This is a genomic window from Antrihabitans cavernicola (assembly GCF_008297975.1).
Classification (GTDB): domain Bacteria; phylum Actinomycetota; class Actinomycetes; order Mycobacteriales; family Mycobacteriaceae; genus Antrihabitans; species Antrihabitans cavernicola.
The window spans coordinates 1-57671 of record NZ_VLNY01000019.1 but is presented as its reverse complement, the minus strand read 5'-3'; the positions used below and the strand labels follow the sequence as shown (position 1 = coordinate 57671).

Sequence of the window (57671 nt, the reverse complement as noted above, 5' to 3'; positions counted from 1 at the left end):
CCGCTCCAGCTCCCAACTCGACAGCAACGCGGAGGAGACGCCCGCGAGGCGGGCGAACCGATATTGGCTGATCCCGACCGAGAGTCGCCGCGCGCGCAGCTCGGAACCCGGAATGGCCATTGCTCTTCTCTACCAGGCGAACAGCGGAGAAAACGATCACGACGGGTCTAACTGTTCAACTTTCGTGAATTCTTCAGTTCAATCGACCACCATGACGACCGCAGCGATTCGGCCCACAACGCCTCTGCAACAGCGATATCGCGACGCCGACATCGCCGAGCCGGACCGATGGAATCCGGTGCTGGAGACGATTCACAACCACCGGTCCGTACGTCACTACCTGGACGAGGATGTCTCGGACGCCACCGTTCAGCTGCTTGTGTCGGCCGCCCAGTCGGCGGCGACATCGTCGAATCTGCAGACATGGAGCGTGATCGTCGTTCGAGACGAGGCGCGCAAATCGCGGCTTGCGACCTTGGCGGGCAATCAGACTCACATCGTCGACGCACCAGTGCTTCTGGTGTGGACCGCGGACTTCGCGCGGTTGCGTCAACTCGCCGCCGACAACGCCGTTCCGCTCGACGGCGCCGACTACCTCGAGTCCAGCTACGTCGGGGTGATCGACGCGGCTCTGGCAGCGCAGAACGCGGTGACAGCTGCCGAATCCTTGGGATTGGGAACAGTATTCATCGGTGCCATTCGCAATCACCCCGAAGAGGTTGCAGCCGAACTGGAGTTGCCGCCGCACGTCTTCGCTGTCTTCGGATTGGTTGTCGGACAGCCCGATCCGGTAGCGGGCTCCTACATCAAGCCGCGCCTACCGCAGCAAGCGGTATTGCACGAAGAGACGTACCGACTGGAACCGCAGCGTGAGCACGTCGCGACATATGAGCAGCGTATCGGCGACTTCTATGCGGAGCAGCATCTCGAGCACTCATGGAAGGCGCGAGTACTGGCCAGGCTCGCATCGCCGGCCAGTCTCAGCGGCAGGCACCGCCTGCGGGAGCAGCTCGCGAATCTCGGGTTCCCGCTGCGGTGAGGCGGCGACCTACCTAGTTACCGGGCAGGCTCGGCGGCTGGCCGCCCTGCATGCCGCCACCCTGCATGCCGCCCTGCATGCCGCCCTGCTGTGTCCCGCCTTGCTGCCTGCCACCCTGCTGTCCACCACCAGCGGCCGAGCCTTCGTTGATCTGCGTGACTGTCGCGTTGCCGTTCGTGACGGTGGCGCGAATGGACGCCGTGTCGCCGACTGCCAACGAGTTCGCGGAGGTATTGCCGGAAATGGTGTACGTATGCGAGTAGCTGTCAGCACTCTGCGCTGTCACTGACGTCGCGGAAATCGCGGTGACAGTGCCGGTTTGCGTCAGTTCGGTCGTGTAGCCGCCGTCGCCGTCGGAGACAACGAACTCGCCATGCAGCGAGTTGGTAGCTCCGCCGCCCATCATCATTCCGCGGCCGCCGCCGGGGCCGCCGAAACCGCCACCGGGGCCACCCATGGTGTTGGAGCCACCGCTGGTCGCCGCATAGATGGCTGCGCCACCGCCCGCTGCGATCACGGCAGCGACGCCCGCCGCTGCGATGGTCTTCTTCGTCGACCAGGCATTGGGCGCAGGCGGCTGAGGTGCTCCCCAGGTGGGCTCGGCGGTGGGCGGTACCTGCTGTTGGGTGGGGTTCATTCGGTTCTCCTTGGACACAGAGGTTCGGTTGCTGTGGACCACTCTCGAGCCTGAACATGTGTGTGAGCTGTGCGGAAACACAGGATCGGGTATGTCCACGTTTCACAGGTGACACATAGAAATCGCACAGTGGGCGCCCAGTGACCGTGCACATAATGAGTTCATGACAGCACCGCAGCGAGCCACCTCGAACGCCGAACGAGTCGTCATGCGCAGAGCGGACGGCGATCCCATCGGCGTACTCGTGGTCGACGACGAGCCGGTGTTGGCCGAGATGGTCTCCATGGCTTTGCGGTACGAGGGCTGGAACATATCGACGGCAGGCGACGGTGCCAGCGCCGTTGCGCAGGCACGCGAGTTCCGTCCCGACGTGGTGGTGCTGGACGTGATGCTGCCGGACATGAGTGGCCTGGAGGTGCTGCGCAAACTGCGTGAGCAGATCCCGCATCTGCCGGTGCTGCTGTTGACGGCCAAAGACTCGGTGGAGGATCGCATCGCCGGACTCACCGCAGGCGGCGACGATTACGTCACCAAGCCCTTCAGTCTGGAAGAAGTGGTGCTGCGGCTGCGCGCGCTGCTGCGCCGTACCGGTGTAACCACGGATACCAGTGGCGCTCAGATCGTGGTCGGGGACCTGGTGCTCGACGAGGACAGCCATGAGGTGACGCGTGACGGCGAGCCGATCACGCTGACGTCCACCGAGTTCGAGCTGCTGCGCTTCATGATGCGCAATCCCAAACGGGTACTCAGCAAAGCCCAGATCCTGGACCGCGTCTGGAGCTACGACTTCGGCGGCCGATCCAACATCGTCGAACTCTACGTCTCCTATCTGCGCAAGAAGATCGACAGTGGACGCGAGCCGATGATCCACACGATGCGTGGCGCCGGATATGTCCTCAAGCCCGCCCGCTGACAAGAGGCGCGCGTGGTCACCCGGTGCGTGGTCGCTGCGGGCCCGCCTGTTGGTAGGGCAGATAGTGCTGCTCGCGGTGGTGTCCGTGGTGATCGGCACCGTGACGACGCTTGCGCTGCAACAGTTTCTGATCCATCAACTCGACGACCAGCTGATCGACGCAGGCCACCGGTCTGTCGCTATGTCGGGCGGGATGCCGCCGCCCGGATTTCCGGCCGGTGATCGCCGCCAGCACACGCCTGTTGCCGGTCCCGGACCCGACTTCCTCGATGCCCCAGGCCAACCGCCCGGAACCGTAGGTGCGATCGTGACCGGCGGAACCGCGACGGATGCCGGTGTGCTGACCATCAGCGGATCCCGCGCAGCGCTGAGTGCCGCGGCCGAGCAGCAACTCGACGGATTGCCTGCGGACAGCCGACCGCACACCCAGAATCTCGATGGCCTCGGCAGCTATAGGTTGATCGCGACGCAGACCCAGAAGGGCGACGTGATCGTGACGGGTCTGTCGTTGTCGACGGTGAACGACACCTTGGTCCGAGTCGCGACGATCTTCGCTGTCGTTGCGGTACTGGCACTGCTCGCCGCGATCACGGCGGGAATTCTCATCATCAGGCGCGCGCTGCACCCGCTGACCAGAGTGGCCGCCACCGCGGGCCAGGTTGCCGACCTACAACTAGATCGTGGCGAGGTGGAGCTGCCCGTCCGAGTCTCGGCTGCGGACACCAATCCACGCACCGAGGTGGGACAACTCGGAATCGCGTTGAACCGCATGCTCGATCACATTGCCGGTGCGCTGTCCGCGCGGCAGGCGAGTGAGACTCGGGTGCGGCAGTTCGTGGCGGACGCCAGCCACGAGCTGCGGACCCCGCTCACTGCGATTCGCGGGTACGCCGAACTGGCACAACGCGATCAGCACGCCGTTCCGGAACAGGTCGCGCATGCAATGGGTCGTGTCGAATCGGAAGCGCAGCGGATGACGAGTCTGGTGGAGGACCTTCTGCTCCTCGCCCGACTGGATTCGGGTCGACCGCTCGAACACGAACATGTGGACCTGTCGTTGCTCGCGGTCGATGCGGTCAGCGATGCCCATATCGCCGGGCCGGATCATGAGTGGAACCTCGACCTGCCCGACGAACCGGTCATGGTGGTCGGCGACTCGGCCCGACTCCATCAGGTCCTCTCCAACTTGCTCGCCAACGCACGAACTCACACGGGCGCAGGAACTTCCGTGACCACGTCAATCACGCTGGGCGCGCAGAACACCGCTGTCCTCACAGTGGTCGACAACGGCCCCGGAATCCCGCCCGACCTTCTGGGCGACGTCTTCGAACGATTCGCCCGCGGCGACACCTCGCGCTCCCGCAAGGCAGGCAGCACCGGCCTGGGGCTCGCTATCGTGAGTGCAGTCGTGAAGGCGCACAACGGAACCATTGCGGTGCGCAGCGTTCCCGGGCGCACCGAATTCACGGTCCAGCTGCCTGCGGCGACTACCGATGTGCAGTCACAGCGCACGCATAGCAGCGACAAATGATGCGTCCAGGTTGGGCAGGAACGATCGAGTGGTGACTTCAACAGTTCTCGAACGCGACACCTCGACGTCGACTTCTGACAAATTGCAGCGCCGTCCTCGCGCCATCGATTGGCAGCGCGCCGGATTCTGGGGCCTGCTCGCGGCGACGGCAGTGCTCTACCTGTGGGGACTCGGGTCCAACGGGTGGGCCAACAGCTTCTATTCTGCTGCCGTGCAGGCGGGTTCGTCGGACTGGAAGGCGATGCTATTCGGCTCCAGCGACGCGGCCAACGCCATCACCGTGGACAAGACGCCTGCGGCGTTGTGGGTCATGGACATTTCCGCGCGGCTGTTCGGTTTCAACGCGTGGAGCGTCCTGGTGCCGCAGGCGTTGGAAGGTGTTGGCGCAGTAGCGCTGCTGTACGCCGTGGTTCGTCGCGTTGCCGGTCCGGGAGCGGGCCTGATCGCAGGCAGCGTCCTCGCACTCACACCGGTTGCCGTTCTGATGTTCCGATTCGACAACCCAGATGCGCTGTTGGTGTTGCTACTCGTAGCTGCCGCTTACTGCGTGATGCGAGCGGTCGAGAAGGACAGCAGCGGTTGGTGGTTGCCACTCGCCGGCGCAGCTGTCGGGTTCGGATTCCTCGCCAAGATGATGCAGGCCTTCCTGGTTCTGCCGGTGTTCGTCGCGGTTTACCTGCTTGCCGGTCATTCGCCGCTGCGTCGCCGGATTGCGTATCTGTTCGGCGCGCTTGCGGCGATGATCGCGGCGGGTGGCTGGTTCATCGCGGTGGTGGCGTTGTGGCCTGCGGGTTCACGTCCTTACATCGGCGGATCGCAGGAGAACAGCATTCTCGAACTTGCGTTGGGCTACAACGGCGTCGGCCGCCTCACCGGTGACGAGACGGGTGGCCTCGGCAACCTCAACCAGGACGTCGGCTGGGGCCGCCTGTTCGGAAGCGACATGGGCGGCGACATCTCGTGGCTGCTCCCCGCCGCCGTGATCGCAATTCTTGCAGCGCTCGTCATCACCCGTCGCGCTCCGCGCACCGACGTGACGCGAGCCGCTCTCGTCCTGTGGGGTGGATGGCTGTTGGTGACCGGCGTGGTGTTCAGCTACGCGGCCGGAATTGTGCACGGCTACTACACCGTTGCGCTCGCTCCCGCGGTCGCAGGTGGCCTCGGCGTAGGTGCCGTGGTGTTGTGGCGCAGACGCTCCGAGCTCTGGGTGAGTACGGCGCTGGCCGGGATGGTGTTGGTGACCACCGTATTGAGCTGTGTTCTGCTGGCACGAAATTCGGACTGGCAGTCGTGGCTTCGGCCTACGATTGCAGTAGTCGGAGTCTTTGCAGCCCTCGGCATCCTGTTCGTCGGACGACTGAACGAGCATGCGGCAAAGGCTGTGCTGGCGGCGGCGCTTGCGGTGTGTCTGGCGGGACCCGCCGCCTCCTCGATTGCAACGGCATCCACCGGGCACAGCGGCGCTATTCCGTCAGCGGGCCCCAGCTCGTCCGGAATGGGTATGGGACGACCACCCGGTGGTGATGGTGGCGGCCACGGCGGTGGCATGGGTGGCTTGCTGGGAACGGTCGATGTCGGGTCGCAGCTGTCAGCCGCCCTCACGACAGACGCCGACCAATTTACCTGGGCCGCAGCAACTATCGGCTCCAACAACGCCGCAGGCTATCAGCTGGCGAGTCGGGAGCCGATCATGGCGGTCGGCGGTTTCAACGGCACCGATCCAGCTCCGACGCTAGCCCAGTTCCAGGAGGACGTGAGCGCACACCGAATCCACTATTTCCTCGGCGGCGAGATGATGGGTGGCATGCGATCCGGTTCCAGCGGTAGCCAGGACGCCTCCGCAATCGCTGCCTGGGTTGCCGCAAACTACACGTCCAGCACGATCGACGGCGTCACCGTCTACGACCTGTCCACGTGATCGGACGCGCAAAGGGGGCCGGCGTTGCGGCGGTGCTCGCCGCAACGCTCGCCGTCTCGACTGCGTCCGATCTGCCGGCTGTCGCCGACACCGGCCCAGCGATCGCCGGGGTTGCGGCGTTGCCGCCGCTGGGCTGGAACAGCTGGAACACGTTCGGCTGCAACATCGACGAGACCGTGATCGAGCACGCCGCCGACGCCATGGTCGCGTCGGGGATGCGCGACGCCGGCTACGACTACGTGGTTGTCGACGATTGCTGGTACAGCCCGCAGCGCGCGCCGGACGGGCAGCTGCAAGCCGATCCGACGCGCTTTCCCTCCGGCATGGCCGCGCTCGCCGACTACGTGCACGCGCGGGGGCTGAAGTTCGGCATCTACGCGGGCGCGTCCGATCGCACGTGTGCTCAGCTTGGCGGTGCGTACCCCGGCTCGACAGGCAGCGAGGGCTACGAAGCGATCGACGCCGCGACCTTCGCGAGTTGGGGAGTCGACTACCTCAAGTACGACTGGTGCTCCACCGACTCGTCGACCACCCGTCAGCAGGCAGCGTTCACCGCCATGCGGAATGCATTGCGCGCGACCGGAAGACCGATCGTCTACAGCATCAATCCCAACAGTGGGGTAGCGGGGACGCCGCCGGGCGCCACCTACGACTGGTCGCACATCGCCACCATGGCACGCACCACGAACGATGTGAGCCCAGCCTGGACCACGCTGTGGGGCGAAGCGGGCCCGCTCGGCGTGCTCGACATCCTCGATACCCATGCACCGACTGCCGGAGGCGACGAAGCGGGCTGGTGGGCCGACCCCGACATGCTCGAAGTCGGCGTTCCCGGTCTGACGCCCGCCGAGGAGCGGACCCAGTTCGCGACGTGGGCCATGATGTCGGCGCCGCTCATCGCGGGCAACGATCTCGACGACATGTCGGCCGCAACCCGCGCGGTACTGACCAATCCCAGAGTGCTTGCGGTGGATCAGGATACGGCGGCGCGGCCACCGCGGTCACTGCCCAACGATCCGCAGATCCGGGTGAAGGCCTTGGCCGACGGATCGATTGCGGTGAGCTTCACCAATACCGCCGACTCGGCTCGACAGATGACGATCACAGCTACGCAGATCGGCCTCCCCAGCTACGTCGTCGAAGACCTGTGGACGGGCACTCGACGCGACGGTGCCGGCGCGCTGAGCATCGACGTTGCGCCGCACGACACCGCCATCGTGCGCATCGCCCCGCATTCATAGGCGGCGCATAGCTTCCACAAACAGCGGACACAAGGTAGCCCGCGAATATCATGGACATGACCGCAACAGCACTCGACACCCCAGTCATTCGACGCCACTCCGATGTTGCAGCGACGGCCCGTGAACTCGGTGTCCCGGTGCTGGACGTGGTGGTGCCCGTCTACAACGAACAAGCCGCACTGGTGGATTCGATCACCCGGCTGCGCAAGCACCTGATCGACGAGTTTCCGTACTCGTTCCGCATCACCATCGCGGACAACGCGAGCATCGACGCAACCCCCAAGATCGCGGCCGTGTTGGCAGAAAGATGGCCCGAGGTCGAGTCGGTGCGGCTCGAGCAGAAGGGCCGCGGCCGGGCCTTGCACGCGGTGTGGTCCGAATCCGACGCACCGATCCTCGCGTACATGGACGTGGACCTGTCCACCGATCTGGCCGCACTCGCGCCGCTCGTGGCGCCGCTGATCTCCGGCCACTCGGACCTTGCCATCGGAACTCGGCTGAGCCGCGGGTCCGGGTGGTGCGTGGCGCGAAGCGGGAGGTGATCTCGAGGTGCTACAACGCGATTCTGCGCTCTACGTTGTCAGCCCGATTCTCGGATGCCCAGTGCGGTTTCAAGGCAATTCGCGGCGACGTCGCGCAACGCCTACTTCCCCATGTCGTCGACACCGGCTGGTTCTTCGACACCGAACTGTTGGTGCTCGCCGAGCGGAGTGGATTGCGGATTCACGAGGTGCCCGTCGACTGGGTCGACGATCCGGACAGCCGTGTCGACATCGTCGCGACCGCAACAGCCGACCTGAAGGGCGTAGCGCGGCTGATGAAAGGGTTCGCGACCGGTGCTATTCCCGTCAATGCGATTGCCGCGCAACTTACCCCGGTGAGTTCGACTGCAGGTAGTTCGCCGCGACTGCTGCGCCAGCTGGTGCGATTCGGCGCGATCGGCGTTGTCAGCACGGCGGCGTATCTGCTGCTGTTCCTGCTCCTGCACAGTTCGCTCGGCGCGCAGGCCGCAAACTTGATGGCGCTGCTCGTCACGGCCGTCGCCAATACGGCGGCCAACCGGCGCTTCACCTTCCGCGTTCGCGGCCGCACCGGCGCCGCCCGCCATCAGGTCGAAGGTCTCGTCGTCTTCGGGCTCGGGCTGGCACTGACAAGCGGCTCGCTCGCCCTGTTGCATGTCGTATCGAGTCCGCAACGCGGAGTCGAACTTGCAGTGCTGGTCGTTGCGAACCTGGTTGCCACCGCACTGCGCTTCGTTCTCCTGCGCGGCTGGGTATTTCACCCGCGCCGCTCGTCCTGACACCAACCCTCGCTCTCGATAATCAAGGAACTCCATGACACTCACAGCCGAACCACGACATCGAGCCATGCCCGAACCCAAACCACCTGTCCCCGAATCGAAGTGGCGACCGCGCCAGGAGTTGGCCGCTCTCGCCACGCTGTTGACCGCCACAGCGGTGCTGTACCTCTGGGGACTCAGCGCATCCGGCTGGGCAAACGACTTCTACGCCGCTGCTGTGCAGGCCGGTACGCAGAGTTGGAAGGCGTTGCTGTTCGGATCGTTAGACTCCGGCAACGCCATCACCGTCGACAAGCCGCCCGCCGCGATGTGGGTGATGGGCCTGTCCGGCAGGCTGTTCGGCTTCAGCTCGTTCTCGATGCTGCTTCCGCAAGCCTTGATGGGCGTCGGCTCGGTTGCGCTGCTGTACTCGGCGGTGCGCCGCTGGAGCGGTGCCGGTGCGGGATTGCTCGCGGGATCAGTACTGGCGCTGACTCCCGTTGCCGCACTGATGTTCCGCTTCAACAACCCCGATGCCCTGCTGGTGCTGCTGCTGGTCGCTGCTGCGTATTGCACGGTGCGGGCGACCGAATCAGGGAGCACACGGTGGTTGGCACTCGCAGGCGCGGCGGTCGGCTTCGGGTTCCTGACGAAGATGATGCAGGCGTTCCTGGTGGTTCCCGCCTTCGGCCTGATGTTCCTGGTGGCAGCGCCGCTGACGTTCTGGAGCCGCATCCGTAGCCTGCTCGTCGCGCTCGCGGCAACGGTGATCTCCGGTGGTTGGTTCGTCGCCCTGGTGAGCCTGTGGCCCAGCGCATCTCGCCCGTACATCGGTGGATCAACCGACAATAGCCTGCTCGAACTTGCCTTGGGCTACAACGGCCTCGGTCGCGTTCTCGGCGGTTCCGGCAACGGCGGCGGGGGAGGCGGTGGTGGCAACACGATGTTCGGCGGCAGCACCGGCATCACCCGGCTGTTCGGTATGTCGTTCGGCACCGAGATTTCCTGGTTGCTTCCTGCCGCCTTGATCGGACTGATCGGCGGGCTGTGGTTCACCCGTCGGACACCGCGCACCGGCCGGATTCGGGCCGCACTCCTACTGTGGGGCGGCTGGCTGATCGTCACGGGAATCGTGTTCAGCTTCATGAAAGGCACTGTCCACCCGTACTACACGGTCGCATTGGCACCCGCGATCGCCGCCCTGGTCGCGATCTCGGTGCGCGAGCTGTGGCGTGGCAAGCAGTTCCTGTCGGTGCGCATCACGTTGGCTGCGATGTCCGCGGGCACCGGAATCTGGAACTTCATCCTGCTCGATCGCACGGCGGACTGGTTCCCGGCCCTGCGCTGGGTGATTCTGGTGGGCTCGATCATCGTCTCCGCGGTGCTGGTGGTCGGCGGTCATCAGTTGCGCAGGTACACGTCGGTACTTGCCATCGCCGGGCTGCTCTTCGGCCTTGCGGGCACCACGGCTTACGCGGTCGAGACTGCTGCGCATGCGCACACCGGCTCCATCCCGACGTCCGGACCTGCCACGGGTGGTATGGGTGGCATGGGCGGCGGACCTGGCAGGTCGGAGGGCAACGATGCCGCTCTGGAGTCCTTGCTCGAGAACACCGACAGCCGTTGGGCAGCCGCCACTGTCGGCTCGATGACGGCAGGGCCCCTCGAGCTGAGTACCGGCACATCCATCATGGCGATCGGCGGGTTCACCGGATCCGACGATTCCCCGACGCTCGTCCAGTTCGAGCAGTATGTCGCCGATGGGCAGGTCAAGTACTTCATCGCGGGGAACGGCATGGGTGGCGGACCTGGCGGTGGCTCGGGCACCAGCAGCGAGATCAGCACCTGGGTCACGCAGCACTTCGCGGCGCAGACTGTCGGCGGGTCCACGGTGTACGACCTGAGTTCACCGACCAGCTCCTGAGATCGGTCGTATGCTGCTGGGCATGGGCTGCTGCGGACCGTCACGGCGCAGGATTCTCGGCATCATGGCAGCAACGGCGTTTCTTCCGATGATGGGCGCGGCGCGGGCAACTCCCGCCCGCGCCCAGTCGGAGCCCATGATCGCGTCCGACCTCGAAGTCGTCACCGTGACAGCCACATCCGTGATCGTCACCTGGACCACCGTCTCGCCGACACGCGTCGACCAGGTCGGCAGACCGTTTCCCCTCGACGCTGACACCGAGTTGCGACTTGCCCCGGCCGACGGGACCGGACCGCCGAAGCAGGTGTTCCACGACGCGACGCCGACACCGTTCCACTACGCCGAAGTGCACGGTCTCGAACCGGGCAGACCGTATCGGTTCGAGGCATACTCCGACGGTGTTCGTGCGGTCACCTCCGGATCGGCGACGTCCGGACCGAACACGCCCGAGACGACGGGTCGAATCACTGTGCTCGTTCCGCCACCCGGCAGGCACCTGCGAACGATCGCGCTCTCCAACGACGTTCACTACGGCGAACAGGTGAGCGGGCTGGTGGTGGGCGGGTTGCCGCCCGGCTACAGCCAAGATCCAGGGCTGCCTCCGTACCCCGAGGTGATGTTGACGGCGATGCTCGACGATCTTCGCAAAGACGATCGCAGAGCCGATCATCTCGTGGTGGCCGGTGACCTGACCAGCGAAGCGTCGCAAGCGGATTCGCAGACGGTGCGGTCGAGTTTGGACTCGTGGGGCACCCTGGGAACGGACTATTTCGTGAGCCGCGGCAATCACGATCGTCCGCACGTCGGCGCCGACTATGCGCAGTGCCGGCCGGTGCCACAGGCTCTCGATCATCACGACTGCTGGGGTGAATCCTTCGTCGAGCGGCAGCGGTTGCTCGCCTACGAACTCGGGGGCTTGCGACTGCTTGGCCTCGACACCACCGAGATGGACGGATCGGGTGGTTCGATCGAGCCGGACCAAATGGCGGCGATCCGTGCCGAACTCCAACGCGACACCGACCGCCCGACGTTGGTGTTCGGTCACCATCCGGTGACGTTCGAGTCGGCGATCACCAACCTGTCCGGGCCCGGATTCGTTCTGAACCGCGGTGATTCGAGCGAACTGCAGAAGCTCTACGTCGATGCGCCCGGCGTCTTCTTCCATCACAGCGGTCATACCCACCGCAACAAGCGAACGAAATCGGATACCTCGGCAGCCGTCGAGTTCCTAGAAATCGGTGCTGTGAAGGAGTATCCCGGCGGATACACCCTGCTGAGCATTTACGAGGGCGGCTACATGGTCAACTTCTACAAGACCCGGTCCGACCTCGCCCGGCGATGGAGTACCCGCAGCCGAGGCGAATTCTTCGGTCTGTTCCCCGAGTATGCGTTCGGGTCGTTGGAGGACCGCAACCACGTTGTGGCACGCGACTTCTCGGGGCTGCTACCGGCTTAGCCGCGAGGGAAATCGGCGAAGCGCTCGTCGACTTCTTCGCCGGTGAGACCGAAGTCTTCGAGTGTGTATGTGTGCGACGGCTTTCTGTCACCAGTTCGGCTTTCGGCATGGATCTCCGCCATCGACGACTCCGCGGCTGCGGAGAGTGGCAGGTCGAAATGGCGGTAGATCTCGTCGACCGTGCCGAGCGGATTCGCCACGAAGTCTGCAAAGTCGACATCGATGAACTGGGCCGGATCGTAGCGACGGCGAGCGGCGGTGAAGGTTGCGAGACCTCGGCTCCACAGATCCATTTGGCTGCGTCCGATCACGTTGCCGCGGAAGGTGTTCGACCAGCCCGCCGTCGCTTGTTCCGAGAGGCTGCACGCCGACGAGATCGCCGTGCGGGGCGGACGGTGCGTCTGGATCACCAGAGCGTCCGGATACACGGCCATCAGCTCGTCCAAGGCGACGAGGTGGCTGGGGTTCTTGAGAACCCACCGTCGATCTCGATCGGGCAGTCCGATCAATTGCAAGTTGCGGCGATGACGCTGGTACGCGTCGGTCCAGTTCTGTTGAGCGAGCCAGGAGGAGTAGGTGGGCACGTAGCCGAGCGATTCGTAGGACACCGACTTCGATGTCTGTCGCAGCAGCTGCCAGCATTCCTCCACCTCGCCTGCCGACATGTAATGCACACCCATGAACTCGGGGTTCTCGACATGGTGCTTGCTGTAGCCGGCCTCGATGCGCTGATAGATCGGATTGGTTTCCCAGGTGTCACGCGGAGGACGTGGCTGCGGAAACTCGGAGAGCCACAGCTCCAAACCCTGGTGCGCGGGATCGGCGGCGAGCAGGCGATGCAACGCCGTGGTACCGGTGCGGGGGAGGCCGGTGACGAAGATCGGCCGCTCGATGCTCACGTCGGCGTGTTCGGGATAGCGGGCGAAGGCCGCCTCGCTCAGCGCGCGTGCCATCACCGCACCACGAAGGAACGCTCGCGAATACTTGATGCCCAGCGGAGTCAGGTTCGCATCGCGTTTGTACGAGTCGAGCAGCACCTCGAGGCCCTCGAGATAGTCGGTGTCACCGAAGTCGGTGAGGCCCGTGATCTTGGTGGCGGACTCGTGCAGATCGGCGACAGTGCCGACCGTGGTGCGTTCGGTCATGAGGTGCGGTACCTGTCTCGTAGCGCGATCAGCCGAGCATACGGTCGGCGACAGCGGCTCGCCGGGTGGCGATTCGGTTTGCAAAGTCCTGCGGACTGATGACGTTGTTGTGGTGGAACGGAAGCGAGTCGGCAATTCGGTCGTGGTCGACCACCGCGACCGACGGACCGTCGACGGCAGTCAGCTCGCGATTGACACGTTGCCAACGGAATTGCAGGTATCCGCGTGCGTGCCCGATCGTGTCGATCCAGTTGGTGATTCCAGGATTTCGGGCGCAGACGACCAGTCGGATCATGCCGTCCGGATCCACCTGCGACTGTGCGACGTTGAGAGAAGTCTGGTGGCCCACGTAGTCCAGCGAGATGTACCACATGCTGCCGAGTTGGAAGCTCTGGTAGGGAGCATCGGAGCGCGGGACGGTGATGATCATGGCCTGATCGTCACGCAAATCGTAGTGACCGGCGGACGAAAACTGGGTGGTCAATCCGCCGGGCGTCGATCGCGGTGGCGTCATCGTGTTGACCGGCAGGTTCAGATAGAACCACTCGGGAAACTTCAGCCACGTCTGCACTCGACTGACGAGAGAGCTTCCGGCCCTTGCGAATCGGCGCTCCACGTTCTGTGTCGTGAGCGGCGTGGTCGGCGTTCCAGCGGTATCGGCGCGCTCGATACGAATGGTGCCGCGCTGCTGATTCCAGTCGCTGTAGACCTCACGGACAACCAGTTGCGTCGACCCTGGAGCGAGCGTGAAGTGATTCGGTCGCCCGTTTGCGGCTTCGGGACCGAACGTTATCCGAAAGGTTCCGTCGGGCTCGATGTCGAATGCTCGATCGTCGAATGCGTTGACACTGCCCGGAACGTTGGCGTCGGTGTAGTTTCCGGTGAGTACCTGGAAGCTGAGATCGACTGTGGTACCACGTCTTCCGGTGACCACGTACTCTTCGTCGTCGCTGATCCGGGCACCGAAATACAGGGTGTCCGGGTTGTCGAGGCCCATTTTCATGTACGGACCGGTGCCTTGGATGAAGCTGGGATGCTCGCGTTCCGTCGCCCATGCCGCATGAACTGTCGCGAGGATTCCGCCTGCGAGGTACTGGTAGCCCTCCAGCAGGTCTTGCTCCGTCCGGATGTGCGGTGCGCCGGCAACCAGCTTCTCGGCTTCGGCGATCGATTCCGCGAGCGGATCCGTCAGCACGGGCAACTCCTAGTCGATCGTTGGGTCCAAATATGTACCCGTGTGGTAAACCTGTTCCAGAGAGAATAGAACGTGTTCTAAGGAGCGGTCAATTGTCTGTCCTGGACCCGCCGATGTCGAGCGTCAACGGGAGGCGCTCGCCACCGACCGAACGCGTGATTCAAGTCCTCGACTTTCTTGTCGCACGCAAGGATCGGCGATTCGGCTTGTCGGAACTCGCAAGACAACTCGACATCAGCAAACCGACGTGCCTCGGTATCGTCACCGCACTCGCCGAGGCCGGCTACCTGACCCGTGATGCGGAATCGAAGACGTACGGACTCGGCCCCGCGCTGATCGCCGCCGGTAGGGCCGCGCAGGAGGGCTACGCGGTCGGGGCGATCGCACGGCGTCATCTTGCCGCGGTCAGCGCCCGTTTCCACACCACCTGTTCCGCGTCGGCCGTGGTGGGCGATCAGGTCGTTGTTCTGGACATCACTGCACCGGAAGGGGTTCGAGCGACGGCGAAGGTGGGGCAGGTCTATCCGTTCGCCCCGCCGGTCGGGCTCATGTACGTACTGTGGGGCGGCGACGACGAGCTGGAATCCTGGTTGCGCCGCGAGCCGACATTGCCGGTCCGCTACGACCGTGAGCGGCTGCGACGCGTCGTCGCGCAGTGCCGTTCCACGGGCTACCTGGTGGAAACCCTCACTCCCATCGGTCGGCGTCTGCAGAGCGCGATGGCAGGTGTTGCCGCGCATGAACTTCCGCCGGAGTTGCGGGCGGTGCTCGGCGAGATGGTGTCCAGCCTCGGCGAGCGGATTCAACTCGACGGTGACGACGACTCCGACGAACACCGAGTGAGCCTGGTCGCGGCACCGACCTACGACGGCGACGGCAACCAGGCGATGGTGGTCACTCTGCACATCGGCGCGGCGATCGGTCGCGCCGAGATCGCCGAGCGCGGTGCCGCATTGGTTGCGGCGGCCGACGCGATCACAGCCGAGATCGGTGGCAGGGCGCGCGCGGTGGGTCAGCGATGAATTCGACTACGCTGTACGAGCTTTCGCATCTGCAGACACTCGAGGCCGAGGCTGTTCACATCTTCCGTGAGGTGGCTGCTCAGTTCGAGCGACCCGGCTTGCTGTTCTCCGGTGGCAAAGACTCCGTTGTGATGCTCCACATCGCGTCGAAGGCGTTCTGGCCCGCGCCGATTCCGTTCTCGGTGATGCATGTCGACACCGGAGAGAATTTCGACGAAGTGATCGAGTTTCGCGATGCAACGGTGGACAGGCTGGGGCTGCGATTGGTCGTGTCGAGCGTGCAGGACGACATCGATGCCGGCCGAGTCGTCGAGGAAACCGGATTTCGCGCGAGCCGCAATCGGCTGCAAACGGTGGCGTTGCTGCGCGGCATTGCCGCCAACGAGTTCGACGCGGTGTTCGGCGGCGCGCGCAGGGACGAGGAGAAGGCGCGAGCCAAGGAGCGTGTGTTCAGTTTCAGAGACGAATTCGGACAATGGGATCCGCGGGCGCAGCGTCCCGAACTGTGGGCGTTGTACAACGGCAGGCATCGCAAGGGTGAGCACATTCGGGTGTTCCCGTTGTCCAACTGGACCGAGTTGGACATCTGGCGATACATCCAGGCCGAGGAGATCGCACTCCCGTCGCTCTACTATTCGCATAGACGCGAAGTGGTGCCGCGCGACGGAATGTTGCTCGCGCGCACCCGCTTTCTTCGGCTGTTGCCGGAGGATCAGCCCTTCGAGGCATCGGTGCGGTTTCGCACAGTCGGAGACGCCACGTGCACCGGATGCGTCGAGTCGTCCGCCGATACACCGGCGGCTGTCGTCGCGGAGGTCGCGTCCAGCCGCATCACCGAGCGTGGCGCAACGCGCGCCGACGACCGGTTCTCGGAGGCGGGCATGGAAGACCGCAAGAAGGAGGGCTACTTCTGATGGCACCTCATCTTCGCGTGACGACCGCGGGCAGCGTCGACGACGGCAAATCGACGCTGATCGGCCGATTGCTCTACGACTCCAAAGCGATCTTCGAAGACCAGCTGGAGGCGGTCGAACGCACCAGCAGGCAGCGCGGCGACGAGCAGGCAAACCTCGCGTTGCTGACCGACGGTCTTCGAGCGGAGCGCGAGCAGGGCATAACGATCGATGTGGCACATCGGTATTTCTCGACACCGCGGCGCTCGTTCATCATCGCGGACACACCCGGCCACGAGCAGTACACCCGCAACATGGTCACCGGTGCATCTACAGCCGACCTCGCGTTGATCCTGGTCGATGCCCGCAAAGGAATCGTCGAACAGACGCGCAGGCACGCGTTCATCGCGAGCCTGCTCGGCATCCCGCACGTGGTGCTCTGCATCAACAAGATGGACCTGGTCGACTGGTCGCAACAACGCTTCGACGAACTGGCCGAGGAGTTCCGCGCGTTCGCCATGAAGCTGGACGTGCACGATCTGACGTTCATCCCCGTCTCTGCGCTCCTCGGTGACAACATCGTCGAACGCACCGCGAATATGGCGTGGTACGAGGGTGGTTCGCTGTTGCACTTCCTCGAACAGGTGCACGTTGCATCCGATCGCAACCTGATCGACGCGCGGTTTCCTGTGCAGTACGTGATCCGTCCGCAGAATCGATCGGATGCGAGTTTGCACGATTTCCGTGGCTACGCGGGCACCGTCGCGAGCGGCATCTTCAAGCCGGGTGACGAGGTGGTCGCGATGCCGTCCGGGTTCGCGTCGACCGTCAAAGCCATCTGGGGTCCGGGCGGCGCACCGGTCAACGAGGCGTTCGCGCCCGCTGCGGTGTGTATCGAGCTGACCGACGATCTGGATGTCGGGCGCGGAGATGTGTTCTGCCGCCCCAACAATCGTCCACTGCTCGGCCAGGAGGTCGATGCGATGATCTGTTGGTTCGCCGAACGGTCGAGCATGGAGCCTGATGCGAAATACACGATGATGCATACCACCCGCACTGTGCGTGCGCAGGTTGTGCGCATCGACTACCGAATCGACGTCAACACTCTGCATCGCGATGTCGGTGCGCAATCGCTGGGGCTCAACGAGATCGGGCGCGTGCAGCTGCGCACGCAACAGCCGCTGCTGTTCGACGCCTATCGACGCAACCGAGTCACTGGCAGCTTCATCCTGATCGACGAGGCGACCGGCAACACGGTGGCGGCCGGAGTGATCACGGGTCCGACACTCTCGGCCAACAAAGTGGTGTGGCACGCCGCGGCGGTTTCACGCGAAGAGCGTGCGACAAAGGGTATGACGGTATGGATCACCGGGTTGTCCGCCAGCGGGAAGTCCTCTGTTGCAGTGGAGTTGGAGCGGCGACTGGTCGCGGCGGGGCATCCGGCGTACCGGCTCGACGGCGACAACCTGCGCCATGGTCTCAATGCGGACCTCGGCTTCGGCGAAGCGGATCGGAACGAGAACATTCGCCGCGTGGGGGCCGTCGCACAGCTGCTTGCAGATTCGGGGGTGGTGGCGATCGTCTCGTTGATCAGCCCCTTTCGGGAAAGCCGAGATCGGATCCGGGCGATGCACGACGACGCGGGACTGCCGTTCGTCGAAGTATTCGTCGACACACCCGTTGCTGTATGCGAGCAGCGCGACCCGAAAGGCATGTACGCCAAGGCCCGAGCCGGCGAGATCGTCGGATTCACCGGTGTGGACGCACCGTACGAGCCGCCGATGCGCGCGGAACTGGTGTTGCGGCCTGCCGACGGGGACGCGATCGCTCAGGCGCTGCAGATCATGGAGATACTGAGATTATGACGTCCGATGCACGATTCGCGGCGGCGATCGCACAGCAGGCAGGTGACCTGCTGGCAACGCTGCGCACCCAGCCGCTCGACCCGCGAGAGTTGGGTCGCCAAGGCGACCTGCAGGCCAATGCCCTTCTGCTGGAACGCCTTGCGGCCGATCGACCCGACGACGCTGTGCTGTCCGAGGAAAGTACGGACGACAAGTCGCGGTTGGGATGTGACCGCGTGTGGATCATCGACCCCCTCGACGGCACCCGCGAATACGGAATGGGCGACCGACCCGACTGGGCCGTGCACGTCGCGCTGTGGGAGCGGGGGAGCGGGATAACCGCTGCCGCCGTGGCTCAGCCATCGCTGCGCGTCGTGTACGCAACGGACGAGACGTTCGCGAGCACGACGGCCGCCCAGCCGATGCGGGTGTTGGTCAGCGCGAGTCGGCCGCCGAAGTTCGCCGAAGCTCTGAAGTCGACTTTGGGAGCCGAATTGGTGCCGATGGGGTCGGCAGGCGCGAAGGCGATGGCTGTGGTGCGCGGCGACGCCGAGGCCTACGTTCACGCGGGTGGCCAATGGGAGTGGGATTCGGCAGCGCCGGTCGGCGTTGCCCTCGCGGCGGGCCTGCACTGCTCGCGCGCCGATGGATCGCCACTGCGCTACAACGAAGCGCACCCGTACCTGCCGGACCTGGTGATCTGTCGTGCGGAACTCGCCGAACAGATATTGGCGGTGATCGCTGCTCAGCAGCCGAGCTGAGTCGCGAGATCCGCGAAGTCCGCGGCATTGAGATCGAACTTGTTGTCGTACGCCACATCTGCAGTGCCGTTGGCGCCGTACTCGAACGGGCGGGCAACGAAGGCGGTGCGAAAGCCGAGGGCGGCAGCGGCCTCGATGTCGTATTTGTGGCTGGCCACCATCATGATCTGCTCGGCGTCGAGGCCCAGGTACTGCGCGGCGGTGCGGTAGGTGATCGGGTCGGGCTTGAATGCTCCGAACATTTCGGCACTGAATACCGCGTCCCAGGGCAGCCCGCCGAGCTTCGACAGGTTGATCACGGCGGACACATCGGCGTTCGAGAGGGCGGCGAGCGTGTATCGCTGTTTCAGTCGGGTCATGCCGCCCACGGTGTCCGGCCACGGAATCAGCTGTTGCCACGCCAGTGTCAGTTCGTCGCGCTCTGCGGCGGAGACGTCGCCGATCCTATTGTCGGAGAGCAACTCGTCGAGCGAGTCTCGGTAGATCGAATGCACGCTCACCCAGTTCTCTCGACTGACCGGGGTGGTATCGACAAGCCTGAAATAGGCTGCCCGCCAATCGTTCACGACTGCGGACCAGTCCGTGTCGGGGTGTCTACCCGCGCTGATCCGTCGGGCAGCCGCGGTGACCGGGGTGTGGAAATCGGTGGCGGTTCCCTGGACGTCGAACAGCAGGGCCTTGATCGTGGTCACGTTCGCATTGTGCCCGACCCTGTCGAACGTGAGGTCTTGCGCACGTCGTCGGGCATGTGTTTGACTCGTGGCACAGCTCAAAACAGTCATGCGTGACTGTTTTTCCTACGATGCGGACCAGAGAGCAAAACATGGACACCTACGTCGATCCGTTTGCGACCCCCGAGCGCGTTGCGCTGCGCGAGACCGTGCGCCGCTTCGTCGAAAAGGAAGTCGTGCCGAACATCGACCAGTGGGAACGTGACCAGGAAATCCCGCGTTCGCTGCACAAGTCGGCCGCTTCGATCGGTCTGCTGGGGATCGGGTTCGACGAAGCGGTGGGCGGCAGCGGTGGTTCGCCCATCGACACGATCGTGGTCACGGAAGAGCTGGTTCAAGCCGGCGGATCGTCCGGACTGCAGGCCGGTTTGTTCACCCATGGAATCGCCCTCCCGCACATCGTGTCGGCAGGCAACGCCGACCATATCGAGCGGTACGTCAAGCCGACCTTGGCGGGCGAGAAGATCGGGTCGCTCGGGGTGACCGAACCCGGTGCAGGCTCGGACGTCGCGTCGTTGAGCACCACCGCGCGTCGCGATGGCGACCACTACGTGGTCAACGGCGCCAAGACCTACATCACCTCCGGTGTGCGCGCCGACTTCGTCACGACGGCGGTCCGCACCGGTGGCCCGGGCTATGGCGGTGTGTCGCTGCTCGTGATCGACAAGGACACAGCGGGATTCGAGGTATCACGCAAGCTGGAGAAACTGGGCTGGCATTGCTCGGACACCGCGGAACTGTCGTTCACCGACTGCCGCGTTCCTGCCGCGAATCTCGTGGGGGAGGAGAACGGTGGTTTCCGCTTGCTGATGGAGCAGTTCCAGAACGAGCGAATTGCCCTGGCGGTGGCCGCATATGCCACCGCTGCGCGCGCTTTGGATCTGACAGTCGAATGGACCAAGCTGCGGACGACGTTCGGTCGTGCCCTGATCAGCAGGCAAGTGGTGCAACACAAGCTGGTGGAGATGGCCCAAGCGGTGGAAGTGGCGCGGGCGTTCACTCGGCAGGTCGCATTGCGTGCTGCCGCGGGCGAAGTTCTGGTGCCGCAGGTCTGCATGGCGAAAAATCAAGCGACGGATGCATGTTCGTTCGTCGTGGATCAGGCGGTGCAACTGCACGGCGGTCTGGGCTACATGCGGGAGAGCGAAGTGGAACGGCACTACCGCGATGCGCGCATCTTGCCGATCGGCGGCGGTGCTCGCGAAGTGATGGCGGATCTCGCGGCCAAAACGCTCGGCTACGCGGCGCGCTCCGCCTAGCGCGCCCGACCTTCTCGCAGCATCGCGACCGACTTGTCGATGCGCCGCTGGCGGGTATCGGCCGACTTGGCGCCGTCGATCGAGAGCACGTGCCACCGCTTGTTGCTGTAGGAAATGGTGTCGAAGAACTTCTGCGCGGCACCACCATCGGCCTGTAGCGCCGCCGCGAAGTCAGCCGGTACGTCCACTTCGCGTGGGGCGGTGTCCAACTCGATGTCGACATCCACCTCGTCACCGGCGCTGACGCCGGTGACCGCGCGATTCTCGGCACTCACACCGACCATGTACCGGCCACCCATCGTTGCGACGGTGCTGCGGTAGGTGGCGTCGTTGATGGTCACGCGCACAGCAGGCTTCTTGCCGGAACCGAGCGCCGCCACGATCTCCGAAGGTATTTCGATGCCGGTTGCCGTCTTGCCGCCCAGTTCGACGGTTGCGCGAAATTTCATGGCGTCGGTCCTTCGGAGTCGGTGGAGTACTTCTATTGTGACGCGGTTCCAACCTTCTTGTGTGCCTGGGCCACCGCGTATTCCGCCGCAGTGACGACAGGGATCTCGTCACCGTTGGCGTCGATGAGCTTGCCTGCCTGGTAATAGTCGCCGTCGCGCAGGCTCTGGATCTCGTCGTCGCGGACCATCCGTGGCGGCGAGGCTGCGAAGACCGAGGCGTCCTTCGCCGGATTGCCGAACTTCAGCTCGTTGAAAACGATGTTCAGCAGCACCGCGAGCGCCGAGGCCGAGCTGATTCCCGAGTGCAGGATCGTGGCCAACCACGTCGGGAAGGCGTCGTAGAAGTCGGGTTTGACGATCGGAATCATGCCGAAAGCCAGCGGTGCCGACACGATGAGCATGTTCATGCCCTTGTTGTAGTTCACCTTGGCCAGGGTGCGGATGCCGCTCGCCGCAACGGTGCCGAAGAGCACGATGCCTGCTCCGCCCAGGACGGGAAGGGGGATGGCGGCCACCACTCGGCCGAGGACGGGTAGCAGACCGAGGACCACCAGGATGCCGCCGCCTGCGGTGACCACGAACCGGCTCTTGACGCCTGTGATGGCGACCAGTCCGACGTTCTGAGCAAAGGCGCTCTGGGTGAACGTGTTGAAGAACGGCGCGACGATGCTCGAGACCATGTCGGCGCGCAGTCCGTCGGCGATCCGTCGGGAGTCGACGCGGGTCTTGGCAATCTCGCCGACGGCCAACACGTCTGCTGTCGTTTCGGTGAGGATCACCAGCACCACGATGGTCATCGAGATGATGCCGCCGATCTCGAAGACCGGCATTCCGAAGGCCAGCGGCCGTGGCAGATCGAAGATGGCGCCGTCACCCACCTTGGAGAAGTCGGCCATTCCGGTGGCCCATGCGACGAGCGTGCCGATGACGATCGCGAGCAAGATGGACAGTCGCGAGATGGCGGCATTGCCGACCTTGCTCAACAACAGCACGATGGCGAGGGTGAGAGCGGCGAGGCCGATGTTCGCCAGGCTGCCGTACGACTCGGCCTTGGCGTCGCCACCCATTGCCCAGTTGGCCGCGACCGGGGTCAGCGACAAACCGATCATGGTGATCACCACGCCGGTCACGACCGGTGGGAAGAACCGGATGATCTTGGCGAAGAATGGTGCGACCACGAACCCGATCAGCGATGCCACCAGCACCGCTCCGAAGACCGCTTGTATGCCACCACCTCCGCTCACGATCGCCACCAGCGTCGCGACCGAAGCAAAGGACGTCCCCTGGACCAGCGGTAGCTGCGCGCCGAAGAAGGGGATGCCCACCGTTTGCAGGATGGTCGCAAGCCCACCGACGAAGAGGCAGCATGCGACCAACAACGCCAAGTCGTTGGTATCGACGCCCGCGGCGGCGCCGATGATGAGCGGTGGGGCGATGATGCCGCCGTACATGGTGAGGACGTGCTGCAGGCCATAGGCGAAGGTGCGGCCGAGCGAGAGCCGCTCGTCTTCGGGGCGTTGCGCAGTGGAAGTGTTCCGCTGACGGTTGTTCTTCATGATCGATCTCCTGATGGTGTGGGTTGCCGGCTAGCAGAAGCCGGCGGCGTTTTCCCAAATCGGATGCGACGGGCCGTGGCCTTCGCGCTGGATGCTCGCCTCGATGAGGCCGTACGGCCGGTCCGCCGCGAAGAAGATCTCCTGCGGGTTGTCCTGACCGAACGGGGTCAGATCGACGAGGAAATGGTGGTTGTTGGGCAGGGAGAATCGGATCTCTTCGATCTGCGGGTGCGTCTCGAGGACGAGACGGCCCATCTCGAACATCGTCTGCTGCAGAGCCAGCGAGTGCGTCTGGGCGAAGGCCTGCAACAGCAGTTCGTGGACGGAGGTGTAGATGCCGTTGAAATCGGTATCCGTTGCCGCGGAGGCCGCCGCACTGTAGCGCCAGCGGGCGCTGACATCGGTGGCCAGAATGCGGTCGCTGGTCTCCTTCAGCGTGGTGTACCGATCGACGGGGAAGCCGTGGAATTCGCTGCCCGTCGACTTCAGCACGGTCAGCCCCGACAGGCCCGCCAGCAGCGTCTTCTCGCCGTCGACGATTTCCAGGACCGCGGTGCGTACCTCACTCTTGTTGCGCGAGAAGGCGTGATCGTGGTCTTGGATGCGGTCCCAGAAGTACTGCTCCGCCGCCCATCGACCGCCGCTGACCCAGTCGAAGTTGGTCGTGAAGTGGTCGCCCAAACGCCGAAGGAGATCTTCGGGGGAACCTACGCCGTCGCGGGCGAGGCCGTAGACGGTGTTCTTCTGGGTATCGGTCGGTACGACGCGAGAGTTGTCGCCCTCGGTGTGTGCCGCTTCGAAGTCTCCGTGCAACTGCGAGGTCACGTTGAGGTCTTCGATCTCGTGGCGAGCGGTGTCGCGGGTGATCTTGACCAGGCGGACTTCGGCCTTGCCGTACTGATTCTTGCCCAGAACGATCTTGGTTCCGCTGATCGTGGTCGGTTGGGCTGTGGTGGTAGTCATGGTTCTAGCTCCCTCGGTAGGTGGAATAGGCAAACGGGCTGATCAAGAGAGGTACGTGGTAGTGCTCGGTGACGTCGGCGACGACGAAGACCAGCACGACCGCGGGGAAGAAGGTTTCCGTGCCCTGCGTCCCGAAGTAGGCACCGGTCGCCAAGGTGATCCGGTAATGGCCTGCTTCAACCGAGGTCGGTCCGAGATTCGAGATCCGACCGTCGTGGTCGGTCTCCCCGGAACCGATCTCTTGCCAACCGGAGGCCGTTTCGGCTTCCAGAGTGGCCCTGACACCGGAGGCTGGCCTCCCGGTCCCGGTGTCGAGAATGTGGGTGGTGATGTGACTGCGTTGTGGCGTGACAGCGCTCATCGGCATGCTCCTGGTTAGGTTCGAGCAACGAATGCGGCCCGACGGGAATGCTCAGTCGTGAAAAGTGTTACGCGAAGAGTCCGGCGAGTCGGAGCACTGCGATTTCGCGCAATTGCTTTGCCACCTCGGCGATTTCGACGGTTGGAGTGTTCATCTGGCGGCGTTCGAGTTCCGCAAGAATGTCGTCGGCGCTTCGCCCGGCGGCACGGATCAGGAACACGCGGCCGAAGGCGCGTTCGTAGCTCACGTTTTGCGCGCGGATCCGATTGGCGGTCGACGAGTCGGCATCGACGCCGGACTGTTCGCCGTGGCTCAGCTTCGCCTCGGTCGACTCGCCGGCGGCTTGTTCGCCGATGCGCGGATGGTGTGCCAGCGCGGCGTCGATCTCGGCTTCGGTGAAGGGATCTGCCACGGTTCGGGCCCGGGCGAGGAGTCGCTCGACATCGGGGTAGGGGCGGCATTCGAGAAGGCCGTCGATCCAGCGATCGATGTCCGCGCAGGGGCGCAGCGTTGCGGCTGCCTGCTCGGCGGAGGCGACGTTGAAGTGCTCGAAGTTCATCGGGTATCAGCTCGTTTCACAGTCAAGACTGCTCCACCTAGGCGCTGAACACCCTTACCGTCGAGGACGCGCCTCGAGTTGACTCGATGTTTCATATGGTGGAATTTGTATTTCGAAATACACTGTAACCTAGGTCACATACCCTCTGTCAAGGGGTGCTTAAGATCTTTTTCGAAATGCTCGCTGCCTCGGCGGTCTCGGCCCGATCCAGTGATTTCGGCTCGGCCGACGGCACTTCGCAATACGCTTGGCGCGCTGGCGTTCTCCGACTGTTGCGGGGGTATGCATGACTCAGGATCTGGTGTCCGCCCGAGGAGCTCAGCAGGCCGATGTGCCGCCGACGCTGTCACGGGCGCAGATGAATCTGGTGTTCGGCACCATCATGCTCGGCATGCTGCTGTCGGCCCTCGATCAGACGATCGTCGCCACAGCACTACCCACGATCGTGGACGATCTCGGCGGTGCGGGCCACATGAGCTGGGTGGTCACGTCGTACATGCTGGCCGAGACCATCTCGACGGTTCTCGCAGGCAAGTTCGGCGACCAGTTCGGCCGCAAGCGAATTTTCCAGCTGTCGGTGGCAATCTTCATCGTCGGATCGTTCTTCTGCGGCCTCGCGTCGAACATGGAAGTGCTGATCGCCTCGCGAGCTGTACAGGGGATCGGCGCGGGCGGATTGGCCGTCACGGCAACCGCATTGATCGGCGAAGTCATTCCGCTCCGTGAGCGCGGCAAGTATCAGGGTGCGTTGGGCGCGGTGTTCGGTGTGACGACGGTGATCGGGCCGTTGCTGGGCGGATTGTTCACCGATCACCTGTCGTGGCGCTGGGCGTTCTACGTGAACGTTCCGATCGCGCTGATCGTGATAGTGCTGGCGGCCCGGACCATTCCCGGCCTCACCAGCGCGGTGAAGCACAAGGTCGACTACCTGGGTGTGCTGTTCGTCGGTCTCGGTGCGACGGGTCTCACGCTCGCAACATCCTGGGGCGGAACACAATACGCGTGGGGCTCGGCGACGATCATCGGACTGTTCGTCGGTTCCATTGCGGCACTGGCGATCTTCGTCGCGGTCGAACTTCGAGCGGCAGAACCGATCCTCCCGATGCGACTGTTCAAGAGCCGGGTGTTCGCGACGGCGTCGGCGTTGAGCTTCATCGTCGGATTCGGAATGCTCGGCGCCATCACGTTTCTCCCGACATTTCTGCAGTACGTGAACGGAACGTCGGCGACGGTGTCCGGTCTGCGGATCGTGCCGATGGTGCTCGGTCTGTTGGTGACCGCGATCTTCAGCGGCAACGTCGTGGGAAAGACGGGGCGCTACAAGGAGTTTCCGATAGCCGGTGCAATCGTGATGGCGATCGGTCTGTACCTGATGTCACGAATGGATCAGGACACGTCTGTCTGGCTCGGGTCGCTGTACATGCTGATCCTGGGCGCGGGCATCGGGCTGATCATGCAGATTCTGACGTTGGTGGTTCAAAACACCGCTGATTACCGAGATTTGGGGTCGGCGACATCAGGCGTGACGTTCTTCCGAACGCTCGGCGGATCGTTCGGCGCATCGGTGATGGGCACGGTGTACCAGAATCACCTGGAAAGCCGGCTGCCCGGTGCGATGGTGGCGGGACGAATATCTAATCCCGCACAGGTGACGAGTCCCAGTGCTGTCCACGCGTTGCCCGCGGCCAGCCGCGAGCCGATCGTTGCGGCGTATGCCGATTCGCTGCACTACGTGTTCCTGTACTCGGTGCCGGTAGCGCTAGTCGGGCTGGTGCTGGCCCTGCTGCTGCCGCAGGTCGCGATGCGCGGAACCGCGGGCAACGGTGCGGGCAGTCCGGGTGCAGGCTTCGCGATGCCGGAGGGATCCAACTCGGAAACGCAGTTGGACAACGTGATCGGGCGCATCGTTCAGGTGAAGGGTGCAAGTGCGATCGACGAAGTTCTCGCCGCCTCCGGCACCAGCCTCGACAAGCCTCGCGCCTGGGGTCTCATGCGGGTCTACATCCCGTCGCTGGCTGTGCATCGCCCGATTTCGCAGACGCGCATCGAGAGTCATATCGGGATCCCCACGGGCGTGCTGACATCGTTTTTCGACGAGATCGTCCGCGATGGCTATCTCTCGCGTAGCGGCGATCAGCTGTCGTTGACGGAGAGCGGCACCGTCGAGGCTGGGAAGTTGAAGACAGCATGGCGGTCGTGGTTGATGGGTGAGCTGCACGATTGGCTGCCAGCCGACACGAGCGATGCGGAGCAGAAGAAGCTTGTCGACGATGCATTGGAGCGTTCGGTGACGCGGATTATTCGCGAGCAGGAAGAGAAGGCGGCAATCGAGGGGTAGGTGCGGCTCGAGATTCCCGCCGACAATGACACCGCCGGACTGGTTGGCGATACTGACGCGGTGAGCACCCCATACAACGAGCTGTCCGGCCGGAGCGTCGAACGTCTACAAACACTTGCCGACGGCGTCTTCGCGGTGGCAATGACGTTGCTGGTGCTCGACGTTCGGCTGCCGGCGGGGGAGGTAGACAGCAGTTCGGCGCTATGGCACCAGGTCACCAGCCTCGGTCCGCAGTTCGCGGCATATCTCCTCAGCTTCACCATGCTGGGCACGTTCTGGCTGGCCGAGCACACGATGCTGGGGAAAGTGCAGACCGCCGATCGGATGCTGTCGTGGGCGTGCCTGATCTACCTGTTCTTCGTCTCGACACTGCCGTTCGCGGCATCCACGCTTGCCGAGCACATTCACCTTGCCCTGGCCGTCGGCATCTATTGGGCCAATCTGCTGGGCCTCGGCTTGACTCTCGGATGGCAGATCTGGCGGATCGAGCGTGCGAACCTGGTCGACGACCCCGATGCGATGACGCTCGTTCGGCGACGGCTGGTCTTCGCTCAGATCCTCTATGCCCTGGCAGCTCTCGGCTCGCTCATCAATCCGCCGGCCAGTGTTGCGGCACTCGCGGTCGTCCAGCTGTTCTTCATCGTGTCGCCGCGGTTGCCGTTCCGAGCCTGACTTGGTGAGTGCCCCCGGCAGGATTCGAACCTGCGGCCTTCCGCTCCGGAGGCGGACGCTCTATCCCCTGAGCTACGGGGGCGCACCGGTGTAATCCGGCGTGCCGTTGGGCGGCGTAAGCCTAACGCATTGCTAGGACCAGCTGACAATCGCCTGGCGCCGACCAGCTTTCGAGCGGGCGGTTATCGGACCGTCGGTCGAGAGGCCTCCTCGACAACCACCCGTTCGACTGCCTAGTTCATCGGCAGGGGAGCAGCTCCTCGTGCTGTGAGCATCTCCGTCATCGTCTTGGCCTCGTTCTGCTGCGTCGCGACCATCGTCTCTGCCAGTTCGCGAACTGCCGACACGTCGGCGTGCTGGGCGCCGTACTGCATCATCGACAGACCGCCCTGATGGTGGCGCAGCATCAATTGCAGGAACTTGACGTCCAGTTCCTGGCCTCGAGCATTACGGAGCGCGGCCATGTCGTCGGAGGTGGCCATGCCGGGCATCTTGTCGGTGGAGCCGGTCGGCATGTTCGGCATTCCGGACATGCCGTCGTGACCGTGTGCGGAATCGCTGCTCATCCAACCCATGTAGCCGTCGGTCGGCAGCGCCGCCTCGCCCCACAGCGACAACCAGCCTTGCATCTGGCCCACTTGATTCTGCTGGGTGGTCAAGATGTCGTACGCCAGGTTCTTGATCTGCGGATCGGTGGTGGTGGTCAGCTCGATCGCCGCCATCTCGATCGCCTGGTTGTGGTGCACCGTCATGTCCTGGGAGAAACCGATATCGACCGGGCCTGGCTTGGCGGTCGAATCGGAATCGTCGAGGGGGATGTGCGCCAGGAAGCCCAGGCCGAACCCGATCGCAATAGCTCCGATCAGGCCCAGAATCGTCAGCGCTGTCCGCTGACTACGCCGTGCCGGTGCGGTCGGGGTCGACTCCGGATCGGTCATCAGGGTGCAGGTGCAGGCGCGGGTGCCGGTGCAGCGGGTGCACCCGGAGCGGGTTGCTGCAGCTCAGGCGGCAATTGCGCGCCGCCCGGCAGCCCACCGGGAAGCCCGCCTGGCATTCCGCCCGGCAGCCCACCGGCTGCGGCTCCACCCTGCTCGGCTGCGTCGGGTGCGATGCCCTTGCCGTCCATCGGGACTGCGTCGGGTCCTGGGGGTGTCGCGTCGAACGGCGGCGGGTTGTTCGTGTCGAACGAGCCCTGGCCGGGAATGGTCGAGCAGCTGGCGCCGACCTCCGGGTAGGTGTTCTTGTTCAACCGCAGCGCCGCGATGAATTCGCCGATGCGCTTGTCGTCCGGGCTGTCGAGCTTGAGCTGGTGGCCCCACGACTGCAGCGAGATCGCCTTGTCCAGACCGGGGTAAGGCGACATCAGCGTGTACGCCTGGCCGTCCACCTTCTTTTTCAGCGTGTCGACACCCGCGGCGTCGACCTTGTCCGGGTTGTAGGCAATCCAGATCGCGCCGTGCTCGAGGGAGTGCACAGCGTTCTCGGTGCGAATGGCCTTCGGGTAGACGTTTCCGGTGCAGGTGGCCCAGGTCGCGTCGTGCGGACCACCGAACGGCGGCGACTTGTCGTAGGCGACGCGCTGCGTGGGGCCGACGTGGATGCCTGCGGGGTAGTCCACCTTCACGACGCCGTCGATACCCGACGATGGGTCCTTGTTGGTGTCGCTCGGCGTGAACTTCTGCGCTTCGGCCTGGTCGTGGTACTTGGGCACCAAGTTGTAGGCGAGCAGGCCGATCAGAGCGAGGACGACGACGACGGCGCCGACAGTCATCCAAGGAATCTGACGACCCTTGGGTAGGCCCTTGCCGCGCGACGAGGTGGAACTCTTCCTCGTGGCGGCCTTGATCGCCTTGGCTGACTTGGCCCCGGTCTTACCCTGGGGACTGCGACTTTCGGGACCGCTGGGCATCGCTGCAGTGCTTCTTTCGCCGTGTGGACATTCCGCCGCACGCGAAGGACTGGCCCCCGCGAGCGTCACCACTCTACGTTCCGAGCCTGAGTGGCCGGTCCGGACCGGATGGTCCGGGTACTGGGTGCACCCCAGCAGACCATAGGATAGACACCTGTGACTCCACCTGACCTTGCCGAACTCCTTCGCGGCACAGCCGCGAAGGTGCTTGCCGAGCGCGGACTAGACACCGCCGTCCTGCCTGACGAGCTGAAGGTCGAGCGTCCGCGCAATCCCGAACACGGCGATTACGCGACCAATATCGCCATGCGGATCGCCAAGCCTGCCGGTGTGAACCCCCGTGATCTCGCAGGGTGGCTCGCCGACGCACTCACCGCGACCGAGGGCATCGACTCGGCCGAGGTTGCTGGTCCCGGCTTCCTCAACATCCGCCTTGCAGCGTCCGCGCAGGGTGCGGTTCTCGAGACCGTGCTCGCCGCAGGCACCGAATACGGCTCGTCGACGGCGCTCAGCGGAACCGCGATCAACCTGGAGTTCGTCTCCGCCAACCCGACGGGCCCGATTCACCTCGGTGGCACCCGGTGGGCGGCAGTAGGCGACGCTCTCGGTCGGATCCTCGCGACGCAGGGCGCAGCGGTGACCAGGGAGTACTACTTCAACGATCACGGCGCGCAGATCGATCGGTATGTCGATTCGCTGATCGCTGCGGCTACTGGCGCACCAACCCCCGAAAAGGGTTACGCAGGCGCGTACATCTCCGAGATCGCGGCGGCCGTCGTGGCGGAGCACCCCGACGCGCTCGCGGGCGACGACGAGCAGCGTCGTGAAACTTTCCGTGCGGTTGGCGTCGAGTTGATGTTCGAGCACATCAAGAAGACGTTGCACGACTTCGGCACCGACTTCGACGTCTACTTCAACGAGAGCTCGTTGTTCGAGTCCGGTGCGGTCGAGCGGGCGGTCACGTCGTTGAAGGAATCAGGCGCGCTTTACGCCAAAGACGGCGCTTGGTGGCTCAAGAGCACCGATTTCGGCGACGACAAAGACCGCGTCGTCATCAAGAAGAGCGGCGAACCCGCTTACGTCGCAGGCGATATCGCGTACTTCGAGAACAAGCGGTCCCGCGGCTTCGACCTGTGCATCTACATGCTCGGCGCCGACCACCACGGCTACATCGGACGGCTCAAGGCTGCGGCTGCCGCGGCGGGCGACGATCCGAACACCGTCGAGGTGCTGATCGGCCAGATGGTCAATCTGGTGCGTGACGGTGTGGCAGTGAAGATGAGTAAGCGCGCCGGCACCGTGATCACGCTCGACGACCTGGTCGAGGCCATCGGCGTCGATGCGGCCCGCTACGTGCTGGTCCGGTCGTCGGTCAACTCGAGCATCGACATCGACCTCGCGCTGTGGACCAGCCAGAGCAACGAGAATCCGGTCTACTACGTGCAATACGCGCACGCCCGGCTCAGCTCCCTGGCTCGCAATGCCGCTGACCTGGGTGTCAGCGTGGACAATCCGAAGTTCGAACTGCTCACCGACGATCATGAGGGTGAACTGATTCGGACCATCGGCGAGTATCCGCAGGTGGTGTCGAGTGCGGCGAATCTTCGTGAGCCACACCGAATTGCGCGCTACGCCGAGGAGCTGGCCGGTACCTACCACCGGTTCTACGGCGCGTGCCGCGTGTTGCCGCAAGGCGACGAAGACCCGAACGAACTGCACACCGCTCGCTTGGCGTTGTGCAACGTCACCCGGCAGGTCTTGGCGAACAGCCTTGCCCTGCTCGGGGTTACCGCACCGGAGCAAATGTGAACGCGCACCCCGCCGGCCCACGGCACGCCGAGGTCCCGCATGCCCCCGGCCTGCCCGAGCGGCCGACGGATCCGTCGCAGATGACGACGCTGCCGCCCAAGGTGTATCCGCGTGGCGCGGCGCGCGGAGCCGACGGCGTCGTCACCCTGGCGGGTGTACCGGTGCTGGACTTGGCGGAGAAGTACGGAACGCCGCTGTTCGTGATCGACGAAGCGGACTTCCGGTCGCGGTGCAAAGACGTGATCGAGGCCTTCGGCCCGTCGTCGCGGATTCACTACGCGTCCAAGGCGTTTCTGTGCACCGAAATCGCGCGGTGGGTCGCCGACGAAGGCCTCTCGCTCGACGTGTGTTCGGGTGGTGAGTTGGCAATCGCCCTCAACGCCAGCTTCCCGCCGGAGCGAATTGCCATGCACGGCAACAACAAATCGGTTGCCGAACTGGAAGCCGGCCTCGCTGCCGGTGTGGGTCACATCGTGCTGGACTCGTTGATCGAGATCGACCGACTGAACGAGGTTGCAGGTCGCGCGGGAGTGGTGCAGGACGTTCTGGTCCGCGTCACGGTCGGCGTGGAAGCGCATACCCACGAGTTCATTTCGACAGCGCACGAGGATCAGAAGTTCGGATTCTCGTTGGCCGGTGGCAAGGCGCTCGACGCCGTACGCCGGGTCTTCGGTGCGGACAACCTGCGACTCGTGGGTCTGCACAGTCACATCGGCTCGCAGATCTTCGAGGTCGACGGCTTCGAACTCGCCGCTCACCGGGTGATCGGCCTGCTGCGCGACGTGGTGTCGGAGTTCGGCGTCGACAAGACGGCCCAGATATCGACCATCGATCTCGGTGGGGGACTGGGTATCTCGTACGTTCCCACCGACAACCCGCCGCCGCTGGAAGAGCTTGCGGCCAAGCTCGGAGCCATCGTCGATTCCGAGTCGGCTGCGGTCGGCCTCCCACGGCCGACGCTTGCGGTCGAGCCCGGACGGGCCATCGCCGGTCCCGGCACCGTGACGCTCTACGAGGTCGGCACCGTCAAGGACGTCACCCTCGGCTCCGGAGCTACCCGTCGCTACGTCAGTGTCGACGGCGGAATGAGCGACAACATTCGTACCGCGCTCTACCAGGCCGAGTACGACGTCAGGCTGGTTTCGCGCGACAGCGAGGCCGGTCCGGTCGTCGCTCGCGTGGTCGGAAAGCATTGCGAGAGCGGCGATGTGATCATTCGCGATGCCTGGATGCCGGACGACGTCGCGCCGGGCGACCTTGTTGCCGTCGCGGCGACCGGTGCCTACTGCTACTCGATGTCCAGTCGCTACAACCAGCTCACTCGTCCTGCCGTCGTGGCGGTGCGTGACGGAGCGGCGCGATTGATCCTTCGCCGAGAGACGGTCGAAGACCTGCTCAGCTTGGAGGTGACGCAATGACGCAGTCGAATGAGAAGAAGTCCCATCGGGATGTGAACAGCGATCAGCCGATCGGCGTCGCCGTGCTCGGACTGGGCAACGTCGGCACCGAGGTCGTGCGCATCCTGCGTGACAACGCCGACGACCTGCAGGCCCGCGTCGGCGCTCCGCTCGTTCTGCGGGGAATCGCCGTGCGGAAGGTCGGTGCGGATCGTGGTGTGCCAGAAGAGTTGCTGACCACGGACGCCGCTGCGCTGGTAGCGCGCGACGATGTCGACATCGTGGTCGAGGTGATCGGCGGGATCGATCTGCCGCGCGAACTGATCCTCTCTGCGCTCAACGCGGGCAAATCCGTCGTCACTGCGAACAAGGCGCTGCTGGCCGACTACACAGGTGAGATCGCCGAAGCCGCCGAGCGCAACAGGGCGGACCTGTACTTCGAAGCCGCTGTGGCAGGCGCGATTCCGGTCGTACGGCCGCTGATGCAGTCGTTGGCGGGCGACCGGGTGGATCGTGTTGTCGGCATCGTGAACGGGACGACGAACTTCATCCTGTCGGCGATGGCAGAGACCGGTGCCGACTACGAGGTGACGCTGAAGGAAGCGAGCCGACTCGGTTACGCCGAAGCCGATCCAACGGCCGACGTCGAGGGTTACGACGCCGCTGCCAAGGCCGCGATCCTTGCGTCGCTGGCGTTCCACACGCGGGTGACCGCTGCGGATGTCTACCGAGAGGGCATCTCCAAGGTCACTGCAGAGGATCTGGCGACCGCGGAAGCCGTCGGCTGCACCGTCAAGTTGCTCGCCCTGTGCGAGCGGGTGACGGATTCCGATGGCAAGGATCGTATTTCGGTGCGCGTATACCCGGCCTTGATCCCTCTCGAGCACCCGCTCGCCACGGTGAACGGCGCGTTCAATGCGATCGTCGTAGAGGCCAAGGCGGCGGGTCGGTTGATGTTCTACGGCCAGGGCGCAGGCGGCGCGCCGACTGCCTCCGCGGTGATGGGTGACTTGGTGATGGCGGCACGCAACAAGTTCTTCGGCGGTCGTGGTCCCGGCGAATCGACGTATGCGAAGCTGCCGATCGCGCCGATCGGAGACACTCCGACGCGCTACCACGTGAATCTGCACGTCGCGGATCGCGCAGGGGTGCTGGCCGGTGTCGCAACCGCGTTCGCGGATCGCGGTGTCAGCATCTCCACGGTGCGTCAGGAAGGCGCGGGCGAGGGTGCTCGCCTCGTGGTGGTCACCCATCGTGCAACAGATGCCGCATTGTCGGAAACTGTTGCGGCTCTTGCTCAATTGGAATACGTGACCGCGGTGACGAGTGTTCTGCGACTGGAAGGCACTGAAGAATGAGTACACAGGCGGAACGAGCGACACCGGTGCACCGGCCGTGGCCGGGCTTGATCGAGGCCTACCGCGACCGGTTGGCTGTCGGCCCCGATTGGGAGCCCGTCACGTTGCGCGAAGGTGGCACCCCGTTGCTTCCTGCCGCGCATCTCTCCGAATTGACCGGCTGCGACGTGCATTTGAAGGTGGAGGGTCTCAACCCCACCGGGTCCTTCAAGGACCGCGGCATGACGATGGCTATCACCGACGCTCGTGCGCGGGGTCAGAAGGCCGTGCTGTGCGCGTCGACGGGTAACACGTCGGCGTCGGCGGCCGCCTATGCGGCGCGCGCCGGAATGACCTGCGCGGTGCTGATTCCGCAGGGCAAGATCGCGATGGGCAAGTTGGCGCAGGCAGTGATGCACGGCGCGCGAATCATCCAGGTGGAAGGCAACTTCGACGACTGTCTGGAGCTGGCCCGCAAGACGACGGCCGAGTACCCGACCATCGCGCTGGTGAACTCGGTCAACCCCGCCCGCATCGAAGGCCAGAAGACGGCGGCGTTCGAGATCTGCGATGCGCTCGGCATGGCGCCCGACGTGCATGCGCTGCCGGTGGGCAACGCGGGCAACATCACCGCCTACTGGCGTGGCTACTCCGAGTATTTCGCCGACGGCATCACCAGCGTGAAGCCGCGCATGCTGGGAGTTCAGGCCGCAGGTGCGGCACCCCTGGTGCACGGTGCGCCGGTCAAGGATCCGGAAACCATCGCGACGGCGATCCGGATCGGTTCGCCCGCATCCTGGAACGGCGCTGTCGCCGCCAAGGAAGAATCGGACGGCGCATTTCGAGCAGCCACCGACGACGAGATCCTCGAGGCCTACCGACTGATCGCGGCCACCGAGGGCGTCTTCGTCGAGCCGGCGTCGGCGGCCAGCGTGGCGGGCCTGCTTGCGGCGCGTAAGGAAGGCTGGCTGGACTCCGGCCTCACCGTCGTCTGCACCGTGACCGGTAACGGCCTCAAGGATCCCGACACCGCTCTCGCCGGAATGCCGCAGGTGCAACCGATTCCGGTGGATCCGCATGCTGTCGTGACAGCACTCGAGTTGGCGTAGTGGACGCCGGTCAGCCTCTGATGACGAAGACGCTCCCTATCGGACTCACCGTGACGGCACGAGTCCCCGCGTCGAGCGCCAATCTGGGTCCGGGATTCGATACCCTCGGTTTGGCGTTGGGTCTCTACGACGAGATCACGGTGACCACCACCGCGTCCGGACTGACTATTTCGGTGGAAGGTGAAGGGGCGGACGATGTTCCGTGGGGCCCGTCGCACCTCGTAGTGCGCGCAGTCGAACGGGGTCTGGAGTCTGCCGGCGTCTGGGCTGACGGCCTGGACGTGGTGTGCCGCAACGTGATTCCGCATTCGCGCGGGTTGGGGTCGTCGGCCTCTGCAGTCGTCGGTGGGCTGGCTGCTGCGAACGGACTCGCATCGAAGGTGGATGGCGAACTCGCGCTCAGCCTCGAGCAACTTGTCCAGTTGGCCTCCGAGTTCGAGGGACACCCGGACAACGCCGCTGCCAGCGTTCTCGGCGGAGCCGTGGTGTCGTGGACCGAATCCGGCGTCGGTGACGGCGAAGACCGTCGATACCGCGCCGCGCGGCTCGACGTCGATCCAGGCATCAAAGCCGTCGTCCTGGTGCCCAACGAACGATCGTCGACAGCGCACACTCGCGGCCTGCTGCCGGAATTCGTTCCGCACCGGGACGCTGCATTCAACGTCAGCCGTGCGGCGCTGGCGGTCGTGGCGCTCACCGGGCGCCCCGATCTGCTGCTTCCCGCCACTGCTGACCTGCTGCATCAGCCGCAACGAGCGCCGGCACTCCCGCTCACGACCGAGTGGATTGCCCGGCTGCGGGGGGCAGGAATTGCTGCTGCGGTCTCCGGAGCTGGGCCGACCGTACTCGCGCTGATCACCGAGCAGTTCCCGGACGATCTCCGGGCGGCCGCCGAGGTCGCGGGGCTGCAGGTACTCGACCTCGAGCTTGCCGAAGGCGTTCACGTGCGGTGACGCACCGAAGGGGGCGGTCCTTGCCGTGCCCATGGTTGCGGGCTATCCTGGCCTTGTCCGTACATCGTGCGCATCAGACGCCGGTGCTTCACCAGGGCGATCACTTCAGAATTCGACTCCAAGAATTTTGAGGCATCACTGGCCCTGGAACGATCCTTTCGCACATTTTCTGCGGCGGTGGGTTGGTACCGGCGACGGGGTTCTGAGCGGCGATCAGTGACGGCACATCCGAGTCCAGCACATGCTGGGCTGCGGGACGAACCCTCGGCTCACACATCGCGAGCGAGGGAAGGAAAGGACCTCCGTGACCGATACGGACCTGCTCGCAACGCCTGTTGGCAATTCTGAGACCGATTCTCCGGTCAGCCAGGCGAAAGATTCACAATCGACTTCCCCCACCGCGGGACTCTCCGGGATGCTGTTGCCGCAACTGCGCGCTCTCGCAGGACAGCTGGGCATCAAGGGCACCTCGGGTATGCGCAAGGGCGACCTGATCGGCGCTATCAAGGACTCGCAGACCAGTACTCGGCCGGCAAAGTCGACTCCTGCTACCGAAGCGGCTGCACCGGTGGAAACAACGCCCGTCGTAGCCGAATCGGCCGCGCCGGCGACTGCGGAGCCGGCACCGGCGCGCACCGATGAACCGCGCCGTGACAACAAGAGCGACGACACCAGGAACGAAGACACCAAGGGCGACGCGAACAGCGCCGACGCCAACGACGGCGAGCAGGGTGGCGGCCGTAATCGGCAGCGCCGCGGCTCGTCTCGCCAGGCAGGCTCGCCGGAGCAAGGCAACGACCAGTCGGGTGATCGCCAGGACTCGCGTGGCGGCGACAACCGCAACACCGACGATCGTGAGCAGGGACGACGCTCCGAGCAAGGTGGCCAGGAGAACCAGGGCGGCGAGCGCAACCAGAACCGTCGCGAGCGCAACAACAACCAGGGCGAGCGGAATCAGGGCGACCGCAACAACCAGGGCGAGCGCAACAACCAGAACGATCGCAACCAGAACAACCGCAACAACCAGGGCAACAACGGCCCGCGCAACGACAACCGCAACGATGCCCAAGGCGACGACGACGGTGACGGTCGCGGCCGGCGCGGGCGCCGCTTCCGTGAGCGTCGTCGCGGACGCGACCGCGGTGAAGGCGGCGCACCCGGCAACGAGCGCGAGCCGGAGATCCGTGAAGACGATGTCCTACAGCCCGTCGCGGGCATTCTCGATGTGCTGGACAACTACGCGTTCGTCCGCACGTCGGGCTACCTGGCCGGGCCGAACGACGTCTACGTGTCGATGAACCTGGTCCGCAAGAACGGACTTCGTCGTGGTGACGCACTCACGGGCGCGGTTCGCGTCGCACGTGAGGGCGAGCAGAACAACCAGCGTCAGAAGTTCAACCCGCTGGTTCGACTGGACACCGTCAACGGTGGCGATGTCGAGGCCGCGAAGAAGCGTCCCGAGTTCCAGAAGCTCACTCCGCTGTATCCGAATCAGCGGCTGCGTCTCGAGACAACGCCGAACATCCTGACCACTCGCGTCATCGACTTGGTGATGCCGATCGGCAAGGGCCAGCGCGCGCTTATCGTCAGCCCGCCCAAGGCCGGTAAGACCAGCGTGTTGCAGTCGATCGCCAACGCGATCGCCACGAACAACCCCGAGTGCTATCTGATGGTCGTCCTGGTGGACGAGCGTCCGGAAGAAGTCACCGACATGCAGCGTTCGGTGAAGGGCGAGGTCATTGCCTCCACCTTCGACCGTCCGCCGGGCGACCACACCTCGGTTGCCGAGTTGGCCATCGAGCGGGCCAAGCGCCTGGTCGAGGCCGGCAAAGACGTTGTGGTTCTGCTGGACTCGATCACTCGACTCGGCCGCGCGTACAACAACTCGTCGCCGGCGTCCGGTCGTATTCTGTCCGGTGGTGTCGACTCGACAGCCCTGTACCCGCCGAAGCGATTCCTCGGCGCGGCACGCAACATCGAGCACGGCGGATCGCTCACCATCATCGCGACAGCGATGGTCGAGACCGGTTCTACCGGCGATACGGTGATCTTCGAGGAGTTCAAGGGCACCGGCAACGCCGAGCTCAAGTTGGACCGCAAGATCGCTGAGCGTCGTATCTTCCCCGCGGTCGACGTCAATCCGTCGAGCACCCGTAAGGACGAGCTTTTGCTCAACCCCGACGAGGCGGCCGTGATGCATAAGTTGCGTCGTGTGCTGCTCGGTCTCGATCCGGTGCAGGCGATCGAGTTGCTGATCGACCGGTTGAAGAAGAGCAAGAGCAACGCCGAGTTCCTGATGAACGTCTCGAAGACGGCTCCGGGTGGCTCTATAGACGAGTGATCGGGCTGAGTATCACCCGATCGACGGCCGGGAGCGCTATGGTTCCCGGCCGGAAGAAGACCTGACCGATCGCAGCCGCACCGATGACAAGCAACGCGACGCCGATCCCAGCACTGGGATCCGGCGTCGTCGCGTTATCTGCGTAGCTGACCTGGGTAGGCGGGACCGCGTCGTATGCGGCGGAGTAAGTGGCGGATCGCTGATGCTGCGGGCTCTGGGTCGCGAATCCGACGACAACCGCAAGGATCAGTAGGCCGAACACCGCTGCCGCAATCCGGGTGATCATTCGACTCCCTCGATGCCGTCCGACTCTGATTCTTGCCGAAGACAACTGTACGAATCGCCGACCACTCCCTGCGCGAGTAATCCACTACTCGAATCGCCCGCACTCCACCCATCCCACATAGTGAACGGAAGAATTGTTGCGTTCAGACGAGTGAACGGCGCGTTCACTCGATCCAACGCAACGAACGCGCCGTTCACTCCTGCCAACAAGTGGGGGGATGTCGGCATGTGGGATGAGTGCTGGGGGAGTTGGAGTCAGAAAGGCGCGGCCAGGAACCAGTTGTCGTGGACGTCCTGCCCTGACGAGCCACCGGATGCGCCGAGTACGCAGAAATCACGGCCGGGATCGTCGAAGGACACCGAGAGCAACCCGGACCCGGACATCGAATCCGTTTCCCAGCGGACGCTGCCGGTTCCCGACGGCCGCGTCCACCGCTCTTCGTGGACGTCGGTCACGCCGTCGCCCGATGCCGTGTACGTCTGCTGACTGCGCGCCGGGTCGCACCACACGTTGACGCTGATGCCGTTGCCGTCGGCCGGGCAATGCAGCTGGCGTGCGGTGGAACCGTTCTCGGAATTGAGCGGCGCGCACGAAATGCCCTGATAGCCAGTGGAATTGGGCGTTGCTGGCAGAAGGTTGGGGAACGCGTCGACGATGTAACTTGCGTCCCCCCACGCGCCGGTCGCCGGAGCCGGGATCGGCGCCGCGCTGCTCGCGGGCGGCGCGGTGGTCATCTCAGCGGTGGTCGTCTCGAGAGCGGCCGTCGTTGCCACTGCACTCGACGCGACTGGACCGGGAACCGGCGTCGGTGGTGCCGCCGAAGAATCGCTCCCGGAGGTCACCTTCACGATCACCACCACCAACGCAGCGACCAACGCAAGCGCCAAACCGGCACCGACGATCTTCGGCGCTCGCCGACGCTGCACCGGCGGTACCAGCGCCTGATTGACCGCCGTCGTGGTCGGACCGCGCACCAACGTCGGTGCGACCCGACCACGATCGACGGGCGAGCGCAATGCTGTCGCCGCTGCTTCCGCCAGTTCGCGACAGCTGCCGAAGCGTTGCGCCGGATCTTTCGCCATTGCCTTTGCGATCACGTCATCGATCTCGGGCGGCACGCCAGGGCTGGTCAGGGTGGCGCGTGGCGGTGGGCTCGACAGATGCGCGTGCATGACCGCGACCGGCGATTCCCGCCGAAACGGCACCGAGCCGGTGAGCATCTCGTAGAGCGTGCACCCGAGCGCATAGATGTCGACTCGGTGATCGACCTGCTTACCCTCGATCTGCTCCGGCGCCGCATAGGCGAGGGTGGCGACCAGCGATCCGGTGGCCGTCAGCGCAACGGACTCGTCGAGGCTGCGTGCGATACCGAAGTCCGTGACCAGGACCTTGTCGTGATCGTCGTCGCTCCGGGCAACCAGGATGTTCGCCGGCTTCACATCTCGATGGAGCAAACCTCGACGGTGCGCGCTGTCCAGTCCGCGCGCTGCCTCGCCGATGATGTACGACACGCGCTCCGGCGGAAGTGCAGCCGGACCCTGTTTCACCAGCGCGGAGACGTCGACGCCGTCGACGTACTGCATCGATATCCACAGCTGCGACCCCTCGGAGCCGCGATCGTAGATCGACACGATGTTCGGGTGATCGAGGCGCGACGCGAGCTCGGCCTCACGCTCGAACCGAGCCCGAAAAGCATGATCCGAACCGAGGCTGTCGTCGAGAACCTTCAACGCGTCGCGGCGGGGGAGCCGCGGGTGGCGCGCCAGGTAGACGGCACCCATGCCGCCGGCACCCAACCTGCGCTCAATCGTGTAACCGGCAAACACCGTCCCGGGTAGCAGTGCCATCCGCCCTCACTTCCCCACCTGTTCGAACAGACACTAACCCGGTGGAACAAACCGCACCGGGCCAGTGTTGAAGCACTCGTCGGCACAGAAACGCCGATTTCCAGGTCGATGACCAGTTCTGGCATACTGAACGGTCGAGTCCGGTTCCGGTTCACGTCTTCGATCAGCGAGGGCGACCCGGCGACCATTGAAAGGGACACCATGAAGGCAGGAATTCACCCCAACTACGTGGCGACCACCGTCGTCTGCGGTTGCGGAAATACTTTCGAGACGCACAGCACCAAGGAGTCCGGACGTATCAACGTCGAGGTCTGCTCGCAGTGCCACCCGTTCTACACCGGCAAGCAGAAGATCCTCGACACCGGCGGTCGCGTTGCACGCTTCGAGGCTCGTTACGGCAAGCGCGCCGGCAAGGCCGCCGACAAGGCTGCTTCCGAGTCCTAGCTCGTCCACCGACGCCCGGCCCTGCACCTATGCAGGCCGGGCGTCGGTTTTTTGTCGGTAGTGCCATTCACACGCGGGAAGCAGGAACCATGTCAGGCAGTACGCAGGCGTCGGCGGTCGACGACATCGTCGCCGAGTACACGTCCCTCGAACTGCAACTGTCGGATCCTGCGTTGCACAACGACCCCGCCGCTGCGCGACGCGTCGGCAAGCGTTTCGCCGAACTCGGTCCGATCATGTCGACCTACAACAAGTTGACCACCGCGCGCGACGACCTCGCCGCCGCGCGAGAGTTGGCAGCCGACGATTCGAGCTTCGCCGCCGAGATTCCCGACCTCGAAGCCGAGGTCGAGCAATTGGACCAGACGCTCACCGACCTGCTCGCCCCGCGCGATCCCCACGACGGCGACGACGTGGTGTTGGAAGTGAAGTCCGGTGAAGGTGGCGAGGAGTCCGCGCTGTTCGCCTCCGACCTGGCTCGCATGTACATCCGGTACGCCGAGCGTCATGGCTGGCGCGTCGAAGTTCTCGATGCCAACATCTCCGACCTCGGTGGATACAAAGAAGCGACGATTTCGATCAAGTCGAAGGGCGACGCGATCGACGGCGTGTGGGCCCGGCTGAAGTTCGAAGGCGGCGTGCACCGAGTCCAGCGTGTGCCGGTCACCGAATCGCAGGGGCGCGTCCACACGTCCGCCGCAGGCGTGCTGATCTACCCCGAGCCCGAAGAGGTCGAGGAAATTCAGATCGACGAGACCGAACTGCGCATCGATGTCTACCGGTCGTCGGGTAAGGGCGGCCAGGGCGTCAATACGACCGACTCCGCCGTCCGCATCACCCATTTGCCGACCGGCATCGTCGTGACCTGCCAGAACGAGCGGTCGCAGCTGCAGAACAAGGCGCGCGCGATGCAGGTTCTCGCTGCTCGGTTGCAGGCGGCAGCCGAGGAAGCTGCCGATGCGGAGGCGTCCGCGGGCAGGCAGAGCCAGATCCGCACCGTGGACCGGTCGGAACGGATTCGCACGTACAACTACCCGGAGAACCGAATCGCCGATCACCGGATCGGGTTCAAAGCGCACAATCTGGACGCCGTGCTCGACGGCGACATGGACGCACTGCTGGACGCGCTCGCCAAATCGGATCGAGAGGCCCGGCTCGCCGTCGAATAGTCCTCGACATGGCAGGCTGAGCAGGTGAGCCGTCAACCCCTTCGCGTCGCAATCGTCCAGGCCGCCGATCAACTCGCGGCCGCAGGCGTGCACAGTCCGCGCTCCGACGCGGAGTTGCTTGCCGCGCACCTCCTCGGCGTCGAGCGAACCCGGCTCGGCTTGGTTCCGCTGATCGAGCCCGCCGTGTTGGATGCGTATCGCAAGATGATCGATCAACGCGCGAAACGTATTCCGCTGCAGTACATCACCGGAGTCTCGGCGATGGGCGACATCGATGTGGAAGTGGGTCCCGGCGTCTTCGTGCCGCGACCGGAGACCGAATTGCTGCTCGGTTGGTCGTTGGCGTTTCTCGAATCGTGCGATCGTCATCCGCCTGTCATCCTCGACCTCTGCACCGGCTCCGGCGCGCTGGCGTTGGCAATCGCGCATGCACGACCCGACGGGGAGGTGCATGCCGTCGAACTCGAGTTCAAGGCGATGACCTGGGCGCGACGCAATGCCGACTTGCGCGCGTCGGCGGGGGATACGCGCATCACGTTGCACGACGGCGACGTCACTGACCGATCCCTGCTGACCGAGCTGGATGGCGCGGTCGACATCGTCGTCGCCAACCCGCCGTACGTGCCCGCCGGTACCGTGCTGGATCCCGAAGTGGCAGAACATGATCCGCATTCCGCGCTGTTCGCCGGGAGCGAAGGCCTCGATGTCATCACCCCCATGGTCGGCAACATCGCGCGGTGGCTCCGGGCCGGCGGTGGTGCCGCCGTCGAGCACGACGATTCCAACGGTGCGCAGGTCGCGGAGCTTTTCCGAGCAGACGGCGGGTTCGCCGACATCGCCGAGCATCCCGATCTCACAGGCAAGCCGCGATTCGTGGTCGCGCTGAAATCCTGACGCCGAGGTTCCAAGGCCGAGATCTGGGCGCTGACGCCGCGTCGCGACCGACCGCGATCGATCGCAATGCGAAGATGTAAGCGTGAGTACGGTCTACGACTGCCAGCAGCCAGATTCGCGCGCCGCAGGATTGACGGCGGCCACCGGTGCCCTGAAAGCGGGCCGGCTGGTCGTCCTCCCCACCGATACGCTGTACGGCCTCGGTGCCGACGCGTTCGACAGCGCTGCGGTGGCGTCACTGCTGCAAGCCAAGCGTCGTGGCCGGGACATGCCGGTGCCGGTGCTGGTCGGTTCGTGGAACACCATCGACGGGTTGGTCTTCGCGGTGCGGCCGCAAGCGCGCGATCTGATCCGAGCCTTCTGGCCCGGCGGACTGAGCTTGGTGGTGCAGCAGGCGCCGTCGCTCGCCTGGGACCTCGGCGATACCCGCGGCACCGTCATGCTGCGGATGCCGCTGCACCCGGTTGCGCTGGAACTGCTGCGGGACGTGGGTCCGCTCGCTGTGTCCAGCGCGAACGTCTCCGGTTCGCCGCCCGCTCGCACCGCAGCCGAGGCTCGTGACCAGCTCGGTGAGAGCGCCAGCGTGTATCTCGACGGTGGTCCGTCCGAACAGGCGGTCGCATCCACGATCGTGGATCTGACGGCGGACCACCCCCGCATCTTGCGTGCGGGAGCGGTCGCGACCGGCGACATCGCCGATGTGTTGGGAGTTTCCGCGGAGAGCCTGGAGACAGGAGTGACGCAGTGACAGACGAAACCCCGTTCTGGGGCCCCGATTTCGACCAGCTCGCCGCAACCGATCCGGAGATCGCCGACATCGTCGTCGCCGAGCTGGACCGACTTCGCGATGGCCTGCAGTTGATCGCCAGCGAAAATCTGACCAGCCCGGCTGTGCTTGCGGCGCTGGGATCGACCTTGAGCAACAAGTACGCCGAGGGCTACCCGGGGCATCGTTATTACGGCGGCTGCGGCGAGGTGGACAAGGCCGAGCTATTGGCCATCGACCGTGCGAAGACACTTTTCGGTGCCGAGCATGCGAACGTGCAACCGCATTCGGGCGCCAGCGCCAACCTCGCTGTCTACGCCGCATTTGCCCAGCCCGGCGACCAGATCCTCGCAATGAACCTTCCGCACGGCGGGCACCTGACGCACGGGTCGAAGGTGAACTTCTCCGGTCGCTGGTTCAACGCAATCCCGTACCACGTCGACAAGCGCACCGAGTTGATCGACTACGACGAGGTTCGCGATCTGGCGCTGACGCATCGCCCGCGGATCATCGTCACCGGTGCGACGGCCTACCCGCGGCTAATCGACTTCGAGGCGTTTCGGCGCATCGCCGACGAGGTGGGTGCCATTCTCTGGGTCGACGCTGCGCACTTCATCGGATTGGTTGCCGGAAAGGCGATCCCGTCGCCGGTGCCGTACGCCGACGTCGTGTCGGCGACCACGCACAAGGTGCTGCGCGGCCCGCGTGGCGGCATGTTGCTGTGCCGTGCCGAACATGCGAAAGCCATCGACAAGGCGGTCTTCCCGTTCACCCAGGGTGGGCCGCTGATGCATTCGATCGCGGCCAAGGCCGTGGCGTTCAAAGAAGCAGCAGACCCCAGCTTCCAGGCGTACGCGTCGAGCGTGACTGCCAACGCGTCCGCGCTGTCGAAGTCGCTGGAGGCCGAGGGGATGCGGTCGGTGTCCGGCGGCACCGATACCCACCTGGCGCTCATCGATCTGCGCGCAACCGGGGTGTCGGGGGCAGATGCCGAACGACGCTGCGATGCAGCACGAATCACGTTGAACAAGAACGCGATTCCATACGATCCGGCACCGCCGATGGTGGCGTCGGGTATTCGGGTCGGCTCCGCCGCGCTCACCACCCAAGGCTTCGACACCGCCGACATGACGCATGTCGGTGCGTTGATCGCACGCGTGGTTCGTGCGGAGGCCGGGACCGATGCAGGCGATCGTGAACTGGCCGGCGTTCGTGCCGACGTCGCCGAACTGGTTGCGACCAAGCCGGCGTATCCGCATCATGGTCGGGGCTTCGCCGCTCCCGGCACCGGTCACGGTCCCGCCTCGTGACGGTAGCGTCGTCGGAGTGAACCCTGTCCATTCCACTGCGCTGATGCTGGCCCAGGGGGAAGGCGGGGGAGCGGGCGTTCCGATCCGCGAATTGCTGCTCGTCCTGTTCACCGCCGCTGTCGTGACCTTCCTCGCCACCGGCGCTGTTCGACTCGTTGCGATCAGGTTCGGTGCCGTTGCGATTCCGCGCGACCGCGACGTGCACACATCGCCCATTCCACGCCTCGGCGGCGTCGGTATGTATGTGGGAATTCTGGCGGCGCTGCTCTTCGCGCAGCAGCTCCCTGCCTTGACCCGCGGATTCGAGTTCACCAAGGACATGCCTGCTGCGCTGGTCGCTGGTGCCGTCATCGTCCTGGTCGGCGCCATCGACGACAGGTGGGGTCTCGACGCCCTCACCAAGTTCGTCGGCCAGGTCACCTCCGCGGGCATTCTCGCTGTGATGGGCGTGAGCTGGTTCGTCATCTACAACCCGTTCGCGGGCGGCAGCACCATCGTTCTGGACCAGTTGCAGGCCGGTCTCGTCACCGTCGCCGTTGCGGTCGTGCTGATCAACGCGATGAACTTCGTAGACGGACTCGACGGATTGGCGGCGGGACTGGGTTTGATCGCCTCGGCCGCGGTCTGCGTCTTCTCGGTCGGCCTGCTGCACGAGCAGGGGGGCGACGTCAGCGCCTATCCGCCTGCCCTGCTCGCCGCAGCGCTTGCGGGCGCCTGCCTCGGTTTTCTACCGCACAACTTCCAACCTGCCCGCATCTTCATGGGCGACTCGGGTTCGATGCTGATCGGCCTGATGCTTGCCACGATCTCCACAAGTGCGTCAGGCCGAATCCCGCTCAACGCCTACGGCAGTCGCGACATTCTGGGTCTGCTCTCGCCGTTGCTGCTGGTCGGCGCAGTCATGTTCATCCCACTGCTGGACCTGCTGCTCGCTGTGGTTCGACGCACGCGCGCCGGTGTCAGTCCGTTCAGTCCGGACAAGATGCATCTGCATCACCGTTTGCTACAGATCGGGCATTCGCACCGCCGGGTTGTCCTGCTCATCTACTTGTGGGTCGGCGTGCTGGCCTTCGGGGCTGTCGGGTCCGCGCTGATCGATAGACGCGTGGTCGTACTGCTGGTGGCGGGCGGGTTGGTTTTCGCACTCGTCGTGACCGCGGTTCCCTCGCTGCGCGAACGCACCAAGGACTGATGTCCGATTAGTCGGGACTGCGAGGACTTGGAGATAGTAGCTCTATCTACTACACTGTGTCGTGGATAGAGAAAACCAGCGTCGTGGATAGGGGAAACGCCCTATTCGCTGTGATACGGTTTCGACGCCCCTGAACTGGGAATCGCCGGCCGCGACCACGTGGAATTCTTGTCCACGGTAGTGACGCTCGACCGACAAGGAGCTGCACGTGAGTGTTTCCAGCGCGTACACCGAGCACTGAACGAGTGCAGAGCGTACCGCCGAGTCCACGGCAGCTGATCGGCCTTGGAGCCAGCATAGTAGGGTTCGTCGTGCTGGGGCTTGTCCTGGGTGGTCTGCTGGATGCCGAAATGCACACTTCGCCCGTATTCATCGGGGTGGGACTTGCGCTCGGTGTCATCGGTGCAGCTGGAAGTCTGATCATGCAGTTCCGCAAGTTTATGAAGGATTAGAGGTTGACGACGATGTCAGGGTCCGAGCCCGACGCGGCGCCGCTCATGCCGGCCGTGCCGCTGAGCTTGCGCCGTCCGTTGATCATCGGCGGTGCCATCGGCACTCTCGCCTTGATCGCGAGTGCTCTTCTCGGGCATTGGCTTTTCGGTGTTCTCTTCATCGCCGGGTTGGCATTGGGCTTGCTCAACGTGAAATTGGTACAGAGCGCGGTAGCCCGCGTCACCGCCGATGACCACCCGAGCAAGCAGAAGATGGCCTACTCGTCGGCGTCCCGTTTGTTCATCATTACCGCAATTGCCCTCGTGATAGGTTTCCTGCTGGCCCCTGAGGGAATCGGCATTTTTGCCGGTCTGGCCGTCTTCCAAGTTGTTTTGGTTCTGAATACCACTGTGCCCGTTCTGAAAGGACTTCGCCAGCAGTCATGACTGACCAGGTTCTTGCTGAGGCAAACATCGAAGTAGGCCATCACACGCATTTCACTGCGTTGGGTATGACCTTCAATCTCGACACCATCATCGCGACCGTGATCGCGGCTCTGATCGTGCTCGGTCTGGCTTTCTATCTCCGGTCGAAGCTCACCTCCGGTGTGCCCAACGGCGTGCAGCTGTTGTGGGAGGGAATCACCGTTCAGATGCGCGGCCAGATCGAGGCTGCGATCGGCATGAAGATCGCTCCGTTCGTGCTGCCGCTCGCGGTGACGCTGTTCATCTTCATCCTCGCGTCCAACTGGCTCTCGGTGCTTCCGGTCCAGTACGGCCACACGGAGCTGATCAAGCCCCCGGCGTCGGATGTCAACTTCGTCTACGCCCTCGCGCTCTTCGTCTTCGCCTTCTACCACTTCGCCGGTGCCCGTCGCCGCGGCTTCTTCACGCACCTGAAGCAGTTGGCCAAGGGGCACGTGTCCTTCATGGCGCCGATCAACATCATCGAAGAAATCGCGAAGCCGATCTCGCTGTCTCTTCGACTCTTCGGCAACATGTTCGCCGGCGGCATCATGGTCACCCTGATCGCGTTGTTCCCGCCCTACATCTTGTGGGCGCCGAACGCGATCTGGAAACTGTTCGACCTGTTCGTCGGCCTGATCCAGGCCTTCATCTTCGCGCTGCTGACCATTCTCTACTTCAGCCAGTCGATGGAACTCGAGGACGAGCACCACTAGCCGAGACCGGCTATCAGAACCAGCTAGCTGACAATTTCACCCAGATCTCAACAGAGAAACAAAAGGAAGTGACGGTATGGATCCCAACGCAGTTATCACCGCTGGAGCGCTCATCGGCGGCGGCTTGATCATGGCCGGCGGCGCAATCGGCGCGGGCATCGGTGACGGCTTGGCTGGTAGCCAGCTGATCGCGGGTGTCGCACGCCAGCCCGAGGCGCAGGGTCGCCTGTTCACCCCGTTCTTCATCACGGTCGGCCTTGTCGAAGCGGCGTACTTCATCAACCTCGCCTTCATGGCCCTCTTCGTGTTCGCCACTCCCGGATTGACCTAGATCGCTGATGGACACCACAGTCTTGGCCGCGGGGGATAACTTCCTTATCCCCAACGGCACCTTCTTCGTCGAGCTGATCATCTTTGCGATCGTGCTCGGGGTTATCTGGAAGTTCGTCGTACCACCGATCAGCGCTGCCCTGAAGGAACGCGCCGACATGGTGGCCAAGACGGCCGAGGACAACCACAAGGCCGCGCGGGCGTTCGCTGATGCGGATACCAAGTACCGCGAGGAACTTGCGAATGCACGGACCGAGGCGTCCAAAATCCGTGACGGAGCACGCGTCGAGGGTCAGAAGATCCTCGACGACATGCGGTCACAGGCGAAGCAGGAATCCGACGTTATCCAGCAGCAGTCCGCACAGGATCTGCAAGCGCAAGGCGACCGAATCGCAACGGAGCTGCGCTCCAACAGCGGTTCGTTGGCGACCACTCTCGCCGACCGTATTCTCGGCGGCAAGAGCGACGCTGCATCGAGCCTTGCCGACCGAACGGGACGGGGGTAGCTCACATGGGCATCTTCATCGGACAGCTCATCGGCTTTGCCGTGATCGCGTTCGTCGTCTACCGCTACATCGTGCCGCCGCTCCGCAAGTTGATGAACAAGCAGCAGGAAACGGTGCGCACACAGATCGCGGAGAGTGAGCAGGCATCTGCGAAGCTCGCCGACGCCGAGCGTAAGCATGCGGACGCAGTCGAAGAGGCACGCACCGAAGCGGCACGTATCCGCGAGGATGCTCGTGCCGACTCGCAGCGCATCTCCGAACAACTGCGCGAGCAGGCCGATGCCGAGGTCGAGCGCATCAAGGCCCATGGTGCAGAGCAGTTGACTCTGCAGCGTGCGCAACTGGTTCGCCACCTGCGATCGGACCTCGGTGCCACCGCCGTCGGCGAAGCAGGCGATCAGGTTCGTCAGCGCCTTTCCGATCCGAAGGCTCAGGCGGCCAGCGTCGACAGCTTCCTCTCGGAGCTGGAGTCGATGGCAGGCAAGCCCAACCAGGGGGTCTCGTAGATGCACGCCGCAAGTCGGGATTCGCTGCAGGTAGTGCAGCGTCGTTTCGACGATTTGGTCAAGGACATCGACTCGTCCGCCCTCGCCGGCTTTGCCGACGACCTCGGGTCTGTTGCACGTTTGCTGCTCAGCGAAGTGGTGCTACGTAAGCACCTGGCCACTCAGGCAGACGATTCCGCGGGCAAGGTCTCGCTCGTCGACTCACTGCTGAACGGCAAGATCGGCGCTCCGGCTCTCGACGTCGTCAAGACGGCCGTAGCCGAGCGGTGGTCGGTCAGTCGTGACCTCACAGCCGCGCTCACACGCGTCTCGCGCCTCGCCGATCTGATCGACGCCGAGCGCGCGGGCCAGATCGAGAACGTCGAAGACGAACTCTTCCGCTTCGGGCGCACCTTGGATGCAAATCCGAAGCTGACGAGCTTGCTCAGCGATTCGGCTCGTCCGGTGGACGCCCGTTTGGGCCTGCTCGACGACGTGCTCGCGGGTAAGCCCTCGACGTACACGACACGGCTGCTGCACGGCGCTGTTCGTGGACTGCACGGCGAGAACCTCGACGCCGTTGTTCCCGAACTTGCCGAACTTGCCGCCGAACGTCGCGGCGAGTCGGTCGCACAGGTGACCGCAGCAACACCGCTGACGGACGAGCAGCAGGCCAGGCTCGAATCGGTGCTGTCGCGAATCTACGGTCGCAAGATCTCGGTGCAACTCGATGTCGATCCCGACGTCCTCGGTGGGTTGCACATCACTGTCGGCGAAGAAGTCGTCGACGGCACCGTCGCGTCGCGGCTCGCCAGCGCCGCCGATCACCTACCGAGCTAGTTGCACGCCCCTGGCCGCAGGTCAGGCACAGAATTTCACGAACCGAAACACCATATTCGAAAGCAGGGAAACCGATATCCATGGCGGAGTTGACGATCTCATCAGAAGAGATTCATGGCGCGGTCGAAAAGTACGTCGCCACGTTCTCAGCCGACACCTCCCGCGAGGAGATCGGTACCGTTTCCGACACCGGTGACGGCATTGCGCACGTCGAAGGTTTGCCGTCGGCGATGACGCAGGAACTGCTCGAATTCCCCGGCGGCGTGCTGGGTGTTGCCATGAACCTCGACGAGGGCAGCATCGGCGCGGTCATCCTCGGTGACTACGAGAACATCGAGCAGGGCCAGCAGGTCAAGCGCACCGGCACCGTTCTTTCGGTACCCGTCGGTGACAAGTTCCTCGGCCGTGTCATCAACCCGCTCGGACAGCCGATCGACGGTCTGGGCGACATCGAGGCGGAGACCCGTCGCGCACTCGAGCTGCAGGCCCCCTCGGTGGTCGAGCGTCAGGGCGTCGAAGAGCCGCTGCAGACCGGCATCAAGGCGATCGACTCGCAGACCCCGATCGGCCGTGGCCAGCGTCAGCTGATCATCGGTGACCGCAAGACCGGCAAGACCGCGGTCTGCGTCGACACCATCCTCAATCAGAAGCAGGCCTGGGCCACCGGCGACCCGAAGCAGCAGGTTCGCTGCATCTACGTCGCCATCGGCCAGAAGGGCTCCACGGTCGCGGCTGTGCGTCAGCGTCTCGAAGACGAAGGCGCACTGGAGTACACGACGATCGTCGCTGCTCCCGCCTCCGACGCTGCAGGCTTCAAGTGGCTCGCTCCGTACACCGGCTCGGCCATCGGCCAGCACTGGATGTACGCGGGCAAGCACGTTCTGATCGTGTTCGACGACCTGAGCAAGCAGGCCGAGGCGTACCGCGCCATCTCGCTGCTGCTGCGTCGTCCGCCGGGCCGCGAGGCATACCCCGGTGACGTCTTCTACTTGCACTCCCGTCTGCTGGAGCGTTGCGCGAAGCTGTCCGACGAGCTGGGTGCCGGCTCGATGACGGGTCTGCCGATCATCGAGACCAAGGCCAACGACATCTCGGCCTTCATCCCGACCAACGTCATCTCGATCACCGACGGTCAGTGCTTCCTCGAGACCGACCTCTTCAACCAGGGTGTCCGCCCCGCCATCAACGTCGGTGTCTCGGTCTCCCGTGTCGGTGGCGCCGCGCAGATCAAGGCCATGCGTACCGTCGCCGGTTCGCTTCGCCTCGACCTGTCGCAGTACCGCGAGCTGGAGGCCTTCGCGGCCTTCGCCTCCGACCTGGATGCCACCTCGAAGGCTCAGCTCGAGCGCGGCGCACGCCTGGTCGAGCTGCTCAAGCAGGCGCAGTACAGCCCGCTGGCCGTCGAAGAGCAGGTTGTCGCGATCTTCCTCGGTACCGCCGGGCACCTCGACTCGGTTCCGGTCGGCGATGTCGGCCGCTTCGAGTCGGAGTTCCTGGACTACGTGCGCGGTCGCCACGAGAACGTGCTGAACGAGATCCGTGAGTCGAAGTTGTTCTCGGATGATTCGTCCGACACGCTGACCAAGGCTGTCGCCGACTTCAAGCAGGGCTTCTCCACAACGGATGGCAGCTCCGTCGTCGTCACGGACGACGATGACGCGGCCGCCAAGTCGGCTGAGCCCGCCAAGGAAGAGAAGGAATCGGTCACCGTGCACCCGCGCCCGTCCGACTCCGCATCTTCCGAGAAGAACTAAGGGTGCATGCATAGATGGCCGCACAATTACGCGTCCTGCGGCGGCGAATCCGTTCGGCAGGATCCATCAAGAAGATCACCAAGGCGCAGGAGCTCATCGCTACGTCGCGGATCTCGAAGGCGCAGGCTCGGGTAGCAGCTGCCCGGCCCTACGCCGAGGAGATCACCAACGTGCTCAACACGTTGGCGGACGAGTCGGCGCTCGATCACCCATTGCTGGTCGAGCGGGACAACCCGAAGCGTGCGGGCGTGCTGGTCGTGTCGTCGGACCGCGGTCTGTGCGGCGGTTACAACGCCAACGTGCTGCGCACCGCCGAGGAGCTCTACGCAACGCTGCGCAGCGAGGACAAAGAGCCGGTCATCTACACCGTCGGCCGAAAGGCGTTGAACTTCTACGGTTTCCGTGGACGTGACGTCGCCGATTCGTGGACCGGAGTTTCCGAGCAGCCCACCTATGCAGCGGCCTCCGAGATCGCGCAGAAGTTGGTCGCGGCATTCGTCGAAGGCACGGACGTGCCGTACGAGGATCCGCTGCCGGAGGAGATCGTCGGGGTCGACGAGATCCACATCGTCTACACCGACTTCAAGTCGATGCTGACGCAGACGGCCGTCGCTCGCCGGATCGCACCGATGGCGGTCGAGTTCTCCGAGTCGCCCCCGAAGACCGAGTTCGAGTTCGAGCCCGATGCAGAGAAGTTGTTCGAGACGCTGCTTCCGCGCTACCTGGCAACCCGGGTGTACGCGGCGATGCTCGAGTCTGCTGCCTCCGAGTCGGCTGCTCGCCGTCGTGCCATGAAGGCCGCGACGGACAACGCGGACGACCTCATCAAGGGGCTCACGCTGGAAGCCAACCGCGCTCGCCAGGCCCAGATCACCCAGGAAATCAGTGAAATCGTCGGTGGCGTTGACGCGCTGGCCGCAACAGGAAGTGACGAGTGAGATGACTGCCACCGCATCCGATACCAGAGACACAGGAACGGGCGACCGTGACGGCCGCGTTGTTCGCGTGACCGGCCCGGTCGTCGACGTGGAGTTCCCGCGCGGCGCCGTTCCCGAGTTGTTCAACGCGTTGCACGCGGAGATCACGTTCGCCGAGCTGTCCAAGACCCTGACGCTCGAGGTCGCGCAGCACCTCGGCGACAACTTGGTCCGCACCATTTCGATGCAGCCGACCGACGGCCTGGTCCGCGGCGTTGCCGTGACCGATACCGGCGCCTCGATCTCCGTTCCCGTCGGCGACGGCGTCAAGGGCCACGTGTTCAATGCCCTCGGCCAGTGCCTGGACGAGCCCGGCTACGGCGACGACTTCGAGAAGTGGTCGATCCACCGCAAGCCACCGGCCTTCGACCAGCTCGAGGGGCGTACCGAAATGCTGGAGACCGGCCTCAAGGTCGTCGACCTGCTCACGCCGTACGTGCGTGGCGGCAAGATCGGTCTGTTCGGTGGTGCCGGCGTCGGTAAGACGGTGCTCATCCAGGAGATGATCAACCGTATTGCCCGCAACTTCGGTGGTACTTCGGTATTCGCCGGTGTCGGTGAGCGCACCCGTGAGGGCAACGACCTCTGGGTCGAGCTTGCGGACGCCGACGTCCTCAAGGACACCGCCTTGGTGTTCGGCCAGATGGACGAGCCGCCGGGCACGCGTATGCGCGTCGCCCTCTCGGCCCTGACGATGGCCGAGTACTTCCGCGACGAGCAGAACCAGGACGTGCTGCTCTTCGTCGACAACATCTTCCGCTACACGCAGGCCGGTTCCGAGGTCTCCACGCTGCTCGGCCGTATGCCGTCCGCCGTGGGTTACCAGCCGACACTGGCCGACGAGATGGGTGAGCTCCAGGAGCGCATCACCTCGACGAAGGGTCGCTCGATCACGTCGATGCAGGCCGTGTACGTGCCCGCCGACGACTACACCGACCCCGCGCCCGCCGCGACGTTCGCCCACCTCGACGCGACTACCGAGCTTTCCCGCGCGGTGTTCTCGAAGGGCATCTTCCCGGCCGTGGATCCGCTGGCATCGTCCTCGACGATTCTGCTCCCGGGCATCGTCGGCGAGGATCATTACCGGGTGGCTCAGGAAGTCATCCGTGTGCTCCAGCGCTACCAGGACTTGCAGGACATCATCGCGATCCTCGGTATCGACGAGCTGTCGGAAGAAGACAAGCAGCTGGTCGGCCGCGCACGTCGCATCGAGCGTTTCCTCTCGCAGAACATGATGGCTGCCGAGCAGTTCACCGGCCAGCCGGGCTCGAACGTGCCGCTGAAGGAGACCATCGAGGCCTTCGACAAGCTGACCAAGGGCGATTTCGATCACCTGCCCGAGCAGGCGTTCTTCCTGATCGGTGGACTGGACGATCTGGCCAAGAAGGCAGAGAGCCTTGGCGCGAAGCTCTAGCTTCGGCGTCACTCGAAAGGACACGATATGAGTGATCGTCGCCGCCCGCGAGCGAGGATCGCAGCGAGGGACGAGCGCGGACCGGAACGAGCGGAAGGCGCGACATGAGTGAAATGACAGTCGATATCGTGGCGGTCGAGCGCAGCATCTGGTCGGGAGAAGCGACCTTCGTCTTCGCTCGCACCCTCAACGGTGAGATCGGCATTCTGCCCCGGCACATTCCGCTGATGGCGGAGTTGGTCGACGACGCGACAGTTCGCATCGACACCGTCGAGAACGGTTCGCTCACCTTCGCCGTCGATGGCGGCTTCCTCTCGGTCACCGAGAAGGGCGTCACCATCCTCGCGGAGGAAGCCGAATTGTCCGACGATATCGATGCCGACAAGGCGCAGAGCGATGCCGAATCGGACGACGCTGTCGTCAGTGCGCGTGGGCGTGCGCGCCTTCGGGCACTTGGACGGCAGGTCTAAGCGAGTTCGATACCTGCGATAAGCGACGGGCGGCCAAGAGTTGCAGACCGGGACGATAGTGATCGTCGTCCTGGCCTGTGTCTTGGTCGCCCTTGCTGCGTCTGCGACCTATCGGCTCATTCTGTTGCGTCGCGGCGGCACCGCGGCCATTCTTCGAACGATCCCGGCGACCGGTGATCACGGGTGGCGTCACGGTTTGATCCGCTACGGCGAAGAATCGTTGGTGTTCTACAAGCTGTCGAGTCTGCGGCTCGGCCCGGACTCGCGCATCTATCGGCAGGGCATCGAGGTCGAAGATCGACGCGGCCCGCGCGACAGCGAGTTCGACATCATGACCGAAGAGGTCGTCGTCCTCGCAGTCAGTGATGAGGACCGCAACTACGAAGTCGCACTCGACCGCGGTGCATTGACCGGGTTTCTGTCGTGGGTCGAATCGCGGCCGTCCGGGCGATCGATGCGCGGCCGGTCGTCGTAGCTATCTTTCGGGCGAACGTCCGCCACCCGGGCGCCACAAGACGTCCCCGTCCGGATTCGCCACTCGGCCGAGGATGAACAGCAGGTCGGAAAGCCGATTCAGATATTTGGCGGGCAATGCGCTGGTGGAGTCGGGGGCGGCGTCGACGGCTGCCCAGGCCGATCGCTCCGCTCGTCGGGCAACGGTCCGCGAGACGTGCAGCAGCGCACCGAGTGCCGTGCCACCCGGCAGGATGAACGAATGCAGCGGCTCAAGCTCGTCATTGAAAGTGTCACACCACTTTTCGAGCCGATCGATGTAGCTCTGATCGATCCGTAACGGGGGATGCTCGGGATTCGCGACGACCGGCGTGGACAAGTCGGCGCCGGCATCGAACAGATCGTTCTGGACTTGGCGCAGCACGTCGCTGATTGGCTGCGGCGGATCACCCAGCGAGAGCGCAACGCCCAGGCTTGCATTGGTCTCGTCGCAGTCCGCGTACGCGGTGAGACGGGGATCGTTCTTGGAAACGCGCGAGAAGTCGCTGAGTCCCGTGGTGCCGTCGTCGCCGGTTCGGGTGTAGATGCGGGTGAGGTGAACGGCCATGCCGCAACCGTACCGCCGAGTTTCCCCCGTCGCCCCGCGCACGAGGTGGTGCTGACTAGGCTGACCCATTGTGAGCGAACGCTTCTTGGTTAATGGCGGTAACCGACTCGTCGGTGAAGTCGTCGTCGGTGGTGCAAAGAACAGCGTCCTCAAACTGATGGCTGCGACGTTGCTGGCTGAAGGGACCTCCACGATCAGCAACTGTCCGGACATCCTGGACGTCCCGCTGATGGCGGATGTGTTGCGCGGTCTGGGCTGCACGGTGGCAATCGATGGCGACGTGGTCACCATCGACACACCTGCGGAGCCCAAGTACCACGCGGATTTCCCTGCGGTGAAGCAGTTTCGGGCGTCTGTGTGTGTGCTCGGACCGTTGGTAGCGAGGTGTAAGCGCGCGGTGGTTGCGCTACCTGGCGGTGATGCAATCGGATCCCGGCCGCTCGACATGCATCAGGCAGGCCTGCGATTGCTCGGTGCCGAGAGCACGATCGAGCACGGTTGCGTGGTCGCATCGGTGGAGAAACTGCAGGGCGCGAAGATTCGTCTGGACTTTCCGTCGGTAGGCGCAACGGAGAACATCCTCATGGCCGCGGTGCTGGCGGAGGGGGAGACCGTCATCGACAACGCTGCGCGCGAGCCCGACATCGTCGATCTGTGCAACATGCTGGTCCAGATGGGAGCCAAGATCAGCGGGGCGGGAACCACGACCCTGACCATTCTCGGCGTCAAGAAGTTGTCACCGACGACGCATCGGGTGATCGGCGACCGGATTGTCGCAGCGACGTGGGGGATAGCGGCGGCGATGACCACCGGCGACGTACGAGTGACCGGAGTCAATCCGAAGCACTTGTCGTTGGTGTTGGACAAGCTCCGCGCTGCGGGTTCGCAGATCACGTACGAGTTGGACGGATTTCGGATCATCCAGCAAGAACGGCCGAAGGCGGTGAACACCTCGACGCTGCCCTTCCCCGGATTTCCAACGGACCTGCAACCGATGGCAATCGGGCTCGCTGCTGTTGCCGACGGAACGTCGATGATCACGGAGAACGTATTCGAAGCGCGATTTCGATTCGTCGAAGAGATGATTCGCCTGGGAGCTGACGCGCGCACCGACGGTCACCACGCGGTAGTGCGGGGGATACCTCGTCTGTCGAGTGCTCCGGTGTGGTCGTCCGATATTCGGGCCGGCGCCGGTTTGGTGCTGGCGGGGCTGGTCGCGGACGGTACGACCGAGGTGCACGACGTCTATCACATCGATCGTGGTTACCCGCGGTTCGTCGAGAACCTGTCGGCATTAGGTGGCGATATCGAGCGCGTCGGCGAGGCCGACGACATTCACCCAGATGGTGTTGCCTGAAAGTGTGGCGGGGGCCACACTTGCGCTCGAGCTGATTTCGAGTCGCAGGCGGCTCAAATTTTCCCGTTTGACCTGGCGATATGCACCCCGAATCGCCGCCTGTCCTGGCGATTTGACGCAGTGTTCTTGTTCGCGTAACTTTCTTCAAGTCAGAGCAACGCGGACGCCGACCTAAGCCCCAGGGCGAGGGAAACGAGGCCGGACGCAAGAGCCTGACCATCCCGAAGTTTCAGCCTCTCGCAAGGCTGATGTCTTCAACCATCTGATACGGACCGCGATGTTTGACCGCGCGTGTTCGGTAGGATAGGCTGGAGCGGTTGCCCCGGATGGCCTGCTTGTTTGTGGGTTTGATGGTGTGTGTGTGTTCTTTGAGAACTTAACAGTGTGTCGATGAATGTCAGTGCCAATTGTTTTGGC

52 protein-coding genes, 1 tRNA gene and 2 pseudogenes (1 of these 55 running past the window's edge) are annotated in these 57671 nt (G+C 64.3%); 39 read left to right on the top strand and 16 right to left on the bottom strand.

What is annotated here, in order from left to right; translation table 11 throughout:
- A protein-coding gene (locus FOY51_RS24455; RefSeq protein ID WP_149432893.1) for a DNA cytosine methyltransferase crosses the window boundary here: on the bottom strand, nt 1–120 show its start. Its footprint begins 1206 nt before the window's first position; 120 of the gene's 1326 nt are visible here — the first part of the coding sequence; the start codon lies at nt 118–120; the stop codon falls past the left edge of the window.
- Nucleotides 121–211: 91 nt separating this feature from the next.
- Here FOY51_RS24455 and FOY51_RS24450 point away from each other — a divergent pair, with 91 nt between their 5' ends.
- Nucleotides 212–1039 (top strand): NADPH-dependent oxidoreductase, encoded by an 828-nt coding sequence (locus FOY51_RS24450; RefSeq protein ID WP_149432892.1) that lies wholly within the window; start codon nt 212–214, stop codon nt 1037–1039.
- Nucleotides 1040–1052: 13 nt separating this feature from the next.
- On the opposite strand, the gene FOY51_RS24445 is transcribed toward FOY51_RS24450, so the two are convergent.
- Nucleotides 1053–1676 carry a hypothetical protein gene (locus tag FOY51_RS24445; RefSeq protein ID WP_149432891.1) on the bottom strand — a complete coding sequence of 208 codons (624 nt, stop codon included), beginning with the start codon at nt 1674–1676 and terminating at the stop codon, nt 1053–1055.
- A 163-nt stretch (nt 1677–1839) separates the two neighbouring features.
- Here FOY51_RS24445 and FOY51_RS24440 point away from each other — a divergent pair, with 163 nt between their 5' ends.
- The 7 genes and pseudogenes from FOY51_RS24440 to FOY51_RS24410 all read left to right on the top strand — a co-directional run bounded on the left by FOY51_RS24440 (nt 1840) and on the right by FOY51_RS24410 (nt 11938).
- Complete coding sequence (locus FOY51_RS24440; protein WP_149432890.1) at nt 1840–2589, top strand: response regulator transcription factor; 750 nt, start codon at nt 1840–1842, stop codon at nt 2587–2589.
- Nucleotides 2567–4120, top strand: a complete 1554-nt coding sequence (locus tag FOY51_RS24435; protein WP_149432889.1) for a sensor histidine kinase — start codon at nt 2567–2569, stop codon at nt 4118–4120. The genes FOY51_RS24440 and FOY51_RS24435 overlap by 23 nt, the downstream gene beginning before the upstream one ends.
- 31 nt (nt 4121–4151) lie before the next feature.
- A complete protein-coding gene (locus FOY51_RS24430) occupies nt 4152–6038 on the top strand; it encodes an ArnT family glycosyltransferase (RefSeq protein ID WP_371830485.1) in 1887 nt (628 codons plus the stop codon).
- Entirely contained in the window at nt 6035–7279 is a 1245-nt protein-coding gene (locus FOY51_RS24425) for a glycoside hydrolase family 27 protein (protein ID WP_149432887.1), read from the top strand. Before FOY51_RS24430 ends, FOY51_RS24425 begins: the two co-directional genes overlap by 4 nt.
- Before the next feature lie 50 nt (nt 7280–7329).
- Nucleotides 7330–8579, top strand: a pseudogene (locus FOY51_RS24420) (glycosyltransferase).
- A gap of 34 nt (nt 8580–8613) precedes the next feature.
- The gene (locus FOY51_RS24415; protein ID WP_149432886.1) at nt 8614–10482 is read left to right on the top strand and encodes a glycosyltransferase family 39 protein; all 1869 of its coding nucleotides are present in this window, start codon (nt 8614–8616) and stop codon (nt 10480–10482) included.
- 64 nt (nt 10483–10546) lie between these two features.
- Nucleotides 10547–11938 (top strand): metallophosphoesterase, encoded by a 1392-nt coding sequence (locus tag FOY51_RS24410; RefSeq protein WP_235916706.1) that lies wholly within the window; start codon nt 10547–10549, stop codon nt 11936–11938.
- Here the strand turns inward: FOY51_RS24410 and FOY51_RS24405 are convergent.
- Both FOY51_RS24405 and FOY51_RS24400 read right to left on the bottom strand, forming a co-directional pair.
- On the bottom strand, nt 11935–13083 hold the full coding sequence (locus FOY51_RS24405; protein ID WP_149432885.1) for a sulfotransferase family protein: 1149 nt from the start codon (nt 13081–13083) through the stop codon (nt 11935–11937). The two genes, FOY51_RS24410 and FOY51_RS24405, sit on opposite strands and share 4 nt — an antisense overlap.
- 28 nt (nt 13084–13111) lie before the next feature.
- On the bottom strand, nt 13112–14278 hold the full coding sequence (locus tag FOY51_RS24400) for a hypothetical protein (protein WP_149432884.1): 1167 nt from the start codon (nt 14276–14278) through the stop codon (nt 13112–13114).
- 113 nt (nt 14279–14391) lie between these two features.
- On the opposite strand from FOY51_RS24400, the gene FOY51_RS24395 reads away from it, so the two are divergent.
- Genes FOY51_RS24395 through FOY51_RS24380 form a run of 4 tightly spaced genes read left to right on the top strand, consistent with a single transcriptional unit; the run spans nt 14392 to nt 18798 of the window.
- Nucleotides 14392–15300 (top strand): IclR family transcriptional regulator, encoded by a 909-nt coding sequence (locus FOY51_RS24395; RefSeq protein ID WP_149432902.1) that lies wholly within the window; start codon nt 14392–14394, stop codon nt 15298–15300.
- Nucleotides 15297–16214, top strand: coding sequence for a sulfate adenylyltransferase subunit CysD (gene cysD, locus FOY51_RS24390; protein WP_149432883.1), 918 nt, complete (start codon nt 15297–15299; stop codon nt 16212–16214). The genes FOY51_RS24395 and cysD overlap by 4 nt, the downstream gene beginning before the upstream one ends.
- Nucleotides 16214–18058, top strand: a complete 1845-nt coding sequence (gene cysC / locus FOY51_RS24385) for an adenylyl-sulfate kinase (RefSeq protein WP_149432882.1) — start codon at nt 16214–16216, stop codon at nt 18056–18058. Before cysD ends, cysC begins: the two co-directional genes overlap by 1 nt.
- Entirely contained in the window at nt 18055–18798 is a 744-nt protein-coding gene (locus FOY51_RS24380; RefSeq protein WP_149432881.1) for a 3'(2'),5'-bisphosphate nucleotidase CysQ, read from the top strand. The genes cysC and FOY51_RS24380 overlap by 4 nt, the downstream gene beginning before the upstream one ends.
- Here FOY51_RS24380 and FOY51_RS24375 read toward each other — a convergent pair.
- On the bottom strand, nt 18783–19490 hold the full coding sequence (locus tag FOY51_RS24375; protein ID WP_235916704.1) for a haloacid dehalogenase type II: 708 nt from the start codon (nt 19488–19490) through the stop codon (nt 18783–18785). The genes FOY51_RS24380 and FOY51_RS24375 overlap by 16 nt on opposite strands.
- Before the next feature lie 131 nt (nt 19491–19621).
- Here FOY51_RS24375 and FOY51_RS24370 point away from each other — a divergent pair, with 131 nt between their 5' ends.
- Nucleotides 19622–20788: an acyl-CoA dehydrogenase family protein gene (locus tag FOY51_RS24370; protein ID WP_149432879.1), complete on the top strand. Its 1167-nt coding sequence runs from the start codon at nt 19622–19624 to the stop codon at nt 20786–20788.
- Here the strand turns inward: FOY51_RS24370 and FOY51_RS24365 are convergent.
- The 5 genes from FOY51_RS24365 to uraD all read right to left on the bottom strand — a co-directional run bounded on the left by FOY51_RS24365 (nt 20785) and on the right by uraD (nt 24676).
- On the bottom strand, nt 20785–21237 hold the full coding sequence (locus FOY51_RS24365; protein WP_149432878.1) for a YdeI/OmpD-associated family protein: 453 nt from the start codon (nt 21235–21237) through the stop codon (nt 20785–20787). The two genes, FOY51_RS24370 and FOY51_RS24365, sit on opposite strands and share 4 nt — an antisense overlap.
- 32 nt (nt 21238–21269) lie before the next feature.
- Entirely contained in the window at nt 21270–22793 is a 1524-nt protein-coding gene (locus FOY51_RS24360) for a nucleobase:cation symporter-2 family protein (protein WP_149432877.1), read from the bottom strand.
- Nucleotides 22794–22823: 30 nt separating this feature from the next.
- Complete coding sequence (pucL, locus tag FOY51_RS24355) at nt 22824–23756, bottom strand: factor-independent urate hydroxylase (RefSeq protein WP_149432876.1); 933 nt, start codon at nt 23754–23756, stop codon at nt 22824–22826.
- A gap of 4 nt (nt 23757–23760) precedes the next feature.
- Nucleotides 23761–24117: a hydroxyisourate hydrolase gene (gene uraH, locus FOY51_RS24350; RefSeq protein ID WP_149432875.1), complete on the bottom strand. Its 357-nt coding sequence runs from the start codon at nt 24115–24117 to the stop codon at nt 23761–23763.
- A gap of 67 nt (nt 24118–24184) precedes the next feature.
- Nucleotides 24185–24676, bottom strand: a complete 492-nt coding sequence (gene uraD / locus FOY51_RS24345) for a 2-oxo-4-hydroxy-4-carboxy-5-ureidoimidazoline decarboxylase (RefSeq protein ID WP_149432874.1) — start codon at nt 24674–24676, stop codon at nt 24185–24187.
- 286 nt (nt 24677–24962) lie between these two features.
- Between uraD and FOY51_RS24340 the strand changes: the two genes are divergently transcribed.
- The gene (locus FOY51_RS24340; RefSeq protein WP_149432873.1) at nt 24963–27014 is read left to right on the top strand and encodes an MDR family MFS transporter; all 2052 of its coding nucleotides are present in this window, start codon (nt 24963–24965) and stop codon (nt 27012–27014) included.
- Between the two features lie 60 nt (nt 27015–27074).
- Nucleotides 27075–27686: a TMEM175 family protein gene (locus FOY51_RS24335; protein WP_149432872.1), complete on the top strand. Its 612-nt coding sequence runs from the start codon at nt 27075–27077 to the stop codon at nt 27684–27686.
- A 9-nt stretch (nt 27687–27695) separates the two neighbouring features.
- On the opposite strand, the gene FOY51_RS24330 is transcribed toward FOY51_RS24335, so the two are convergent.
- From FOY51_RS24330 to FOY51_RS24320, 3 genes are all read right to left on the bottom strand, one after another.
- Nucleotides 27696–27768 (bottom strand) — tRNA-Arg (locus FOY51_RS24330).
- Between the two features lie 151 nt (nt 27769–27919).
- The gene (locus FOY51_RS24325) at nt 27920–28624 is read right to left on the bottom strand and encodes a DUF305 domain-containing protein (RefSeq protein ID WP_149432871.1); all 705 of its coding nucleotides are present in this window, start codon (nt 28622–28624) and stop codon (nt 27920–27922) included.
- Complete coding sequence (locus FOY51_RS24320) at nt 28624–29595, bottom strand: thioredoxin-like domain-containing protein (protein WP_149432870.1); 972 nt, start codon at nt 29593–29595, stop codon at nt 28624–28626. Before FOY51_RS24320 ends, FOY51_RS24325 begins: the two co-directional genes overlap by 1 nt.
- Nucleotides 29596–29751: 156 nt before the next feature.
- On the opposite strand from FOY51_RS24320, the gene argS reads away from it, so the two are divergent.
- From argS to rho, 6 genes are all read left to right on the top strand, one after another.
- Nucleotides 29752–31404: an arginine--tRNA ligase gene (gene argS, locus FOY51_RS24315; RefSeq protein WP_149432869.1), complete on the top strand. Its 1653-nt coding sequence runs from the start codon at nt 29752–29754 to the stop codon at nt 31402–31404.
- Entirely contained in the window at nt 31401–32822 is a 1422-nt protein-coding gene (gene lysA, locus FOY51_RS24310; RefSeq protein ID WP_149432868.1) for a diaminopimelate decarboxylase, read from the top strand. The genes argS and lysA overlap by 4 nt, the downstream gene beginning before the upstream one ends.
- A complete protein-coding gene (locus FOY51_RS24305) occupies nt 32819–34159 on the top strand; it encodes a homoserine dehydrogenase (RefSeq protein WP_149432867.1) in 1341 nt (446 codons plus the stop codon). The genes lysA and FOY51_RS24305 overlap by 4 nt, the downstream gene beginning before the upstream one ends.
- A complete protein-coding gene (thrC, locus tag FOY51_RS24300; protein ID WP_149432866.1) occupies nt 34156–35247 on the top strand; it encodes a threonine synthase in 1092 nt (363 codons plus the stop codon). The genes FOY51_RS24305 and thrC overlap by 4 nt, the downstream gene beginning before the upstream one ends.
- A gap of 20 nt (nt 35248–35267) precedes the next feature.
- Nucleotides 35268–36200, top strand: a complete 933-nt coding sequence (gene thrB, locus FOY51_RS24295) for a homoserine kinase (protein WP_149432865.1) — start codon at nt 35268–35270, stop codon at nt 36198–36200.
- Nucleotides 36201–36504: 304 nt separating this feature from the next.
- Nucleotides 36505–38541 carry a transcription termination factor Rho gene (gene rho, locus FOY51_RS24290; RefSeq protein WP_149432864.1) on the top strand — a complete coding sequence of 679 codons (2037 nt, stop codon included), beginning with the start codon at nt 36505–36507 and terminating at the stop codon, nt 38539–38541.
- Here rho and FOY51_RS24285 read toward each other — a convergent pair.
- Entirely contained in the window at nt 38528–38827 is a 300-nt protein-coding gene (locus FOY51_RS24285) for a hypothetical protein (RefSeq protein WP_149432863.1), read from the bottom strand. The genes rho and FOY51_RS24285 overlap by 14 nt on opposite strands.
- A gap of 254 nt (nt 38828–39081) precedes the next feature.
- Nucleotides 39082–40674 (bottom strand): serine/threonine-protein kinase, encoded by a 1593-nt coding sequence (locus tag FOY51_RS24280; RefSeq protein ID WP_149432862.1) that lies wholly within the window; start codon nt 40672–40674, stop codon nt 39082–39084.
- Nucleotides 40675–40875: 201 nt separating this feature from the next.
- Between FOY51_RS24280 and rpmE the strand changes: the two genes are divergently transcribed.
- The 17 genes and pseudogenes from rpmE to FOY51_RS24195 all read left to right on the top strand — a co-directional run bounded on the left by rpmE (nt 40876) and on the right by FOY51_RS24195 (nt 55312).
- The gene (gene rpmE / locus FOY51_RS24275; protein ID WP_149432861.1) at nt 40876–41118 is read left to right on the top strand and encodes a 50S ribosomal protein L31; all 243 of its coding nucleotides are present in this window, start codon (nt 40876–40878) and stop codon (nt 41116–41118) included.
- An 89-nt stretch (nt 41119–41207) separates the two neighbouring features.
- A complete protein-coding gene (prfA, locus tag FOY51_RS24270; RefSeq protein WP_149432860.1) occupies nt 41208–42287 on the top strand; it encodes a peptide chain release factor 1 in 1080 nt (359 codons plus the stop codon).
- Between the two features lie 24 nt (nt 42288–42311).
- Complete coding sequence (prmC, locus tag FOY51_RS24265) at nt 42312–43181, top strand: peptide chain release factor N(5)-glutamine methyltransferase (RefSeq protein WP_149432859.1); 870 nt, start codon at nt 42312–42314, stop codon at nt 43179–43181.
- Nucleotides 43182–43263: 82 nt separating this feature from the next.
- A complete protein-coding gene (locus FOY51_RS24260) occupies nt 43264–43929 on the top strand; it encodes an L-threonylcarbamoyladenylate synthase (RefSeq protein ID WP_149432858.1) in 666 nt (221 codons plus the stop codon).
- Complete coding sequence (gene glyA, locus FOY51_RS24255; protein ID WP_149432857.1) at nt 43926–45257, top strand: serine hydroxymethyltransferase; 1332 nt, start codon at nt 43926–43928, stop codon at nt 45255–45257. The genes FOY51_RS24260 and glyA overlap by 4 nt, the downstream gene beginning before the upstream one ends.
- A 43-nt stretch (nt 45258–45300) precedes the next feature.
- A complete protein-coding gene (locus FOY51_RS24250; RefSeq protein WP_149432901.1) occupies nt 45301–46449 on the top strand; it encodes a glycosyltransferase family 4 protein in 1149 nt (382 codons plus the stop codon).
- A gap of 212 nt (nt 46450–46661) precedes the next feature.
- Nucleotides 46662–46901 carry an AtpZ/AtpI family protein gene (locus FOY51_RS28035; protein WP_149432856.1) on the top strand — a complete coding sequence of 80 codons (240 nt, stop codon included), beginning with the start codon at nt 46662–46664 and terminating at the stop codon, nt 46899–46901.
- 45 nt (nt 46902–46946) lie between these two features.
- On the top strand, nt 46947–47327 hold the full coding sequence (locus FOY51_RS24240) for an ATP synthase subunit I (protein WP_149432855.1): 381 nt from the start codon (nt 46947–46949) through the stop codon (nt 47325–47327).
- Nucleotides 47324–48061: a F0F1 ATP synthase subunit A gene (gene atpB / locus FOY51_RS24235; protein WP_149432854.1), complete on the top strand. Its 738-nt coding sequence runs from the start codon at nt 47324–47326 to the stop codon at nt 48059–48061. Before FOY51_RS24240 ends, atpB begins: the two co-directional genes overlap by 4 nt.
- Nucleotides 48062–48137: 76 nt before the next feature.
- The gene (locus FOY51_RS24230) at nt 48138–48392 is read left to right on the top strand and encodes a F0F1 ATP synthase subunit C (protein WP_149432853.1); all 255 of its coding nucleotides are present in this window, start codon (nt 48138–48140) and stop codon (nt 48390–48392) included.
- A 7-nt stretch (nt 48393–48399) separates the two neighbouring features.
- The gene (locus FOY51_RS24225) at nt 48400–48897 is read left to right on the top strand and encodes a F0F1 ATP synthase subunit B (protein WP_149432852.1); all 498 of its coding nucleotides are present in this window, start codon (nt 48400–48402) and stop codon (nt 48895–48897) included.
- Between the two features lie 5 nt (nt 48898–48902).
- A pseudogene (locus FOY51_RS24220) lies at nt 48903–50222 on the top strand (F0F1 ATP synthase subunit B/delta).
- Nucleotides 50223–50302: 80 nt separating this feature from the next.
- On the top strand, nt 50303–51976 hold the full coding sequence (gene atpA / locus FOY51_RS24215) for a F0F1 ATP synthase subunit alpha (protein ID WP_149432851.1): 1674 nt from the start codon (nt 50303–50305) through the stop codon (nt 51974–51976).
- Between the two features lie 14 nt (nt 51977–51990).
- Nucleotides 51991–52914: a F0F1 ATP synthase subunit gamma gene (locus tag FOY51_RS24210; RefSeq protein WP_149432850.1), complete on the top strand. Its 924-nt coding sequence runs from the start codon at nt 51991–51993 to the stop codon at nt 52912–52914.
- A 1-nt stretch (nt 52915) separates the two neighbouring features.
- A complete protein-coding gene (atpD, locus tag FOY51_RS24205; RefSeq protein WP_149432849.1) occupies nt 52916–54367 on the top strand; it encodes a F0F1 ATP synthase subunit beta in 1452 nt (483 codons plus the stop codon).
- Nucleotides 54368–54471: 104 nt separating this feature from the next.
- Nucleotides 54472–54837, top strand: a complete 366-nt coding sequence (locus FOY51_RS24200) for a F0F1 ATP synthase subunit epsilon (protein ID WP_149432848.1) — start codon at nt 54472–54474, stop codon at nt 54835–54837.
- A gap of 55 nt (nt 54838–54892) precedes the next feature.
- Complete coding sequence (locus tag FOY51_RS24195) at nt 54893–55312, top strand: DUF2550 domain-containing protein (RefSeq protein WP_371830486.1); 420 nt, start codon at nt 54893–54895, stop codon at nt 55310–55312.
- Here the strand turns inward: FOY51_RS24195 and FOY51_RS24190 are convergent, their stop codons facing one another.
- Nucleotides 55313–55897, bottom strand: a complete 585-nt coding sequence (locus FOY51_RS24190; protein WP_149432846.1) for a cob(I)yrinic acid a,c-diamide adenosyltransferase — start codon at nt 55895–55897, stop codon at nt 55313–55315.
- A gap of 70 nt (nt 55898–55967) precedes the next feature.
- On the opposite strand from FOY51_RS24190, the gene murA reads away from it, so the two are divergent.
- Entirely contained in the window at nt 55968–57254 is a 1287-nt protein-coding gene (gene murA, locus FOY51_RS24185) for a UDP-N-acetylglucosamine 1-carboxyvinyltransferase (RefSeq protein WP_149432845.1), read from the top strand.
- Nucleotides 57255–57671 lie beyond the last annotated feature (417 nt).

What these genes read in the sequence shown, in the direction of transcription:
- FOY51_RS24440 (WP_149432890.1), top strand. Translation starts at nt 1,840, where the DNA reads ATGACAGCACCGCAGCGAGCCACCTCGAACGCCGAACGAGTCGTCATG.
- FOY51_RS24435 (WP_149432889.1), top strand. Translation starts at nt 2,567, where the DNA reads ATGTCCTCAAGCCCGCCCGCTGACAAGAGGCGCGCGTGGTCACCCGGT.
- FOY51_RS24415 (WP_149432886.1), top strand. Translation starts at nt 8,614, where the DNA reads ATGACACTCACAGCCGAACCACGACATCGAGCCATGCCCGAACCCAAA.
- cysD (WP_149432883.1), top strand. Translation starts at nt 15,297, where the DNA reads ATGAATTCGACTACGCTGTACGAGCTTTCGCATCTGCAGACACTCGAG.
- FOY51_RS24305 (WP_149432867.1), top strand. Translation starts at nt 32,819, where the DNA reads ATGACGCAGTCGAATGAGAAGAAGTCCCATCGGGATGTGAACAGCGAT.
- rpmE (WP_149432861.1), top strand. Translation starts at nt 40,876, where the DNA reads ATGAAGGCAGGAATTCACCCCAACTACGTGGCGACCACCGTCGTCTGC.
- atpD (WP_149432849.1), top strand. Translation starts at nt 52,916, where the DNA reads ATGACTGCCACCGCATCCGATACCAGAGACACAGGAACGGGCGACCGT.
- cysC (WP_149432882.1), top strand. Translation starts at nt 16,214, where the DNA reads ATGGCACCTCATCTTCGCGTGACGACCGCGGGCAGCGTCGACGACGGC.
- FOY51_RS24190 (WP_149432846.1), bottom strand. Translation starts at nt 55,897, where the DNA reads ATGGCCGTTCACCTCACCCGCATCTACACCCGAACCGGCGACGACGGC.
- FOY51_RS24405 (WP_149432885.1), bottom strand. Translation starts at nt 13,083, where the DNA reads ATGACCGAACGCACCACGGTCGGCACTGTCGCCGATCTGCACGAGTCC.
- thrB (WP_149432865.1), top strand. Translation starts at nt 35,268, where the DNA reads ATGACGAAGACGCTCCCTATCGGACTCACCGTGACGGCACGAGTCCCC.
- FOY51_RS24240 (WP_149432855.1), top strand. Translation starts at nt 46,947, where the DNA reads ATGCCGGCCGTGCCGCTGAGCTTGCGCCGTCCGTTGATCATCGGCGGT.
- FOY51_RS24320 (WP_149432870.1), bottom strand. Translation starts at nt 29,595, where the DNA reads ATGCCCAGCGGTCCCGAAAGTCGCAGTCCCCAGGGTAAGACCGGGGCC.
- FOY51_RS24445 (WP_149432891.1), bottom strand. Translation starts at nt 1,676, where the DNA reads ATGAACCCCACCCAACAGCAGGTACCGCCCACCGCCGAGCCCACCTGG.
- FOY51_RS24210 (WP_149432850.1), top strand. Translation starts at nt 51,991, where the DNA reads ATGGCCGCACAATTACGCGTCCTGCGGCGGCGAATCCGTTCGGCAGGA.
- prfA (WP_149432860.1), top strand. Translation starts at nt 41,208, where the DNA reads ATGTCAGGCAGTACGCAGGCGTCGGCGGTCGACGACATCGTCGCCGAG.
- uraH (WP_149432875.1), bottom strand. Translation starts at nt 24,117, where the DNA reads ATGAGCGCTGTCACGCCACAACGCAGTCACATCACCACCCACATTCTC.
- FOY51_RS24410 (WP_235916706.1), top strand. Translation starts at nt 10,547, where the DNA reads ATGGCAGCAACGGCGTTTCTTCCGATGATGGGCGCGGCGCGGGCAACT.
- FOY51_RS24370 (WP_149432879.1), top strand. Translation starts at nt 19,622, where the DNA reads ATGGACACCTACGTCGATCCGTTTGCGACCCCCGAGCGCGTTGCGCTG.
- FOY51_RS24225 (WP_149432852.1), top strand. Translation starts at nt 48,400, where the DNA reads ATGGACACCACAGTCTTGGCCGCGGGGGATAACTTCCTTATCCCCAAC.
- FOY51_RS24250 (WP_149432901.1), top strand. Translation starts at nt 45,301, where the DNA reads ATGCTGGCCCAGGGGGAAGGCGGGGGAGCGGGCGTTCCGATCCGCGAA.
- FOY51_RS24230 (WP_149432853.1), top strand. Translation starts at nt 48,138, where the DNA reads ATGGATCCCAACGCAGTTATCACCGCTGGAGCGCTCATCGGCGGCGGC.
- FOY51_RS24450 (WP_149432892.1), top strand. Translation starts at nt 212, where the DNA reads ATGACGACCGCAGCGATTCGGCCCACAACGCCTCTGCAACAGCGATAT.
- FOY51_RS24395 (WP_149432902.1), top strand. Translation starts at nt 14,392, where the DNA reads ATGTCGAGCGTCAACGGGAGGCGCTCGCCACCGACCGAACGCGTGATT.
- atpB (WP_149432854.1), top strand. Translation starts at nt 47,324, where the DNA reads ATGACTGACCAGGTTCTTGCTGAGGCAAACATCGAAGTAGGCCATCAC.
- FOY51_RS24325 (WP_149432871.1), bottom strand. Translation starts at nt 28,624, where the DNA reads ATGACCGATCCGGAGTCGACCCCGACCGCACCGGCACGGCGTAGTCAG.
- FOY51_RS24365 (WP_149432878.1), bottom strand. Translation starts at nt 21,237, where the DNA reads ATGAAATTTCGCGCAACCGTCGAACTGGGCGGCAAGACGGCAACCGGC.
- thrC (WP_149432866.1), top strand. Translation starts at nt 34,156, where the DNA reads ATGAGTACACAGGCGGAACGAGCGACACCGGTGCACCGGCCGTGGCCG.
- FOY51_RS24280 (WP_149432862.1), bottom strand. Translation starts at nt 40,674, where the DNA reads ATGGCACTGCTACCCGGGACGGTGTTTGCCGGTTACACGATTGAGCGC.
- FOY51_RS24360 (WP_149432877.1), bottom strand. Translation starts at nt 22,793, where the DNA reads ATGAAGAACAACCGTCAGCGGAACACTTCCACTGCGCAACGCCCCGAA.
- FOY51_RS24285 (WP_149432863.1), bottom strand. Translation starts at nt 38,827, where the DNA reads ATGATCACCCGGATTGCGGCAGCGGTGTTCGGCCTACTGATCCTTGCG.
- atpA (WP_149432851.1), top strand. Translation starts at nt 50,303, where the DNA reads ATGGCGGAGTTGACGATCTCATCAGAAGAGATTCATGGCGCGGTCGAA.
- FOY51_RS24200 (WP_149432848.1), top strand. Translation starts at nt 54,472, where the DNA reads ATGAGTGAAATGACAGTCGATATCGTGGCGGTCGAGCGCAGCATCTGG.
- FOY51_RS24380 (WP_149432881.1), top strand. Translation starts at nt 18,055, where the DNA reads ATGACGTCCGATGCACGATTCGCGGCGGCGATCGCACAGCAGGCAGGT.
- pucL (WP_149432876.1), bottom strand. Translation starts at nt 23,756, where the DNA reads ATGACTACCACCACAGCCCAACCGACCACGATCAGCGGAACCAAGATC.
- FOY51_RS24340 (WP_149432873.1), top strand. Translation starts at nt 24,963, where the DNA reads ATGACTCAGGATCTGGTGTCCGCCCGAGGAGCTCAGCAGGCCGATGTG.
- uraD (WP_149432874.1), bottom strand. Translation starts at nt 24,676, where the DNA reads ATGAACTTCGAGCACTTCAACGTCGCCTCCGCCGAGCAGGCAGCCGCA.